Annotated in this window: 63 protein-coding genes, 1 tRNA gene, 2 riboswitches and 1 other annotated feature (1 of these 67 running past the window's edge); of the genes, 21 read left to right on the plus strand and 43 right to left on the minus strand. The window is 28.2% G+C overall.

Annotated features, from left to right (window positions below; translation table 11 throughout):
* Positions 1-847 (minus strand): 3-deoxy-7-phosphoheptulonate synthase (gene aroF / locus BMW96_RS02115; protein WP_092352026.1); only part of this gene is annotated, 847 nt, incomplete at its 3' end.
* A 58-nt stretch (positions 848-905) separates the two neighbouring features.
* Positions 906-1,158 (minus strand) — a binding site (T-box leader).
* Positions 1,159-1,319: 161 nt separating this feature from the next.
* Between aroF and BMW96_RS02120 the strand changes: the two genes are divergently transcribed.
* On the plus strand, positions 1,320-1,739 hold the full coding sequence (locus BMW96_RS02120) for a helix-turn-helix domain-containing protein (RefSeq protein ID WP_092352028.1): 420 nt from the start codon (positions 1,320-1,322) through the stop codon (positions 1,737-1,739).
* Positions 1,740-2,118: 379 nt separating this feature from the next.
* Here BMW96_RS02120 and BMW96_RS02125 read toward each other — a convergent pair.
* Positions 2,119-2,205: transfer RNA gene (locus BMW96_RS02125), tRNA-Leu, on the minus strand.
* Positions 2,206-2,381: 176 nt separating this feature from the next.
* On the opposite strand from BMW96_RS02125, the gene BMW96_RS02130 reads away from it, so the two are divergent.
* Genes BMW96_RS02130 through BMW96_RS02140 form a run of 3 tightly spaced genes read left to right on the plus strand, consistent with a single transcriptional unit; the run spans position 2,382 to position 4,415 of the window.
* Positions 2,382-2,591 carry a hypothetical protein gene (locus BMW96_RS02130; RefSeq protein WP_092352030.1) on the plus strand — a complete coding sequence of 70 codons (210 nt, stop codon included), beginning with the start codon at positions 2,382-2,384 and terminating at the stop codon, positions 2,589-2,591.
* A 49-nt stretch (positions 2,592-2,640) separates the two neighbouring features.
* Positions 2,641-3,963 carry an RsmF rRNA methyltransferase first C-terminal domain-containing protein gene (locus BMW96_RS02135; protein ID WP_092352032.1) on the plus strand — a complete coding sequence of 441 codons (1,323 nt, stop codon included), beginning with the start codon at positions 2,641-2,643 and terminating at the stop codon, positions 3,961-3,963.
* Positions 3,960-4,415 (plus strand): HD domain-containing protein, encoded by a 456-nt coding sequence (locus BMW96_RS02140; RefSeq protein WP_092352034.1) that lies wholly within the window; start codon positions 3,960-3,962, stop codon positions 4,413-4,415. The genes BMW96_RS02135 and BMW96_RS02140 overlap by 4 nt, the downstream gene beginning before the upstream one ends.
* Here BMW96_RS02140 and BMW96_RS02145 read toward each other — a convergent pair.
* The 6 genes from BMW96_RS02145 to BMW96_RS02170 all read right to left on the minus strand — a co-directional run bounded on the left by BMW96_RS02145 (position 4,398) and on the right by BMW96_RS02170 (position 8,041).
* A complete protein-coding gene (locus BMW96_RS02145; protein ID WP_092352036.1) occupies positions 4,398-5,051 on the minus strand; it encodes an alpha/beta fold hydrolase in 654 nt (217 codons plus the stop codon). The two genes, BMW96_RS02140 and BMW96_RS02145, sit on opposite strands and share 18 nt — an antisense overlap.
* Positions 5,048-5,305 (minus strand): TfoX/Sxy family protein, encoded by a 258-nt coding sequence (locus BMW96_RS02150; protein WP_092352038.1) that lies wholly within the window; start codon positions 5,303-5,305, stop codon positions 5,048-5,050. Before BMW96_RS02150 ends, BMW96_RS02145 begins: the two co-directional genes overlap by 4 nt.
* 228 nt (positions 5,306-5,533) lie before the next feature.
* Positions 5,534-6,250 (minus strand): lysophospholipid acyltransferase family protein, encoded by a 717-nt coding sequence (locus tag BMW96_RS02155; RefSeq protein WP_092352040.1) that lies wholly within the window; start codon positions 6,248-6,250, stop codon positions 5,534-5,536.
* A 3-nt stretch (positions 6,251-6,253) separates the two neighbouring features.
* The gene (locus tag BMW96_RS02160) at positions 6,254-6,724 is read right to left on the minus strand and encodes a dihydrofolate reductase (protein ID WP_092352042.1); all 471 of its coding nucleotides are present in this window, start codon (positions 6,722-6,724) and stop codon (positions 6,254-6,256) included.
* A complete protein-coding gene (gene thyA / locus BMW96_RS02165) occupies positions 6,724-7,611 on the minus strand; it encodes a thymidylate synthase (RefSeq protein ID WP_092352044.1) in 888 nt (295 codons plus the stop codon). Before thyA ends, BMW96_RS02160 begins: the two co-directional genes overlap by 1 nt.
* 76 nt (positions 7,612-7,687) lie before the next feature.
* Positions 7,688-8,041 (minus strand): helix-turn-helix domain-containing protein, encoded by a 354-nt coding sequence (locus tag BMW96_RS02170; protein WP_092352046.1) that lies wholly within the window; start codon positions 8,039-8,041, stop codon positions 7,688-7,690.
* A gap of 225 nt (positions 8,042-8,266) precedes the next feature.
* Here BMW96_RS02170 and BMW96_RS02175 point away from each other — a divergent pair, with 225 nt between their 5' ends.
* Positions 8,267-8,944 carry a hydrolase gene (locus BMW96_RS02175; protein WP_092352048.1) on the plus strand — a complete coding sequence of 226 codons (678 nt, stop codon included), beginning with the start codon at positions 8,267-8,269 and terminating at the stop codon, positions 8,942-8,944.
* A 27-nt stretch (positions 8,945-8,971) separates the two neighbouring features.
* Here BMW96_RS02175 and thrS read toward each other — a convergent pair whose 3' ends face one another.
* From thrS to BMW96_RS02195, 5 genes are all read right to left on the minus strand, one after another.
* On the minus strand, positions 8,972-10,705 hold the full coding sequence (gene thrS / locus BMW96_RS02180) for a threonine--tRNA ligase (RefSeq protein ID WP_092352050.1): 1,734 nt from the start codon (positions 10,703-10,705) through the stop codon (positions 8,972-8,974).
* Positions 10,702-11,094 (minus strand): GNAT family N-acetyltransferase, encoded by a 393-nt coding sequence (locus BMW96_RS02185; protein ID WP_157796051.1) that lies wholly within the window; start codon positions 11,092-11,094, stop codon positions 10,702-10,704. The genes thrS and BMW96_RS02185 overlap by 4 nt, the downstream gene beginning before the upstream one ends.
* On the minus strand, positions 11,064-11,225 hold the full coding sequence (locus BMW96_RS14005) for a hypothetical protein (protein ID WP_157796052.1): 162 nt from the start codon (positions 11,223-11,225) through the stop codon (positions 11,064-11,066). The genes BMW96_RS02185 and BMW96_RS14005 overlap by 31 nt, the downstream gene beginning before the upstream one ends.
* 273 nt (positions 11,226-11,498) lie before the next feature.
* On the minus strand, positions 11,499-11,735 hold the full coding sequence (locus BMW96_RS02190) for a hypothetical protein (RefSeq protein ID WP_244881237.1): 237 nt from the start codon (positions 11,733-11,735) through the stop codon (positions 11,499-11,501).
* A 71-nt stretch (positions 11,736-11,806) separates the two neighbouring features.
* Entirely contained in the window at positions 11,807-12,532 is a 726-nt protein-coding gene (locus tag BMW96_RS02195; RefSeq protein WP_092352056.1) for a pseudouridine synthase, read from the minus strand.
* A 158-nt stretch (positions 12,533-12,690) separates the two neighbouring features.
* On the opposite strand from BMW96_RS02195, the gene BMW96_RS02200 reads away from it, so the two are divergent.
* Positions 12,691-14,214, plus strand: a complete 1,524-nt coding sequence (locus BMW96_RS02200; protein ID WP_092352058.1) for a 4Fe-4S dicluster domain-containing protein — start codon at positions 12,691-12,693, stop codon at positions 14,212-14,214.
* A gap of 353 nt (positions 14,215-14,567) precedes the next feature.
* Here the strand turns inward: BMW96_RS02200 and BMW96_RS02205 are convergent, their stop codons facing one another.
* The 5 genes from BMW96_RS02205 to BMW96_RS02225 form a co-directional block, all read right to left on the minus strand.
* Positions 14,568-14,789: a hypothetical protein gene (locus BMW96_RS02205; protein WP_092352060.1), complete on the minus strand. Its 222-nt coding sequence runs from the start codon at positions 14,787-14,789 to the stop codon at positions 14,568-14,570.
* Positions 14,790-14,829: 40 nt separating this feature from the next.
* Entirely contained in the window at positions 14,830-15,129 is a 300-nt protein-coding gene (locus tag BMW96_RS02210; protein WP_092352062.1) for a type II toxin-antitoxin system RelE/ParE family toxin, read from the minus strand.
* Positions 15,130-15,132: 3 nt separating this feature from the next.
* A complete protein-coding gene (locus BMW96_RS02215) occupies positions 15,133-15,381 on the minus strand; it encodes a type II toxin-antitoxin system prevent-host-death family antitoxin (protein WP_092352064.1) in 249 nt (82 codons plus the stop codon).
* 613 nt (positions 15,382-15,994) lie between these two features.
* The gene (locus tag BMW96_RS02220; protein ID WP_092352066.1) at positions 15,995-16,450 is read right to left on the minus strand and encodes a pyridoxamine 5'-phosphate oxidase family protein; all 456 of its coding nucleotides are present in this window, start codon (positions 16,448-16,450) and stop codon (positions 15,995-15,997) included.
* Between the two features lie 12 nt (positions 16,451-16,462).
* Positions 16,463-17,062, minus strand: coding sequence for an ECF transporter S component (locus BMW96_RS02225; protein WP_092352068.1), 600 nt, complete (start codon positions 17,060-17,062; stop codon positions 16,463-16,465).
* 58 nt (positions 17,063-17,120) lie between these two features.
* A riboswitch (FMN riboswitch) is annotated at positions 17,121-17,244 on the minus strand.
* Positions 17,245-17,381: 137 nt separating this feature from the next.
* Between BMW96_RS02225 and BMW96_RS02230 the strand changes: the two genes are divergently transcribed.
* The 3 genes from BMW96_RS02230 to BMW96_RS02240 are packed head-to-tail and all read left to right on the plus strand — an operon-like array spanning position 17,382 to position 19,465.
* The gene (locus BMW96_RS02230) at positions 17,382-18,398 is read left to right on the plus strand and encodes a D-alanyl-D-alanine carboxypeptidase family protein (protein ID WP_180320349.1); all 1,017 of its coding nucleotides are present in this window, start codon (positions 17,382-17,384) and stop codon (positions 18,396-18,398) included.
* A complete protein-coding gene (locus tag BMW96_RS02235) occupies positions 18,391-18,963 on the plus strand; it encodes a nucleoside recognition domain-containing protein (protein ID WP_092352070.1) in 573 nt (190 codons plus the stop codon). Before BMW96_RS02230 ends, BMW96_RS02235 begins: the two co-directional genes overlap by 8 nt.
* On the plus strand, positions 18,956-19,465 hold the full coding sequence (locus BMW96_RS02240) for a spore maturation protein B (RefSeq protein WP_092352072.1): 510 nt from the start codon (positions 18,956-18,958) through the stop codon (positions 19,463-19,465). The genes BMW96_RS02235 and BMW96_RS02240 overlap by 8 nt, the downstream gene beginning before the upstream one ends.
* Here BMW96_RS02240 and BMW96_RS02245 read toward each other — a convergent pair.
* The 3 genes from BMW96_RS02245 to BMW96_RS02255 all read right to left on the minus strand — a co-directional run bounded on the left by BMW96_RS02245 (position 19,458) and on the right by BMW96_RS02255 (position 23,785).
* Positions 19,458-21,566, minus strand: coding sequence for a glycerophosphodiester phosphodiesterase family protein (locus BMW96_RS02245; protein ID WP_092352074.1), 2,109 nt, complete (start codon positions 21,564-21,566; stop codon positions 19,458-19,460). The genes BMW96_RS02240 and BMW96_RS02245 overlap by 8 nt on opposite strands.
* Positions 21,567-21,771: 205 nt before the next feature.
* Positions 21,772-22,185, minus strand: a complete 414-nt coding sequence (locus BMW96_RS02250) for a DUF6548 family protein (protein WP_092352076.1) — start codon at positions 22,183-22,185, stop codon at positions 21,772-21,774.
* Between the two features lie 226 nt (positions 22,186-22,411).
* Positions 22,412-23,785, minus strand: coding sequence for a sodium-dependent transporter (locus BMW96_RS02255; protein ID WP_092352078.1), 1,374 nt, complete (start codon positions 23,783-23,785; stop codon positions 22,412-22,414).
* A gap of 128 nt (positions 23,786-23,913) precedes the next feature.
* On the opposite strand from BMW96_RS02255, the gene BMW96_RS14760 reads away from it, so the two are divergent.
* Positions 23,914-24,021, plus strand: coding sequence for a VOC family protein (locus BMW96_RS14760; RefSeq protein ID WP_369525703.1), 108 nt, complete (start codon positions 23,914-23,916; stop codon positions 24,019-24,021).
* A gap of 238 nt (positions 24,022-24,259) precedes the next feature.
* Here BMW96_RS14760 and BMW96_RS14010 read toward each other — a convergent pair whose 3' ends face one another.
* The 12 genes from BMW96_RS14010 to BMW96_RS02315 all read right to left on the minus strand — a co-directional run bounded on the left by BMW96_RS14010 (position 24,260) and on the right by BMW96_RS02315 (position 37,519).
* Positions 24,260-24,427: a hypothetical protein gene (locus tag BMW96_RS14010; RefSeq protein WP_169924258.1), complete on the minus strand. Its 168-nt coding sequence runs from the start codon at positions 24,425-24,427 to the stop codon at positions 24,260-24,262.
* 771 nt (positions 24,428-25,198) lie between these two features.
* Positions 25,199-28,351 (minus strand): SpaA isopeptide-forming pilin-related protein, encoded by a 3,153-nt coding sequence (locus BMW96_RS02265; RefSeq protein WP_092352080.1) that lies wholly within the window; start codon positions 28,349-28,351, stop codon positions 25,199-25,201.
* Positions 28,352-28,785: 434 nt separating this feature from the next.
* A complete protein-coding gene (locus tag BMW96_RS02270; protein WP_177165806.1) occupies positions 28,786-30,171 on the minus strand; it encodes a D-2-hydroxyacid dehydrogenase in 1,386 nt (461 codons plus the stop codon).
* A 9-nt stretch (positions 30,172-30,180) separates the two neighbouring features.
* Positions 30,181-31,644 (minus strand): metallophosphoesterase family protein, encoded by a 1,464-nt coding sequence (locus BMW96_RS02275; RefSeq protein WP_092352082.1) that lies wholly within the window; start codon positions 31,642-31,644, stop codon positions 30,181-30,183.
* A 64-nt stretch (positions 31,645-31,708) separates the two neighbouring features.
* Positions 31,709-33,094 (minus strand): asparagine--tRNA ligase, encoded by a 1,386-nt coding sequence (asnS, locus tag BMW96_RS02280; protein WP_092352084.1) that lies wholly within the window; start codon positions 33,092-33,094, stop codon positions 31,709-31,711.
* A gap of 55 nt (positions 33,095-33,149) precedes the next feature.
* Entirely contained in the window at positions 33,150-33,779 is a 630-nt protein-coding gene (locus BMW96_RS02285) for a redox-sensing transcriptional repressor Rex (protein ID WP_092352086.1), read from the minus strand.
* Positions 33,772-34,806, minus strand: coding sequence for a tRNA (adenosine(37)-N6)-threonylcarbamoyltransferase complex transferase subunit TsaD (gene tsaD, locus BMW96_RS02290; protein WP_092352088.1), 1,035 nt, complete (start codon positions 34,804-34,806; stop codon positions 33,772-33,774). Before tsaD ends, BMW96_RS02285 begins: the two co-directional genes overlap by 8 nt.
* Before the next feature lie 2 nt (positions 34,807-34,808).
* On the minus strand, positions 34,809-35,252 hold the full coding sequence (gene rimI / locus BMW96_RS02295) for a ribosomal protein S18-alanine N-acetyltransferase (protein WP_092352090.1): 444 nt from the start codon (positions 35,250-35,252) through the stop codon (positions 34,809-34,811).
* A complete protein-coding gene (gene tsaB / locus BMW96_RS02300; RefSeq protein WP_092352092.1) occupies positions 35,246-35,848 on the minus strand; it encodes a tRNA (adenosine(37)-N6)-threonylcarbamoyltransferase complex dimerization subunit type 1 TsaB in 603 nt (200 codons plus the stop codon). The genes rimI and tsaB overlap by 7 nt, the downstream gene beginning before the upstream one ends.
* Positions 35,845-36,294 carry a tRNA (adenosine(37)-N6)-threonylcarbamoyltransferase complex ATPase subunit type 1 TsaE gene (tsaE, locus tag BMW96_RS02305; protein ID WP_092352094.1) on the minus strand — a complete coding sequence of 150 codons (450 nt, stop codon included), beginning with the start codon at positions 36,292-36,294 and terminating at the stop codon, positions 35,845-35,847. The genes tsaB and tsaE overlap by 4 nt, the downstream gene beginning before the upstream one ends.
* A gap of 9 nt (positions 36,295-36,303) precedes the next feature.
* The gene (locus BMW96_RS02310) at positions 36,304-36,837 is read right to left on the minus strand and encodes a DUF402 domain-containing protein (RefSeq protein WP_092352096.1); all 534 of its coding nucleotides are present in this window, start codon (positions 36,835-36,837) and stop codon (positions 36,304-36,306) included.
* 154 nt (positions 36,838-36,991) lie between these two features.
* On the minus strand, positions 36,992-37,519 hold the full coding sequence (locus tag BMW96_RS02315) for an energy-coupled thiamine transporter ThiT (RefSeq protein ID WP_092352098.1): 528 nt from the start codon (positions 37,517-37,519) through the stop codon (positions 36,992-36,994).
* Positions 37,520-37,592: 73 nt separating this feature from the next.
* Positions 37,593-37,691: riboswitch (TPP riboswitch) on the minus strand.
* 114 nt (positions 37,692-37,805) lie between these two features.
* Between BMW96_RS02315 and BMW96_RS02320 the strand changes: the two genes are divergently transcribed.
* Together BMW96_RS02320 and BMW96_RS02325 are read left to right on the plus strand one after the other, a co-directional pair.
* Entirely contained in the window at positions 37,806-38,996 is a 1,191-nt protein-coding gene (locus BMW96_RS02320) for an acetate/propionate family kinase (RefSeq protein ID WP_092352100.1), read from the plus strand.
* A gap of 37 nt (positions 38,997-39,033) precedes the next feature.
* Positions 39,034-39,699, plus strand: a complete 666-nt coding sequence (locus tag BMW96_RS02325) for a YoaK family protein (protein ID WP_092352102.1) — start codon at positions 39,034-39,036, stop codon at positions 39,697-39,699.
* Between the two features lie 19 nt (positions 39,700-39,718).
* Here BMW96_RS02325 and BMW96_RS02330 read toward each other — a convergent pair whose 3' ends face one another.
* Positions 39,719-40,237 carry a hypothetical protein gene (locus BMW96_RS02330; protein ID WP_092352104.1) on the minus strand — a complete coding sequence of 173 codons (519 nt, stop codon included), beginning with the start codon at positions 40,235-40,237 and terminating at the stop codon, positions 39,719-39,721.
* Between the two features lie 393 nt (positions 40,238-40,630).
* Between BMW96_RS02330 and glmS the strand changes: the two genes are divergently transcribed.
* The gene (gene glmS, locus BMW96_RS02335; RefSeq protein ID WP_092352106.1) at positions 40,631-42,448 is read left to right on the plus strand and encodes a glutamine--fructose-6-phosphate transaminase (isomerizing); all 1,818 of its coding nucleotides are present in this window, start codon (positions 40,631-40,633) and stop codon (positions 42,446-42,448) included.
* 95 nt (positions 42,449-42,543) lie between these two features.
* A complete protein-coding gene (locus BMW96_RS02340; protein ID WP_092352108.1) occupies positions 42,544-42,897 on the plus strand; it encodes an alpha-helical endospore appendage domain-containing protein in 354 nt (117 codons plus the stop codon).
* Between the two features lie 236 nt (positions 42,898-43,133).
* On the opposite strand, the gene BMW96_RS02345 is transcribed toward BMW96_RS02340, so the two are convergent.
* The 5 genes from BMW96_RS02345 to BMW96_RS02365 form a co-directional block, all read right to left on the minus strand.
* Complete coding sequence (locus tag BMW96_RS02345) at positions 43,134-44,087, minus strand: hypothetical protein (RefSeq protein WP_092352110.1); 954 nt, start codon at positions 44,085-44,087, stop codon at positions 43,134-43,136.
* A gap of 48 nt (positions 44,088-44,135) precedes the next feature.
* Entirely contained in the window at positions 44,136-45,053 is a 918-nt protein-coding gene (locus BMW96_RS02350; protein ID WP_092352112.1) for a nucleotidyltransferase family protein, read from the minus strand.
* Between the two features lie 120 nt (positions 45,054-45,173).
* On the minus strand, positions 45,174-45,509 hold the full coding sequence (locus BMW96_RS02355; protein ID WP_092352114.1) for a YolD-like family protein: 336 nt from the start codon (positions 45,507-45,509) through the stop codon (positions 45,174-45,176).
* Positions 45,502-46,761, minus strand: coding sequence for a Y-family DNA polymerase (locus tag BMW96_RS02360; RefSeq protein WP_472573226.1), 1,260 nt, complete (start codon positions 46,759-46,761; stop codon positions 45,502-45,504). Before BMW96_RS02360 ends, BMW96_RS02355 begins: the two co-directional genes overlap by 8 nt.
* A gap of 362 nt (positions 46,762-47,123) precedes the next feature.
* On the minus strand, positions 47,124-49,028 hold the full coding sequence (locus tag BMW96_RS02365; RefSeq protein ID WP_092352118.1) for a nucleoside-diphosphate sugar epimerase/dehydratase: 1,905 nt from the start codon (positions 49,026-49,028) through the stop codon (positions 47,124-47,126).
* 327 nt (positions 49,029-49,355) lie between these two features.
* Here BMW96_RS02365 and BMW96_RS02370 point away from each other — a divergent pair, with 327 nt between their 5' ends.
* The 7 genes from BMW96_RS02370 to BMW96_RS02400 all read left to right on the plus strand — a co-directional run bounded on the left by BMW96_RS02370 (position 49,356) and on the right by BMW96_RS02400 (position 54,725).
* Positions 49,356-50,054, plus strand: coding sequence for a YveK family protein (locus tag BMW96_RS02370; protein WP_092352120.1), 699 nt, complete (start codon positions 49,356-49,358; stop codon positions 50,052-50,054).
* 2 nt (positions 50,055-50,056) lie between these two features.
* Positions 50,057-50,818, plus strand: coding sequence for a tyrosine-protein phosphatase (locus tag BMW96_RS02375; protein ID WP_092352122.1), 762 nt, complete (start codon positions 50,057-50,059; stop codon positions 50,816-50,818).
* On the plus strand, positions 50,819-51,550 hold the full coding sequence (locus tag BMW96_RS02380) for a CpsD/CapB family tyrosine-protein kinase (protein ID WP_092352124.1): 732 nt from the start codon (positions 50,819-50,821) through the stop codon (positions 51,548-51,550).
* Entirely contained in the window at positions 51,550-52,602 is a 1,053-nt protein-coding gene (locus BMW96_RS02385) for a hypothetical protein (RefSeq protein WP_092352126.1), read from the plus strand. Before BMW96_RS02380 ends, BMW96_RS02385 begins: the two co-directional genes overlap by 1 nt.
* Before the next feature lie 74 nt (positions 52,603-52,676).
* Positions 52,677-53,234 carry a cell wall anchor protein gene (locus BMW96_RS02390; protein ID WP_092352128.1) on the plus strand — a complete coding sequence of 186 codons (558 nt, stop codon included), beginning with the start codon at positions 52,677-52,679 and terminating at the stop codon, positions 53,232-53,234.
* 116 nt (positions 53,235-53,350) lie between these two features.
* Positions 53,351-53,902: a class D sortase gene (locus tag BMW96_RS02395; RefSeq protein ID WP_244881238.1), complete on the plus strand. Its 552-nt coding sequence runs from the start codon at positions 53,351-53,353 to the stop codon at positions 53,900-53,902.
* Between the two features lies 1 nt (position 53,903).
* Positions 53,904-54,725, plus strand: a complete 822-nt coding sequence (locus BMW96_RS02400; protein WP_092352131.1) for a hypothetical protein — start codon at positions 53,904-53,906, stop codon at positions 54,723-54,725.
* A gap of 36 nt (positions 54,726-54,761) precedes the next feature.
* On the opposite strand, the gene rpsO is transcribed toward BMW96_RS02400, so the two are convergent.
* From rpsO to BMW96_RS02420, 4 genes are all read right to left on the minus strand, one after another.
* Positions 54,762-55,028: a 30S ribosomal protein S15 gene (gene rpsO / locus BMW96_RS02405; protein ID WP_092352133.1), complete on the minus strand. Its 267-nt coding sequence runs from the start codon at positions 55,026-55,028 to the stop codon at positions 54,762-54,764.
* Positions 55,029-55,143: 115 nt separating this feature from the next.
* The gene (gene yaaA / locus BMW96_RS02410; RefSeq protein WP_092352135.1) at positions 55,144-55,896 is read right to left on the minus strand and encodes a peroxide stress protein YaaA; all 753 of its coding nucleotides are present in this window, start codon (positions 55,894-55,896) and stop codon (positions 55,144-55,146) included.
* 512 nt (positions 55,897-56,408) lie between these two features.
* Positions 56,409-57,155, minus strand: coding sequence for an alpha/beta hydrolase (locus tag BMW96_RS02415; protein ID WP_092352137.1), 747 nt, complete (start codon positions 57,153-57,155; stop codon positions 56,409-56,411).
* Between the two features lie 8 nt (positions 57,156-57,163).
* On the minus strand, positions 57,164-57,671 hold the 3' portion of the coding sequence (locus BMW96_RS02420) for an aldo/keto reductase (RefSeq protein ID WP_092352139.1). It continues 641 nt past the right edge of the window; the window shows 508 of its 1,149 coding nt (coding positions 642-1,149); the start codon falls outside the window, past its right edge — the gene reads right to left on this strand; the stop codon is at positions 57,164-57,166.

Consider the following 57,671-nt stretch of genomic DNA (forward strand, 5'->3'; position numbering starts at 1 on the left):
GTTCTACCAGCCACCATTTTCCTCCTGCATGACTTGGATCTATTACTATTGGCAAATGTGTCAGCTTTTTCACCACTGGTATCGCCTGCAGGTCTAATGTATTTCTTGTATATGTCTCAAACGTTCTTATCCCTCTTTCACATAATATCACATTTGGGTTACCATTTGCCATTATATATTCTGCTGACATGATCCATTCTTCAAATGTTGCACTTAATCCTCTTTTCAACAGAATCGGTTTCTTTGTCCCTGCCCCTACTTTTTTCAACAGATCAAAGTTTTGCATATTTCTTGCTCCTATCTGAATCAAATCCACTTTTTCATTAAATTCATCCAGATACTGTACATCCATCAATTCCGAACAGATTGGCAGTCCTGTCGCCTCCTTTGCTGCTACTAAAATATCCAGTCCAGATGATCCCATCCCCTGGAATGCATATGGTGAAGTTCTTGGCTTGAAAGCCCCGCCTCTTAAAATATTAGCACCAGCAGCTTTAGCAGCTTTGGCAATTTCAATTACCTGTTCCTTGCTTTCAACTGAACACGGACCTGCAATCAAAGCCAGATTTTCTCCACCAACTTTAACTCCATCAACATCAACGATCGTATCATCAGGATGAAAAGCTCGATTAGCTAGTTTATACGGCTCTGATACTTTCATTACTTTTTCAACACATTCTTCTACTTCAATTATTTTAGGATCAATTTGTGTGGTATCTCCAATTATTCCAATAACAGATTGTCCTGTTCCATTTACTACACTAACTCTTAAGCCTTTATCAATTATAATTTTTGATACCTTTTCTACATCTTTACTTGTTGCAGACATTTTCATTACAATAATCATTTGTTATACCCCTTTGTTGTTTATTTCAACTCCTGTATATAAATAAAAGCTCTCTTCCTTAAAGGACGAGAGCCTATGCTTCGTGATACCACCTTAGTTTATTAATATATTACTATATTAACCTCATCGAGTACGCTATCTATATAGTTCATACTCTTACACGTTAACGGGTGTCACCGGAGAAACCTACTACTAACGATTCAGTCCTCTACTCCAAGATGAATTCAATATTATCTAGCAGACCCTTTTCCACCAGCCAAGAGCTCTCTATTCCACTTCAAATATTTACTATTTCTTTTCACAGTATTTATACCAGATGTTGTTGCAATTATTGTATACAATAAAATTAATAATGTCAACATGTTTTATAAAAAGATTCTCAAGTTATTTATTTAAGTCTACATCAGTCTATATAATTCTGGCGGTTATAGACAATTAAATACGATATAATTTTGGTAAGAGAGGAGGGGCCATGAATAATATTGATACAACATTAATTGGTAAATACATCAAAAGTATTCGTCTTTCAAAAGGATGGTCACAAGCAAAACTAGAAAATTTATCAGGAATATCAGCATCTTCTATTAGTAATATTGAACATGGTAATAAAGGGATATCTTATAATATGTCAATTCCAGCAATTGTAAAAATTGCTCATGCTTTTCAAATGAGTTTTTATGATATTCTTAATAACTCTGGTTTTTTATCATATATAGGAGATCAGCAGTTTTCTCAAAACAAATCACAAATTTACATAACCAATTATGAATTAATAAATTTGTTTAATCGTCTAAGTCCTAGTGACCAACAAACTTTTGTTAAAGAAATACATCATCGTATAGAAATATCAGATAAACAAAAGCAACAACATATGTATAAAAAACTTAGATAGAAATATCATAAATAATCCCTACATTTAATTACAAGTTTTAAAATTCATTAAAAAAGATTTTTATCTACAAAAATCTTTTTTATTTTATTACAACCAAAATATCATTTACTATACTCCAGATTAAATCATTATCACATCTCAATTATTTTTGTTTTAACTACAAATTAATACTTTATATACACAATAATTTATTCTTATTTATTTGCTTTTAATAAAAAAATGCAAAAAAAACCTTTTACAGTCATAATTCGACAAATTTTGTCATCTACAATATGTAATAATATATTTGTAAAGCATTACTGCTTTTAAATCTCATGAGATTAATAAATAATTTACGTTAAATAAAAAAGTCAACATAACATGCTGACTCATCAACAAATGGTGCCCAAGACCGGACTCGAACCGGTACAGTATCGCTACCGACGGATTTTGAGTCCGTTGCGTCTACCAATTTCGCCACTTGGGCAACTACCGATAATTATTATATATAATTTAAACAATAAAATCAATAGTAAATTTTAAATAATTAAATATATATTAAAAAAATAAAAAAATATATTAAATTTATTAAAATAGTATTGACGAATTGCATAAAATAACGTATTTTTAGAAGTAAATAAACTAGACAGATGGGGTAAACATATGGAACGTGACAAAATTTTAAGTGAGCTTAATGAAATAACTAATTCACTAGATGCAACTACAGAAACTTTAATCGGATTACAAGAAAATGCTAAATATGAAGAAGCAATCAAAAAAATAGATATTGATTTATATCTTGATTTACCAATCCAGGAATTGAGTCGATTAGCTAATCGTTTAGCTAATCTTACTAACGAACTTTTAAAATAGACAAGCAGCTGCTTGTCTTTTACTTTAACTTATTACTAGAAGGTGAACTATGAATAAACTATTTAAACAAAGAATGAAAATATTATTAAAAGATGACTATGATGATTTTATCGAAGCTTTAACAAAAGATCCTATAAAAAGTTTTTATCTTAATCCTTTAAAAAAAGATATTATTTCACATTTAAATAAACAATATCTAACAGCTCATCCGTATATAAAAGATGCATATTTTTATGACTATAATCATTATCCACTTGGCAAACATCCATATTTTAACTGTGGTCTTTACTATATTCAAGAACCTAGTGCAATGGCAGTAGCAAATTGTGTAGATTTTAACGCTAATGACTATGTATTAGATATGTGTGCTGCCCCTGGAGGAAAAACTTGTTTTGTTGCTAGCAAACTAAATCAGCAGGGAATGATGATTGCCAATGACATTAATAAACTAAGAGCTGGAATTTTATCAGAAAATATTGAACGTTTTGGACTGAAAAATACTATTGTTACTAACTGTGATCCTATAAAATTAGAGCAGCACTTTAATAATTTTTTTGATAAAATCATCCTTGATGCCCCATGTTCTGGTGAAGGAATGTTCCGTAAACTTGATCAAGCAATTGAAACATGGTCAATTGATAAAATAAATGAATGTGCTTATATCCAAAAAAAATTAATTGATAGTGCTTATAAAATGCTTAAAAATGACGGGATTCTAATATATTCAACTTGTACATACTCATTAGAAGAAAATGAATTTCAAGTAGATTATATGGTTAATCAATTACAAATGGAATTGTTAGATATAAAAAAACACCCTGGCATGTCTCCTGGTTATCAAAATAATAAAGTTGTCCGAATGTATCCACACATTAATAAAGGTGAAGGTCAATTTATTGCTTTATTAAAAAAATATAGTCATGATAAAAGTAATAAAACTAAATTATTAAAACCAAATATAAATCGTGAACAACTTAAACTAATTAATCAATTTTATCAAAATAATTTAAAGATAAGTGTACCACCACATTTATATAACTCAAATAACCATATTTATGCAATTCTACCACATTTCCCTGAATTAAAAGGAATAAAAATTCTTCGTACTGGCTTATATTTAGGAGAATGTAAAAAAGGGCGTTTTGAACCTAGTCATTCTTTAGCACTAACACTCTCTAAAAATGATGTAAAACATTATTATAACTTTAAAGCTGATGATCTTGAGATAAGCAAATATATTCATGGAGAAACACTATCTGGAACAAATCAAAAAGGCTATGGACTAATATTAGTTGATGGTTATCCATTATCTTTCTATAAAGAAAGTAATAATCAAGTAAAAAATTTATATCCTAAGGGGTTAAGAAGATGAACCGTTTTCATATCATCAAAGATATAGTTTATGATATCCTAAATAATGAATGTTTTGGCACTCATCGTAAAAATGGTTTAGAGCATTTATTTAATGTAGCAAATATGGCTAACCTATTAGCAAAAACAGAAAATCTTGATCAAGAAACAGCTGCTATTATCGGAATTCTACATGATTTAGCAACATATAAATTTCACACTAGTTTTGATCATGCTAATCGAAGCAGTATTTTAGCTAAAGATATTCTATCCAAGAGTAATCTTTTTAGTGATGCTGAAATAAACCTTATTATTACAGCAATAAAAAATCATTCTTTTAAAGAAAGAATTGATGATAAATATAGTGAATTAATAAAAAATGCGGACTTATTAGTCCAGCATTTAAATGAACCAGATGCTCTTCTTTCTAAAAATAAACAAACTCGCTTAGATAACTTATTTAACAAACGATAAAATAATTGGAGCTAATTTAGTACTATTAATAACATAACTGCTATGATCCTCTTTTGGTAATATCAATAATTTACTGCCACTAATATTATGAGCTATCTCAATTGTATGACTTTCTTTAATCATATCTTTACTACCCGCTAGAACTAATGTTCTAGCTTTTATTTTTTGTAATGTATAATGATTTATATGTGGCTGATCTAACATTAACTTAATCTTAGGATCTTTTTTTATAATATAAGCTGCTTTCATTATATAATAAACATAGTCTTTTAATCCTCTTGGCTCAATATTTGCCCCACTAATAATTAAATCATTAATCAAATCACTCTGACTTGCAACTAATAACCCAACAATTCCTCCATCACTAAAGCCATAATATATCACATCAGTTAATCCAAGTTTTTTTATAAAATCCATTATATCTTCAGCCATCGCTTGATAACTATATTTTTCAACCTTAGAACTTTCACCATGACCTCGACTATCTATACAATAACAAGTATAATATTCTTTTAATACTTCTACTAACTGATCAAAAATATGATGCTCCTCACCATTACCATGAACTAAAATCATTGTTCTTCCTTGACCAGTTACTTTATAAAATAATTCACTTCCATTTACTACTATCTTCATAATTTATGATCCTCATAAAATTGTTTTAAATCTGCTTTAATCTCAAAATCTAACTGAGACTTCTTAATCCCATCAACAGCTCCTTCTAAACCATATAAAAGGTTTAAACAAGCAGAATCATCTATTGCCTGTATTTTCAACCAAGCTTCTTTTGCTCCAATTGCTTTTAACTTTTCAGGACTTTCAATTCCAACTTGAATTAACTGTCGATATACAACTTTTCCAATATTAGGCAAATCTTCTAACCGTTCCATTATTACCTCCCATAATTATTTTAACACAAAAAACAAGTAAAACAGTTATATAATTTCTTATGATAAATTAGATATAATTAACATACCAAAATAAGTAAAAATATAATAATATAATTAAAACTTCAAATTTGTGTTAGCATACATAAAATAAAGCTAGGAGTATAGTCATTAATATTTTTATACTTCTAGCCATTTTGATACCATCTTAACTTAATGATATTGACATTTTTATCCTTTGTCATTTTTTTTGATACACTTTTCAATTTGATCATGGACTAACTTTGCAATATCATTAGTATGCATATCTTTATATTCTTCATAATAAATAGGTTTTAAATAATGAATCTGTGCAGTTGTTTTTCTAATTGTATTATTATCAAATACTTTATAACAATCGATCAAAGCAACTGGCACGATTGGAGCTTTTGCTTTAGTAGCAATTTTAAAAGTTCCACCTTTAAACTCTAAAATATTATTACCATTACGACTTCTTGTACCTTCAGGAAAAACAAAAAAGTTTTGTCCATTAGCAACTTCATTTGAAACATATTTAATAATCTTAGCTCCTTCACGTACATTACTACGATCCATTGGAATAAATTCCAACATTTTAATAATATCCTTCACCAAAATTACTGACGCCAATTCCTTTTTTACTATTGCTCTAATTGGACGACTATGAGTTTGAAAAATAGCCAAAGGATCAAACAGTCCCTGATGATTTGGAGCCACAAAATATCCAGATTCTTTAGGTAGATTTTCAATCCCATAACATTCCAATTCTACCCGTCCCTTTCGTGTTACAATAGCTACAACTCGATGAATAAAACCATAACGTTCTTGTATGGAATATTCATCAATATGTTTATACTTATTAACCTTATATCCCCACCAGTAAGGTAATCTTAAAATAACCCTTATAACAATCAATGCAATTCTTTTCATTATCTACCCTCGCTTATATATTTGTAAAGTAAATGTTTCAAATGGTTTTTCTTCAATAAGTTGATAACCAAACTCTTTAAAACTTGGAAAATAAGTTTCTCCAACATGTTTACCAGGAATCCGTGAAATCAGTAATTGATCAGCAATTGGCAAACATTGTTTATATATTGAAGCTCCTCCAGAAATAAAAAGATCTTCTCCACTTTTACGGTATTCTTCAATTACTGTTTCTAATGAATTTCTAACTTCTACTCGATCATCTTCAAACGGTTCTAAACTCACCACAATTGTTTTACGATTAGGTAATGGTCTACCAATTGCTTTATATGTAGTTAACCCCATTAAAATCGTCTTATTGACAGTAGTTGCTTTAAAATGCTTTAGATCTTCTGGTACATTCCAAGGCATTCCATTACTAGAATCTTTTTTTCCAATTAATAAATCTTCATCTGTTGCTACAATTATACTAATCATTATACACTTACCTTTCCTACTAATTTTCCATGACTCTGATAATCTTCAAGTTTAATATCTTCAATCTTATAATCAAAAATAGATTTAACCTCAGGATTTAAAACAAGTTTACACTTTGGTAATGGCTCTCTTTCAATTTGTTGTTTAATAACCTCAAAATGATCTTTATAAATATGAGCATCTCCAATTGTATGAATAAATTCCTTAGCTTGATAACCACATGTCTTAGCTAACATCTCTACCATCAATGCATAAGATGCAATATTAAAAGGCACACCTAAAAAAATATCAGCACTACGTTGATACAATTGACATGATAAATACTTTTTATCTGCACTTACATAGAATTGTAGAAATGAATGACATGGTGGTAATGCCATATTATCTACCTGAACAGGATTCCAGGCACAAATAATATGCCTTCTTGAAAAAGGATTATTTTTTAAACTATCTACTAATTTAGCCAACTGATCAACTCCTTCATAATTAAAATTTCGCCATTGTGCCCCATACACAGGTCCTAAATCACCATATTTTAAAACAAAGGGATCATTTTCTGGTAATTCTTTAATTCTAGTTACAAATTCCTCAATTGTTTCACCTTGATAATCAGATGACTTTTTATAACTTTCATATGGCCATTCATTCCATATCTTAACATTACGATCAACTAGATATTTAATATTTGTATCACCTTTAATAAACCATAATAATTCTTCAGCAATTGGTCGAATAAACATTTTCTTTGTTGTCATTAAAGGAAAACCATCTCTTAAGTCATAACGAGTCTGATAACCAAATACACTTCGAGTACCAGTACCTGTACGATCTTTGCGATCTTCTCCATTTTTTAAAACATATTTACACATTTCTAAGTATTGTTTCATTTTCTACACCTCGTTTGTTATTGTACAATAAAAACTCTCGTTAATAAACTAAAAAAACACTTTTATCAAAAAGTGTTTATGATTTAGTTACCTTATTATATCGTCTTAAAGAAGTTTTTATCGACTTCATAATATCAATAATCAACTTCAATTCATTAGGATTACAATCAAGCAAAAGGCAATTAATCTCATCAATATAAATCCGTTCTGCTTCAACTAAACTGTCACATAGTAAAAAATCAGCAGATACAGCTAATGCATTAGCAATGCTTATCAAAGTAGGCAAACTCAGTTTTGTCGCCCCACGTTCAATATGTGATATATTCGTGGGAGAAATATTTGAAATCTCAGCTAGGGTCTGTTGAGAAAGATTTTGAGAAATCCGTTCTTCTCTTATTCTTTTGCCAATAAGTTTGTAATCTATTTCCATTGTGATTCCTCCAATGTTTTTATTGTATCTTCCAAAAAGATATCTTAAAATATATTCTACATCCCATTAGGATACCTGATATATTATTCCCATTTATTATTATTTTTATTCATTCTTTTTTTGCCTATATATATTTAAATTTGTCTATGTTATAATAAAATTACTTATTTCTAAATAAATAATTCTCACCCAAACATTAGGTAAAAATAGAAAGGAAATTAAAAAATGAAAAAAGAAGCCCCAAAAATAAATACAACATTACGCAGTCACACTATCCTTGTTCCAGAATGTATTCGTAATGCTAGCGGAATCATAATTAATGGCAAAAGAATAAAATCATTACTATTCTCTACAGATGTTGCTGTAATTTCAAATTGTAATGCCGATGCTGTTATTGCAGTATATCCATTTACTCCAACAATGCAAATAACCAGTGCTATCATCGACGTTGCTCAAAGACCAGTTTTTGCTGGAGTTGGTGGAGGTACTACTGCTGGCCCTCGGGTTCGTGAAATTGCCTTAGATGCTGAATTACATGGTGCTACTGCAGTTGTTCTAAATGCCCCAACAAAAACTGAATTTATTCAAGAATTATCTGATTATGTAGATATTCCTGTAGTTTTATCAATTGTTTCATTAGATGAAAATCTAGAAGAGAGGATGTTACATTCAGGTGCTACAATAGTTAATGTTTCAGGTGGAAAAAATACTACTGCAATTGTAAAAGAACTACGTAAGATTTCACCAGATTTTCCAATTATTGCAACAGGTGGACCTACTACCCAAACAATTCAGGAAGTAATTGAAGCAGGTGCTAATGCAGTAACATATACACCTCCTTCAAATGGAGATATATTTAAACTAATGATGGAAGAATATCGACAACGTTGTCATTCAGACTAAAAAACCCTCACTTTGAGGGTTTTAATATTATTCTTTATTTTTAATTTGTTGATTTAATATTGTCACAAATTCATCAAATGGAACAGTAATCTGTTTTTGCTGTCCATGTTTACGATATGTAACAGTTTTTTCATCACGTTCATTATTACCAAGTACTAATAAATATGGAACTTTTTCCATTTGACCTTCACGAATACGATATCCTAATTTTTCTTCACGAGCATCCATTTCAACTTTAAAGCCATTTTTCTGCAATAATTCAGTTACTTCTTTTACATACTCTAAATGATATTCATTATTAACTGGTAATACTTTGATTTGAACTGGAGCTAACCATAGTGGGAACACTCCTGCAAAGTGTTCAATTAAAATTCCAATAAATCTTTCAATCGAACCAAAAATAACTCGATGTAACATAACTGGACGGACTTTTTCACCTTTATCATCAACATAAGTAATATCAAATCTTTCAGGTAAATTCATATCTAATTGAATTGTTCCACATTGCCAAACTCTTCCTAATGAATCTTTAACATGAAAATCAAGTTTTGGTCCATAGAAAGCTCCATCACCAGGATTAACTTTATAATCTTTTCCTGCTGCTTTACAAGCCGCTGCTAAAGCAGCTTCACTTTTTTCCCAGATTGCAAGATCACCAATATATTTCTTTTCAGGACGTGTAGATAATTCAATTTCATAACTTAAATTTAAACTACCATAAACACGATCAATAAAATTAATCAATTTTATAATTTCGTCTTCTATTTGATCAGGAGTCATATAAATATGAGCATCATCTTGAGTAAAAGTTCGAACTCTAAATAAACCATTTAAAGCTCCACTTGCTTCATGACGATGAACCTGTCCTAATTCTCCCATTCGAAGAGGTAAATCTTTATATGAATGTAAACTATTTTTATAAACTAATAGACTTCCTGGACAGTTCATTGGTTTAATTGCAAATTCACGCTCATCAACCATACTTGTGTACATATTTTCTTTGTAATTATTCCAATGCCCACTAACTTCCCACAATTCTTGTGACATCATAATTGGTGTTTTAATAAATTCATAACCTTCTTTAGTATGTTCTTCATACCAGAACTGTTCTAAAGTATTTCGTAAAATCATCCCTTTAGGTAAGAAAAACGGCATTCCTGGAGCATATTCACTCATCATAAATAATCCTAATTCTTTACCTAATTTTTTATGATCACGACGTTTAGCTTCTTCTAATAATTCAAGATGCTTATCTAAGTCTTCAGGAGTTTCAAAACACACACCATAAATTCTTTGTAATACTTTATTTTCTTTATCACCTTTCCAATATGCCCCAGAGTGTTTTGTTAGTTTAAAATTTTTACAAGCCTTAACTGTTTCTACATGAGGTCCACGGCATAAATCTACAAAATCACCTTGACGATAACAGCTAATAATTGTCCCATCTTCAAAATTAGAGATTAAATCTAATTTATATTCATCATCTTTGAACATTTCAACTGCTTCTTCTTTAGAGATTTCCTGACGTGTTATTCGTTTACCATCTTTGCAGATTTTTTTCATTTCTTTTTCAATTTTAGGTATATCATCATCTTTAACAACATCATCACCTAAATCAACATCATAATAAAATCCTTCACTAACAACTGGTCCTACCCAAAATTTGGCATGAGGATATAAATGTTTAATAGCTTGAGCCATTACATGAGCACAAGAGTGGTTTAATACACTTAATTTTTCATCTTCTTTAAAATCAATCATTTCTCTTCTCCTATCCAGAAACGTAATATCGTTTCTTTTGTTTCTTCATTAAAATATTCATTTTTAAATTTGCCACCACATTTTTCAATTGTTTTTTTAGAAGCAATGTTCTTTTTATTACACGTTATTAAAATTGGATATATATCCCACTTTTTACAAATCTCAATCGCATCTTTTAACATTGCAGTTGCATAACCTTTTTGTCTTTGACTTGGTAAAACACTATAACCAATATGACCACCTTTTTTTAATAAAAAATCATTTAAACAATGACGAATATTAATTGTTCCAATAATTTGATCATTATCAATATAAAAATAGGTCGTTCCTGGTACATATCCTTCATCTAAATTAATGCCTAGATGATTTTGTTTTTCTTTTTTATCCATTGTGTATAATCTTGATAAGTATGACATCCACCATCACCATTAATAAACAATTCCCCATAATCAAATGTCTCTTGAAGATATTTGTTCATTAACATCATATGAGAAATATCTGGATATACTAATTTTGCCACCACTACCTCCTTTAAATAAAAAACCCTCATCCAAAGGACGAGAGTATCGTGGTACCACCTTAATTTGTTATAAAATAACCTTAAATGCTATAACGCGCTACCGACAATCTCTTTCGAGTGTTGCATATTAGGGAGTACCTATATAATCTTGTCAAGACTTGCACCAACCGTCTTTTCTCTAGTTCAAAGTATTATCTAGACATATCCTAAATCATCGCATTTTATTTACTCTTATAATTTTACTCTTTTATAGATTAAAGTCAATAAATTTATTTACTTTACTTTTTCATTTTGTTTTACTGAATATTCCATTTTAAGATTATCAGTTTCTTTTTTAAAAGCTCGATAAACATATTTAGAAGGCATTTTATCAAACATCGTTAAAGTATCGCATTTTAAACAATATAAAGCTGAGATACCACGAATATTTATCTTTTTAATCCAATCTCCTTGTGCTTTGCATATTCCACATTCAATCGTATTTTGTGGTTCAACTATTTGTATTCTCATTTTCATCACCCATCATACAGTATGCACTAATAAAATCAAAATAATTGTCAAACAAAGACAAATAAATATTACTACTTATCCGCATTAACCAATTTCTTTAAATCCTTTACTTCCTGTGGTTTTAAAATTCGATATTTACCAGGGGTCAATCCCTTTAAATTAACACATCCAACACTTACACGATGTAATCTTTTAACAGGGTGTCCAACACTTTCAAACATCTTTTTAACCTGACGATTTTTACCTTCAACAAGTTTAATCATCAGCATTGTTGTTTTATGTTCTATATCCTTATTAACAACTTTAATTTTACAAGGAAGTGTTTTAGCCCCTTCTAAATAAATACCTTTTTCTAACTTATTCAATGTTGGACCATTAATTAAGCCTTTAATTGAAACCTCATAGATTTTCTCTAAATGAGAGCGTGGATGCATAATCATATTTGCAAACTCACCATCGTTAGACATAATAATCAATCCAGTTGTATCAAAATCCAAACGACCTACTGGGTATATTCTTTCTTTTATATCAGTAAAATAATCTGTAATAATTGGTCGATCAAACTCATCATCTAAAGTACATACACACCCCTTAGGTTTATAGAAAACATAATATACTTTATTTTCACCAATAATTGGTTCTCCATCAATTGTAATAAAATCACCTTTTTTTACTTTAGTTCCTAATTTACAAACAATTTCACCATTTACTGCAACTCTACCTTGAACAATCAAATCTTCAGCTTTTCTTCTTGAGGTATAACCACTTGCAGCAATCACCTTTTGTAATCTTTCCATGTTTTTCACCTACTTCGACTACATTATACTGAAATGTAAATTAAAAGCAACTAAATCAAAGATTTAATTTTAATATTTATTAAATAATTGGATACTCACTTTAACAAAATTTTTATTTAGGTTAAAATATAGTTGTAAATAGATTTGGAGGAACTATTATGAGAGGAATTTATTCATCGTTAACTAAAATTAGACGTAAAGTTTTTGTTGAAGTTGCTAAACTTGCTTATGAAGGAAATGATTATAGCCGAATTGAAAATTTACCCTATAAAATAATTCCTGGTGAAGTTGCTACTTACCGTGACAGTATATTTTTAGAACGTGCTATAGTTGGAGAAAGACTTCGTTTAACAATGGGCTTATCATTGCGTCCAATTGATAAACCTGCACCAATTTCAAAAGGGATTGAAGACAGTATAATTGCAGATAAATATTATGAGCCGCCGCTTATTAATATTATTAAATTTGCCTGCAATAAATGTGCTGAAAAAAAATATGAGGTCAGTAACGGCTGTCAAGCGTGCCTTGCTCATCCATGTATGGAAATATGTCCTAAAAATGCCATTAGTTTTAAGGATGGTAAAGCATATATTGATCAAGATAAATGTATTAAATGTGGCTTATGTAAAAACAGCTGCCCTTATGATGCTATTTTAAAAAAAGAACGTCCATGTGCTAAAGCTTGTGGAATGAATGCTATCGAATCAGATGAATATGGAAATGCCCATATCAATTATGATAAATGTGTTTCTTGTGGTATGTGTCTAGTTAGTTGTCCATTTGGAGCTATTGCTGATAAAAGTCAAATATTCCAATTAATTCAAGCAATTAAAGAAGGTGATGAAGTCATTGCTGCTGTTGCACCAGCTTTTATTGGTCAGTTTGGACCAAAAGTAACACCAGAAATCTTAAAAAAAGCTATGCAGGAACTAGGCTTTAAAGATGTCATTGAAGTTGCAATTGGAGCAGACTTATGTACTATTGATGAAGCTAAAGATTTTTTAGAAAAAGTTCCTGATAAACAGCCTTTTATGGCTACTTCATGTTGTCCATCATGGTCAATGATGGCAAAAAAAGAATTTCCTGAATTTAAATCATATATCTCAATGGCTTTGACACCAATGGTGTTAACAGCTCGTTTAATTAAAGAAAAACATCCTAATAGCAGAGTTGTTTTTATTGGTCCTTGTGCCGCTAAAAAGTTAGAAGCCTCAAGAAAATCAGTGCGCAGTGAAGTTGATTTTGTTTTAACTTTTGAAGAAATTGGTGCAATGTTTGAAGCTAAAGAAATTGATTTTTCAAAACTTCAGCCAAATGATGCTGATACTTTTACTCAAGCCAGCAGTGATGGAAGAGGATTTGCAGTCAGTGGAGGTGTAGCTAAAGCTGTTGTTAACTGTATTAAAGCTAAAGAACCAAATCGTGAAGTATTAGTAGAATCTGCTGAGGGATTAGATAATTGTAAAAAAATGCTAAATGCTGCTAAAAAAGGTAAATATAATGGTTATTTATTAGAAGGAATGGCCTGCCCTGGAGGATGTGTAGCTGGAGCTGGAACACTTCTTCCAATTAACCGTGCAGCTATGGCTGTTAAAAAATACACTAATTCATCTGATAAATTAAATGCTAATGATTCTAAATATAAAGAATATTTAGATTTATTAATTGAAAAATACAAGTAAATATCTAGATAACTAAAGGGCTGTAACGAGTAAATGACTCATTTCAGCCCCTTTTGACATTTTATATACTATTCGAACTCGAAAATTAAAGTTTAGTACCATACTTTTTTGTATGAGTGTTGTTATACATTTTGATTCCATTTAGTTCCAGTTATTCAAATAGTATAGGCTCGTCTATACTTTTTTAACGACTCAGCAACTTACATAAAAGCTTTCTTCTGTTCATTAGAATACATCATTAATTGTTCCTCTTTCGTACTCAAAAATACTATTTAATTCCTTTTTTTCAAACACATAATGTTACATGAATAACCACTATCCTATTGTTTATTTCGAAATATTTAATTAGAAACTTACTTCTTTTTCGTTACTTTCGTTTCAACAACCGTACCATTAGGATACTGTGTTGCACTATATTTAGAATTACCATTATCTGTTGATACTTTTAACACTTTCCTATTTGAATCTGTAACACGTGCCTCTAATCTATCTCCTGGCTTATTCAAAATTCCCGATGTTTTAACGACACCAAAATTATCATATTTTCTTCCAAATATATCTAATATATTTTTCATTTCATCTGCACCTCATCATACAATAATTATTTTTTCTATATCACTCAAAAATTCTGGTTATATCCTGATACCGATTCACCACCCGATATATTTCCACATACTCTGCTCCAACTTTATAAATAATTACATAATCATTCCAAACTGCATACTTATAATCAGTTCGGAAACTAACACGTTTAGAAAGATCAGCGCCCATACCAGGAAATAACTGTATATTTTCAAACTTTCCATAAATCTTGTCTATGGTTTCGACTGCTTTTTCTATATTGTCTTCCGCAATAAAATTACGAATTTCTTTCAAATCAGTAGCCACTAATGGATTAATTCGTAGCTTCATCATAGGCTATTCTCCCATTGCTGCTTTTAACTCATCCAAACTAAGCCATCCTTCCCCATCCTTTACAGCTTCTTCTGCTTCCTGTAATTTCATCAACAGTTTCTTTTCTGCTCTATCTTTTTCATAATCTTCAATATCAAGCACTACAAATCTTCCTCTTCCATTCTTAGTAAGAAAGACTGGTTCCCCTACCTGACAGTTCTTCAAAACTTCATTGTAATTTCTTAAATCTGATACTGGTAAGATATTTGGCATATGCATTCTCCCTTCTCAATAATATTCTTATCTACTATTAGTATACACCAAACGCTGTAAAATTCAACGTGAAATTTTGCAACATTTGCTTTTAATTATCTTCTACACAATCAATTTCTTCTATAATTTCAACAACTATTATATTTTCGTCTTCTGTCACTTGATGATTTGAGTTACTTAACAGCGTGTCCCGCAACGATGTCTTTAACTGTTAATTACTAAAGAATCAGCTGTATATTAATCAAATTAGATTAATAAGTTGATTCCTTTTATGTGAAATAATATGATAAAGGATATAACAGATTACGCCAAAGAGGAGAATCTGGTGTGAAATTGGAAATATATATGATAGCAATAGGACAAAATATTAGAAAATATCACCGAAGAAAAATAGAAAACAGGAAAAAGGCAGAAAAGTTATTGTCAGTATTAAATTAAAGAGCCAATTTTTTTGAAAAAGAGCAAGTTATTTTTAAGTGCGTCAAAAATTCATAAAAGTTATTCACAATGAAACAACTTCTATGGATTTTTTTATATGAAAGGGATTAACAAAAGAAAAAGAGCTGAACGCTCTAAATAATTGATAAAAATTACTTAGTCGTTACAGCCCCTTTTAGTCATATTTCTTTATTTTTACAGTTTGTTTATCAAAATCAATAAATGTTTGAAATGCATAACGATTTTCATCTTCATCCCAAATTTCAACAAATTTAGGAGTAACTTCAATCAATATTTCACTTTCTTCATGACTATATGCATTATAACTTTGCCATAAATATTTTTTATATAACTTTTCAAATCTACGTCCTTCTTCATTTATTACTAATCCTAAGTTTTTAGCTATTCCCTCAACTTGTACACCACCAGTACATAAAGCAACTTGTGGGTTTTTAAATAACTGTTGTGTCTTTCTAAAATTCTTATCTGTTTTAAAATATATTTTATCATCATAAAATAAACAACTAACATTTCTAACCATTACATAATCATTAACACTTGAAGCTAAAGCCATAATTTTCCAATCGCCTAATTTTTTAAATAATAAAGCTTTTCCATCTTCAAAATTCATCTTTCTTTCCTCCTATTTTGTATATCGTTTAATGATGGGACTAATTTTTTTATAGATTACAAATGTAATCAAACAAACAATAGCATTTTTAATTAAATTAAAGGGTACAATACCTAATAAAACTAATTTTAAAGTACTATCAACATAAGGATTAACAGCTCTACTCATCTCAATGATCATCCCCATATCCATACCATATAATGAAATATAAAAAGGAATAATAATCACCAAATTAGTAAATACTGCTACTATTACATTCATAAATGTACCTATTACCATTGCTTTAACTGCACCCTGCTTTGTATTATTTCTTTGATAAACTAATGAAGCAGGTAATACAAGTGCTATACTTAACATTAAACTTTGCAATTCACCAGTAAACATCGAATTAGTACCTGCTAAAGCTAATTGAAGAATAATTCTCACTACAATAATAAATATCCCTGCTATTGGACCTAATGTAAAAGCACCAATCAATTCTGGAATACCTGCAAAATCGAAACTTAAAAACGGGGGCATAAAGGGTAATGGAAACCTAAACACCATCAAAACTGCTGATAAAGCTGATAAAACAGCTATCAATACTAACTTCCTTGTTTTTTCACTTTTCATTTTTACCTCCTAAAATAAAAACCTGAAAACAATATAAGTCTTCAGGTATAATTCTAGAAAATGTCTTTTCTCATCCGGACTTTAACCGTCGGTGTTAGAATTTCACTAACTCAACCATATATTGATATGGGTCATGGACTATAACCATCGGTAGGGACTTTCACCCCGCCACAAAGACTATATTAAATTTTTGATGATAGAAACATTATCTATTAATAATATTTTATACCTCTTTAATAATAAATGCAAATATTATATTATCAAATAATCACATTCTAAATTTTATTTCTAATGCATAGAATTATAGGGGTGATTAAAATTGAACTATATAAAAATTATTGGTTTAATAATTTCTTTAACTTTTATACCATTAGATAGCATTAAAACAATTCCTTTCCAAGGAAAAAGTTATATCGTTATGGAAGCAAGTAATCAAATTGTTATTGAAGGCAGCAACCAGGATTACATTCAAAGTGTTGCTTCAATATCAAAAATCATGACTTGTATAATAGCAATTGAAAACATGGAACTCGATACTATTGTTACTGTTGATGATACTATCAATGAAGCATGGGGAAGCGGAATCTATATACATATAGGCGATAAAATCAGCTTACGTGATCTTCTATATGGATTGATGCTTAGAAGCGGTAATGATGCTGCTGTTATGATAGCTAAAGCAGTAGCTAAAGATATACCCAAATTTGTTGATATGATGAATGATAAAGCTAGAGAATTAGAGCTTCATAGTACAACTTTCTCTAATCCTACCGGCTTAGATGAAGAGGATAATGGTAATCAGTCATCTGTTTATGATATGGCAAGATTGATGGCCTATTGCCATCAAAATCCAATTTTTAATGAAATAGTTAGTACAGAAAAATATATCCGTGAAGATGGTAATGGTACTTGGCACAATAAAAATAAACTATTAACTAATTATGAGTATTGTATTGGTGGTAAAACTGGATTTACAAAAAAAGCTAAACGAACTTTAATAACAATGGCTCGAAAAGATGATCTTGATTTAATCATTGTAACTTTTAATTGTGGTAATGATTTTGAGTTTCATCAAAATAAGTATGAAGAATGTTTTGATTTACTTAAAGAAACTAAACTATTCTCTAGAGGAATAATTGAATTTAAGCAAAAACAGTATTATCTAGATTTCGATATTTGTGTTAATAAAAAACCTACTGACAAAGTTGACGTGTCTTTTACTAATAATGAAATCGTTATTTCATTAAATAACCAGCCTGTTAGTAAACAAAAAGTTGTCCCTTATAATTATTTTCTTGGTTTTAAAATGATTTTAAAGGATTTATTTTATGGCTAAGGTTTTTAAATATGGCTTAATTTTCTTTGTATTAACAGCTTTTGCAACTAACAGACAGGATGAAATGTTTAAAGCTATTCTAAGTTCCCCTAATCAAGTTTTCGAGTTAATTAAAATATTAGTATTATCGGCTTGTTTATGGAATGGGTTTTTAAATATCATCAAAGCTTCTGGTTTAATAAAACAATTATCTTTTTTATTAAAACCAATCTTAAAGCTAATTTATGGAAAAGCAGTTGAAGATGAACAAATATATTTATATCTATCAACTAATTTTATTGCTAATCTATTAGGTGTAGGTTCTTTAGCCTCAATTAGTGGGCTTAAAGCAATGAAATCATTAACTAAATATCAAAGTAACCCAAAAGTTCCTTGTAAAGAAATGATGTTACTAGTTATTATGAATACTACTGGATTATCTATTATTCCTACAACAATGATGACATTAAGACAAAGTTATGGCAGTCATGATATTTTAGGTTTTTTTAGTTACAGCCTTACTATTGGGTTAATTATTACAATAATTGGTATTATTACAAGTAAGGTGATTGAACATTATGGATAGTATAATCTTAATAATTATTTTAATTGCCTTAATTGAATCTGCATTTAAAAAAGTAGATATTTTTAATGAATTTATTGAAGGTGTAAAAGAAGGCAGTAAGCTATTAATGACACTTTTTCCTACAATGATGGCTTTTACATTATGGGTAACCTGTTTTCAAAGTTGTGGCATTATAAATATATTAGAATTATTTTTCAAAAATATTTTCCAGTTTCTAAATATTCCTATTGATATTTTTATGATGATGATTGTAAGACCTTTTTCTTCTAATGGATCTTTAACAGTTTTAAATAATGTATTTTTAAAATTTGGTGTTGATCATCCTTATAGTATTCTTGGCTCAATTATCCAAACTGGCAGTGATACAACCTTTTATGTTGTCACATTATATTTTGGTAGTATCAAGCTGCAAAACAATCGCTACGCTTTAAAATTAGGTCTATGGTTAGATATCATTGCCTGTTTATTAGCAATCATTTGTTTTTTATTGTTTATTAATTAATAATGGGTTGAAGTGACCCATTATTAATTATTTGATAAGGATAATACTGATGATTTTTTTCAAGATATTTTTTTACAACCTCATAACTACGATCTGGATAATTAGTTATAATACCACTAACACCAATATCTAAATATTGATCCATTTTTATCTTGTCATCAACACTCCATACATATATAGGAATCCAATTAGAGTTAGCTTTATCAACAAAATTGACTGTAATCATATTTTCCTCAACCGCTAAAAAATCTATTTTAAGTTTCCAAATTGATGCATCAATTTGACCAGCACTACCATATATACAATAACCAATCCACCATTCTGGTCTTTTCTCCTGAAGGAATTCTACTATCTCATAATCTAATGACATATATATAGTTCGATTTTCGAAATTATTTTGTTCAACTATGTTAATAACTTTTTCACTTAATTCAATTTGATTATTATCTGCTTTTAACTCAATTAAAAGTTTTATTTTTTCTTTTTTCAATTTTTTAAGTAAATGATCTAATGTTATGATATTCCCTTGATATTGTCTTTCATAAACAGTTACCTTTTCTAATTCATTTGCAGTCATAGAACTAACTTCTCTATCTAAATGCGCCAAACGTAATAAATTAGTATCATGAATAACAACAGGAATACCATCTTTAGATAACTGAACATCTATTTCTGCATAATCACTATGATTATTTTGTGCCTTTATTATTGCCTCATATGTATTTTCTACTCCATATTTTGAACCACGATGTCCAATTATTATTGGCTGGTGTATTTTACCTGGTAATTGTAAATACATACTAATTAATAGCCCTGACATAGTTATTAATATAAAACTAATTATTTTAGGATGTTTCTTATATAATTTAGATTGACTTAAATAACGTTTAATAATCTGATAAGGATAAAATATAGCTGAATTACGATTGTCTAAAATACTACTTTTACCAGTTGTTTTCAATTCATAAAAATTATAGATACTTGCAATAAAATATAGAAAAAGAATAATTATTAATAAAACAGAAATTAAATATATAGAATCAGAAAATAAACAAGTTATTAAAATAACGACAGATATTATTAAAATAGTATTTATAATAAACGTATGTTTTAGATAAAATTTATTAGTTAAAATATATTTATTAATAAATTTTGTTAGATTACTAGCTTTTAATTTTGTTTGAATTAATGTATTATCTAATTTTTGACTAATTTCATGATCTAAATTTACATTTAATAATTCTTGATCATATTTATTAATAATTTTCAGATAAAAGTAATAAAAAAAATACATACCTATAATCGTAATAAATGTATAGACCAGATATTCAAAGAAATATATTCTAAATCTTGCTGAAATAATCATATTTCTAAGAAAAAAACGATTAAAATCAGTGTTTTTAATTACCGCATCTGGTAAAAGCATAATTATTTTCGTTTCGACAATAAACCATATTACCAAAATAGCAATTAAAATAAATCGATCTTTAATCTCTAATTTTTTATATAACGCAAAATTATCTTTAAAAGCTTTAATAAAGTTTTCCTTTTTTAAAATCATATAAAAAGGAACAAACAATAACAACAAGTATACTCCATAATACAAAAGATAAATTAAAACAATTAAAATATTTCCACTAAAAGTTAGTGATAATTCCCCAAAAATAAAATTAGGAACTTTAAAACTTGGAATCAAAGCATTAAGATAACCAATATGAGCCAATGGTAAAATCAATAAATAATATAATCCACAAATAATAATACTGGGATGTTTTAATCCTTTTAAATTAATAAAAGATACTTTCATTACCTCATAAATACGAAAAGGTCTCTGTTTAACATACAAAGAGATCATATTAATAATTACACTATATTCATATAAAACAATTAACAAACTGTATACCAATAAAAATAAAACCACTAAAATGCCTTTAAAACTAAAAAAACCAAACAATATATTTTGATTAAATACTATTCCAACTGCAGAATGATTATTTAAATACATCTGAAGCACTTTATTTAAAAATGGTAATAAGATAATAATCGTAATTATTTTATAAAATATCTCAAATTTTAATATTTTTATAAAATTATTTTTCATAATCCCACCTCTATATTAGATTATTCTACCACTAATATCTTATTTATTTTTCTAAATAATTCTTAATAAAATATAAAAAAAGAGCAATCAAAGACTTTAGACTTATAATTACTCTATTTTTAACCAAAATTAGCCTGAATTAAAAATTCTAATCTCTTACCCTTCTAAAAAATAATTATAAACACTTAAAAACTATCTCTTGCTTTTAAAATATTTTAAAATTTAACACAATCATTACTAATACAGCTATTATTAAAACAATAGTTATATTGAATAGATTTCGCCTATTTTGTTTTTTATATCTCACATTTTCTAATATCTGTTTATCTTGATGTATAGATAGTTTTTCTTTTGTCAAATGCTTTTGTTTCATCATGTAAAGAAGTGCTAAAGAATCTTTCCTGTTTAAAATTTGTTGGTAAAATTCCTTAAGTGACTGTAAATCTTCTAATGAGCAATCAGTTTCTTCAAGATTATGAACGATTGTATTTCTTAACCATCTTAAATGTTTAAGTGTATAATAATCTGTATTCCATTTATCTATCAAATATCTCCCTTCATTAGAAAACACTTCCATACGATTAATATATTCAGTTACTCCCTGTGAAGCAGCATACATATCCTAACAAAGTTTATCTAATTTTTTATATTCATCTAAAAATTCAATTTCTATTTTTTGCATTATTTTAACCCTAAATACCTATACTATTATTATTTAATAATCTAATTTTAACTTTTTATAATACTTCACCATATTTAATGCAAATTATCATTAAAAAATAATTTTAGAATTTAACACCATTAAAAAGCAAGTTACTAACAATTTAAAACTATCTTAAACTAATTTACTTAATAAAAAATGAATAATAACCTTGTATAAAAATAAATATAATCACACATGGTAAAACGTATTTTAAATATACTCTAGTCCACTTAGGAAATTTAATTCCTTTACCAGTATTAGCTTCTTTAATAAAATTATCAAATCCCCAGCCATATCTACAAGTACAAAAAATTAAATATGCTAAAGATCCTAGTGGTAAAAAGTTATAAGTTACTAAAAAATCTTCTAAATCTTGAATCGTAGATCCTGCTCCAAATGGGGCAAAATCACTTAAAATATTAAATCCTAAAGCACAAGGTAAAGATAAAACCATTATCAAAATCAAATTAATAATAACAGCTTTTTTTCGACTCCAATTAAATAAATCCATTCCAAATGAAATGATATTTTCAAATACTGCAATAATTGTAGATAAAGCCGCAAAACTCATAAATACAAAAAATAATGTACCCCAAACTTGACCTAACCACATTTCATTAAAAATACTAGGTAACGTTATAAATACTAACCCTGGCCCACTACCAGGATTAACCCCAAAAGCAAAACAAGCTGGAAAAATTATTAATCCTGATAATAAAGCTACTAATGTATCTAATGTACAAACACTGATCGTTTCCCCAAATAAACGACGATTTTTATCAATATAGCTTCCAAAAATAGCAATTGCACCAATACCTAAACTTAATGTAAAAAAAGCTTGTCCCATTGCCGCAAAAATTATTTCTAATAAACCATACTGCTTAATAGCATCAAAATTTGGAATCAAATAAAATGACAACCCTTCACTTCCTCCTGGTAATGTGACTGCTCTAATTACTAATATTAAAATTATAACTAGTAATGAACTCATCATAATTTTAGTTATCTTTTCAACTCCATTTTGTAGCCCTAATGAACAAATTCCAAAACCTAAAGCTACTACTACAACCATCCAAAATACCTGTAATAGTGGATCTTGTAAAGAATTATTGAATATACTTTCAACTTGCTGTGGAGTGATTCCTACAAAATCACCCTTTATCATCTTAATAAAATATGATAACATCCAACCACCAACAGTTGTATAAAACATCATTAAAACATAATTACCTAACATTTGAAATTTTCCTAACCAATTCCAAACTTTACCTTTAGTCTGTAATGTCTGAAATGCTAGTGCTGCACTTTTTTGACTAGCTCTACCTACAGAAAATTCCATTGTCATAATTGGTGCCCCTAATACAACTAGAAAAAACAAATAAATTAAAACAAATAATGCTCCACCATATTGCCCTACAACATATGGAAACCGCCAAACATTTCCAAGTCCAATAGCACAACCTGCAGAGATTAGTATAAATCCTAATCTTGATGAAAATTTTTCTCTCTCTTTCATAATACTCTAACCCTTCTTTTAATCATTACTATTTAATTCTAGCTTAGAATTTATGATATTTCAATAAATTGTTTTAAAAGATATTCAATCTTTTATTAATGATAGAATATATGTAAAGGAGAATTGAGATGAAATATACTTATACAGTAATTGCTGTTGCAGATATAAAAACAGCTAGAAAATTTTATGAAGATTTAGCTCAATTTCTAAAAAATACTCTAATATCAATTATTTAAGCGATGTAATTGAACATGATTGAGAACAATATGTAATAAGATTTTATGATCTAGATGGTCATATTATTAAAGTTAGAGAAAATATGAAAATTGTTATTAAACGTTTTCTTGATTCTGGGATGTCAATAAAAGCAATCCCTCTAAAAATGGATGCTTCTATTGAGAATTTAACAAAATTATTAAATGATTAATTAAAATACCTTTAAATGAATGATTATTTAAAGGTATTTATATTTAGCTAGCACACTAAATTAGCTTTATTTATACTAACATATTTCCAATATGAACGATATTTTCCTTTACAAGCAATTACAGGATAATTAGTATATCCAAATTCTCTTGCTATAGTTCCTTTAGGAACCTTGTTAACATGCGTAAGTTTTCCATTTACAATTGCATACTTCATTTTTAGTTCCTCCTTTATTATATTTATATTATAGAGGAATTTGCTCATCTTTGCCTTGACTCTACCCTGTTTTAAAACCTAAAAAACGGATTTAAAATCATTTTTTTATAAAATATCAATTATTTTTACTATCATAACTAATTTAATTTGAAATATATAAACTACATTTTTATATTAAATTCTTTAAAAGAAAAATTACCAAAAACTTCATAGAATAAAGTAATTGGACTTTTATAAATATATATATAATTTTAATTACTTCTTCTAAAAGGTATTTATAAATGCCTTTCTTTTTAAAATCTGTATGTTCTAAATGAAATCTTTTCCATTTCATTGAAATCTAATAAATAGTGTATGAGCCTTATTATTTAATACAATTGAATTTCTTCATTTATTTAATATTATGAATTTGTCTATATATATCACATAAATTTTCTGTTTTCTAGATTCATTTAATTACTAGTTTACTTCTCAACAGCCTTTATTTAGATACAAAAATAAAAGCCCATTATCTTTAATCAGAAGTAACATCTGTTATAGATATTTCTATTTGATTTTCAAGTAGCCTTAAATATTTATAATCTTTAATACATAGTAACTTAATATTATTGTTATCTATGATTAAATTTTGATAAATAATTCAATAATATACTAATCTATTAAACAAAATTTTCTTATTTTAAAATACTTATAAAATATGTAGTACATTCCATAATATATAAAACCCATCCTGATGGATGGGTTATTTTAAATATTACTTATAATTATATGTTAATCTTCTTTTTTTCTTTTTAACACTAAAGCTAATCCAGAAATTATTGTTAATGAACCAAACAAAGCAACTGATGAATTATCACTAGTTTCAACACCTGATTTTGTAGATTCTGCAAGTTTTACTTCAGGTGCGATTACAGGTGTAATTGCATCATCTTCAACCTTTGCTGTAGTAACAGCATCAGGCCAATTATCTTGGTTAACAATTACTCTTTCCCCAGTTTTAGCATTTACATACCAGCCTTGAGCAATTGAAGTTACAATATTTTTATAATTAACATTTGCAGGTGTACCTGCTTTAATTGTTGCTTTAAAAATAACTTCTCTAGTTTCTTCAGGTTCAATTGATACACTTGCTTTATTTGTATCAACAAATTCAAAATATTCAGCATTTACAAAAACATCTTCTAAATCAATATCTAAAGTAATATCACCAATATTTACCAATGTTACTTTATAATCAATAACTTGGCCAGTTCCTGCATAGAAACCATCTAAACCTTTATCAGGATCAGTAATTCTTTCTTTAGTCATTGTATAACCAATTACAGGTTCTAAATAATGAACAATTTCTTCTGTATCAATTTCATTACCATATTTATTAGTTAATAAATCTTTTACTTTTAAATTTGCTTTATTTAAAACTGTATTACTCTCATGATCTTTATTATTGAAAGAGTCAATAACAGTAACTGGTATTTCAAATATTAACTCACCATTAGCTTCAATCTTACCTTCATAACTCCCATTCCAAGCTTCATGTTGTGATTTTCCATTAATTAAATAATCATCATTAGCTTCTACTTGTTTAGGTAATACGTCAGATACTAAGATATCTCTAGCTATACTATAAGGATTTGTTACAACAAGAGTGTAAATAATCTCATCACCTTTACTAATAAAACTTTGTGATTTAATATCACTTGTTTTAATAATTGTTGGATCACCAACTACAATTACTGGAGTATAAGCATTAGATTCAATGATTGCTTCATTCCATTTTACTAAATTATCTTCACTATAACCAATACCATGATCTTTATCAACTATTTTCTTTTCATTACTTTCTGCATCTATATATGTTGTATTAGCAATAGAAGTTACTGTATTTAAATAACCCTTTTTCAATTCTTCAGGTGTACCAACATTAACTGTTGCTTTAAAAATTACATCCTTACTTTTACATGCTTTAACTTCTACATTTATTTCATCGCCATCAACGAATGTGAAATATCCACTATTCTTAAATACATCTTTTAAATTAATATTTAAATCAAGATCACCTGTATTTTCAAGAGTTACTTTATAATCAATTACTTCACCAGCTCCAGCAATAAATCCTTTTAAATCATCTTTAGGTTCAGTAACTCTTTCTTTTTTCATTGTATAACTTATTTTAGGATCTAAATAATGAATAACCTCAGCGGTTTCTTTAGATTCACCATATTTATTATCCGTTAAATTCATAGTTTGTAAACTAGCTTTATTCTTAATTACATTATTAACAGTATTTGTATTATCAAAATCCTTTGTAACACGAACAACAATTGTAAATATCCTTTTTGCAGGTTCTATAACTTTACCATTTTCATCTATAGTCGCTCCAGGTATAGTACCTTTCCATTCGCCATTCCAAGTTTCACCAGTTAAGGCACCATCCAAAGAATAGCTCCCTACAGGAATAGTACCTTTAGGTAATTCATCTTTAACAATAATATTTCTTTCTTCTTTATAATTATTTGTTACAGTTAAATTATATGTAATAAAACCATCTTTTGTAACATGAGTTGGTGTACTACTTGTCTTAGTAATTACTGGATCTTTTGGCTTATAATTAACTAAGCCATTTTCACCAAAACCTTTACCACTAATTGTTGTGGCACCCTTATCATTAATAGTGATTGTATAAACTGAATCATTTTGTTCATAACCATTAGGTACCTTAGTTTCTTTCATATAATAAGTTGCTGTTTTTCCAGCTTGAGGCATGCGTAAAGTAGATAACTCTACAATTCCATCATCTTTAGATGTTCCTGAACCTTTTACTTCCTTACAATCAGCATCTTCATATACAGTAAATTCAGCACCAGCAACAGGTTTACTTTCTTCATCTACTTTCATAAATGTTACGTTTTTACCATATTCTACTGTAATATGAGTTTTACCACCAACTATATTTGTAGCTACATCCGTTGCATTTCCAGTACCAGATAAAGGATCTGCTACTTTAATATCAGTTTTCATTATTACTATACTATCATCAAAAGTTGTTCCATTAATTTTATAACTAGCCCCATATCCTAACAAAATTTGATCAGTAGTACCTTCAGGAGCAATATAACTATTTTCAAAATCATTTGAAATCTTACCATTTCTCAAAAATTCTTTATTAGTATCTTTAATTAATGGTACATTAACAGTATTATTCCCCCCTAAATTTGGTGTACCACCTGCATTTAGAGGTTTAATATCTACTGTATATCTAACTTTCATAGGTGCATTAAAAAACCAAGATCCATTATTTGATGTATACTTTTGAGTTCCTTCAGTATTTATATATCCAACCTCTGGAGTATATGCAAATTCTTTTGACTTAAAAGTATAGCCGTTTTTTAATGCTTCATTATCAAACAAAGAATGTAAATTAGCAATATTTACCATTGTATTAGAATATCCTTCTAAACGAGAAGATTCAAAATTCCAACCTTTATCATTTTCTTCACACTCACCAAAGAAAAATGGAACAGGAATATTAAACGATTCAGGTACTTTATTTATAAATGTATATTCATCTAAGTTACGTCTTACTTGTTCATTCCATTCAAAAGCAAAATTATACGTATTATCCAATTTTATCTTAGTCTCATATCTTTTCTTAATTGGATTATTTTCAGTACCATAAATAGTGCTATTTGATAGAGCTAAATTAATTTTACTATTATTTGTAAAGTGTACTTCTTTAGTAGTTATATCGTTAACAAACTTTTCATCTGCTTCTGATATAGAAATTGAATTAGAATCCAAATCAACATCTTTCCCACCAAATTGTACTATATTAGCTGCAAAACTTGTTATACCTGCTATAGAAAATATAGTTGCTATAGCAAGACCAAAAATTAATAATCTTTTGAAACCTTTTACTTTTTTCATTTTTTTCCAAATAAATACTAATCATATAACCTTTACTCATTATATTTTCGTAAATATTTTATTAATCCCCTTTCTTTTAAATTTTATTACTTGTTACTGGTTATGTAATATGTGTCCGATTATTAAACGGTCACACAACCTCATTATAGCATTGAGCTTTTTCAAGTCAAATGCTCAAAAAGATAATAAATATCAAAATATTTATATTTTTTAAAACATGACAAAAAATACTAAAAACGATTAAAACATTGTTCAAAAAACCTTAAAAACAATGATTTAATCAAATAAATTTCATTTTAAATAATTTAACTTTTTGAATCTTTTAATCATTAATTTTTTTATATTCATCACAACAATATCATAAATTTTAAAGGAAATCCTGTTTTGCGCTAAATCCGCTAATTTTGCACAAAAAAAGATAGCTTTAAGCTATCCTATAGAGTACATACGTTTCTTAACTTATTAGTTTTAAATCCCTCAATATTTAAACAAACCTCATCAATAACTCGATTACGGGTTTCGATTGGAGCCCAAGCTATATGTGGTGTCATAATCAATTTAGTTGCATCTTTAATTGATAAAAGCGGATTATTATTGTTAAATGGTTCATGTTCAAAAACATCTAAACCAGCACCAGCAATACTATGATTTTTTATAGCTTCTGCTAAATCATTTTCATTTACAATCTTACCTCTACCTACATTAATTAGATAGGCAGTAGATTTCATTTTTTCAAAAGAATCTTTATTAAATAGGTTTTCTGTTTGTTTATTCAGTGGTGCATGAATAGAAATAATATCGCTTGTTTTTAATAAAGTATCAAAATCAACTTGTTGATAATTCTGTTGATTATTTTTTCCACTAGTTGAATAATATTGCACTTTACAATCAAAAGCACTTGCAATTGCTGCTACTTTACGTCCAATATCCCCCATACCAACAATTCCCCATGTTTTATTTGCTAATTCATGAAAAGTATGTCCTAAATGTGTAAACATTGAACTTGAAGAATAGTTTCCTGAATCAATATAATCATGATAATAATGATTCTTGTTATAAAGATCTAAAAGTAATGCAAAAGTATGCTGAGCAACAGCATTAGTTGAATACCCTTTAACATTACATACAGTAATACCAGCTTTTTTACAATATTCTAAATCAATATTATTTACTCCTGTGGCTGTCACACAAATTACTTTCAACTGTAATGCATCTTTTAATTCTTCTTCGCCTAAATAATGTTTATTAGTTATTACAACATTAGCATTTTGTATTCGACTTTTAATCTCATCTTTGTCTGTTTGATGATAAATTGTCACTGCGCCTAATTTTTCTAGCTTCATCAAATCAATATCATCCCCTAATGTCTCACTATCTAAAAAAACAATTTTAAAATCAGCTTGAAGAATTTCAATTACATCGCTTAAACTTTTACCAGCTAACATTTCCCCTAATATAATTGCTTCATTTAAATCTAAAATCTTTGATGGATTACAATTTCCTGTCATAATACTATCATTAATTTCAAAACTTAAATCTTTATTCAATAAAGTAAGTCCTAAAGCACGATTAGTTATCTCATCCAATCTATCAAGTTCCTCTAAAACACAATCAACAAACTTAGCATCTTTTTCCAAACAAGATTTAACACACAAAGAAAAATCATTAAATTTACTTACTTCTTCTCTAAAAATATCATTATATAACAATGGCAAAACAATATTATATAGTTCCATTGGAACTGAACCATACCCTTTAGTAAAACAATATAATATTGCACTACCTAATTTTTCATCTTTCATTCCATCTACTAGCTTCATTTTCTTCTCCTAAAACATATTTACTATAATTCTTTGCCGATCCTGTAAAGTCATATCGTCATATACAATAAAACAATATTTGAAACACTTATAACGATGACTATATTTTAAAACATTATAACTTAAATAACGACTATCACTTTCTTTAGCTCCACTACCACAAGAAGAACCTGCCGCAATAACATACATCCCATCATGATTATTAAAAAATGGTAAATGTTTATGACCATGTAAAACATATTGAATTTGATGCTTTCTAAGCCACCACACCAATTCTTGACTATCAACTAAAGCTTTAGAACTATCCATGATTTTACCTACAAATACCTTTTCACGCCATCTTTGCTTTAAAAACTCGTCACGAGTAATTCGAAAAAGATGATGGTGTAACATTGCTACTAGAGTATATTCTTGTAAGTTAGGAATATTTTCTAATTCTTCATCAATATCAGATAATTGCTTTTGTCCTACTTTACCACGAGCTAAATTACCTTCAACAGTTGAATCAATCTTAATTAGTATAATTTTTTCTTCTTCAAAAACTTTAATACTTTCATTTAGTAAAAAAGCAATAACTTTACTTTTCTGTCTTTTAAAAACATTAAAACCATTTACAATAACATCATGGTTACCTAATATAAACGAAACATCACCACTATATTTATTCTTTAATAATTTCATAAAGCCCGATGCTTCATACATATTTTTGCGATTTGGTGAATTCATCAAGTCACCAGTTATTAAAAATTTTAATTGGTAATATGAACGTAATTGTTTACAAGTTTCGTCCAAACTTTCTTCCAAAGCTAAACGTCCTTGGTTTTTCCTTTTACTTCCTAAATGCAAATCACTTAATTGAACAAAATAACTATCATAAGGACTAAGATATTTGCTTGAAAAAACTGTATCATGATTAATTTTAAACATAACTTCTTGAATATCCTTAATTGTATATACTGGTACAAAAGAACAATCTTCACCCTTAAATATTAATAATCCTGGCCAACGATCAATTTGATACAAGGCACTGACAAAATGCTTAAAAGGACCATAAAAAGTTAAATCATCTTTTTCTAATAAGCTATGACAATTAATTATACTTACTTTATCATTACTAAAGTCTTTAATTATTTGTTTTGATGTCAAATAAATATTAATTGATTCATTATAATCAAAACTGGATAATACTACAATTTGATATTTATCTCTTTCAATATTAATATAATCAATTAATTCCTGAAGATGTCTTGGATCTATTCTTTCAGTAATCTGATCTATTCTTTTTGCCTTACTAATAGCCATAAATGTATCATAATCAATATTTTCAATTGCATTTAAATTTATATTACGTTTACGCATCCATTCTTTAAACTGACACAGTCCATGATATCCATCAAGAATGCGATTAAAATAAGTTATGCTATCATCAAAAATCAAATTTAAATAACAATTGATTAAATCATACTCATTCATTTTATCGCCTCCTTATATATTATACCGCATCATGAGAAAAAGCCTATTAAAATATAGGCTTTTGTTAGAACTTTAAGTTTCTTGGAGTTCTTGGGAAAGGTTCAACATCGCGAATATTTTGCATACCAGTTAAATACATTAAGAAACGATCAAATCCTAGACCAAATCCAGCATGTTTACATCCACCAAAACGACGTAGATCCATATACCACTGTAATCCTTCCTTGCTCATTTGTTTTTCATCCATAATTCTTTCTAGAACATCATATCTTTCTTCACGCTGACTACCACCAACTAATTCTCCAATTCCTGGAACCAATAAATCACAAGCAGCAACAGTCTTATTATCATCATTTAAACGCATATAAAAAGCCTTGATTTCTTTTGGATAATCAGTTAAAAATACTGGTCCTTTAACAACTTCTTCACAAATATAACGCTCATGCTCACTGTTTAAATCCATTCCCCATGATACTTTATTGTTAAATTTAACATCTGCTTTTTCTAAAATTTCAATTGCCTCAGTATATGTCATCCGTTTAAAATCACTATTTCTTACTTTAGTAATTCGATTAATACAATCTTTATCAATCATTGAAGCAAAAAATTCCATTTCTGCAGGGGCATTATTTAAAACATAATCAATACAGTATTTTACCATATCTTCAATTAAATCCATATCATCTTCAAGATCAGCAAAAGCTATTTCTGGCTCAATCATCCAAAATTCACTAGCGTGTCTAGATGTATTAGAATTTTCTGCTCTAAACGCTGGTCCAAATGTATATACATCTCTAAACGCCATCGCAAAAGCTTCTACGTGCAATTGACCTGTAACAGTTAAAAAAGCTTCTTTTTCAAAGAAATCATCTTCAAAATTTGTACCATCAATTGTTGTAGCTCTAAACATTTCTCCAGCACCCTCACCATCATTACCGGTAATGATTGGTGTATGAACATATACAAATCCTTGTGATTGGAAAAATTCATGAATCGCCATTGATAAAACACTTCTTAATCTAAAAATTGCATAAAAAGTATTTGCTCTTGGTCTTAAATGAGGAATTTCTCGCATATATTCAAAAGAATGACGTTTCTTTTGTAATGGAAAATCTTCTTCACATCTTCCTTCAATTTCAATTTCAGTTGCTTCTACTTCAAAAGGCTGTTTACCTTCAGGTGTTAACTTTAATTTACCAACTACCCTTATAGAGCTACCAGTTGATAATTTATCAACCTCTACATAATTTTCAATCCCCTGTTCAGTATAAACAACTTGTAAATTTTTAAAATATGTACCATCGTTTAATGCAATAAATCCCAATTTACCACTATTACGATTAGTACGGACCCATCCCTCAAGTTCAACATACTCATAACCTTCTAAATCCATCAGTTGGTTACTTAAAAACATTTCATATAGTTCTCTAACCGTTATAAATTCAAACATATTAATCCTCCTAGTTTTTCATATTATATACTTTATTTCCCCTACTATTCAAGTATTATTGCTGATTTGAATCCATCTTAATTACTAATTCTTGAATTGCCACTACAACATCGACTTGTTGAACTTCTACACCAGGTTTAACTGTAAAATGAGTATGAGTGAAATCAACAATTCCTTTTATCCCTAAATCCATTAATCGATCAACTGTTGATTGAACATTTTCAGAAATAGCTAAAATTGCAATCTTACAATCTTTAGGAAACGTTTTTTCTAAATCATCAATATTATATAATTTGACCCCAAAACGTTCCCCTTCTTTATTTTTATCCTGGTCATATCCACATACGATCTTACCAACTGTATATTGCCAACGATTATACTTTAAAATAGCACTACCTAAATTCCCAATTCCAATTAAAATAATAGATTCATCTAAGCCTAGACCTAATACTTCACTTAATCCATCTATCAAGTGCTTAACATCATATCCTTTACCACGTTGCCCAAAGTTATCTGTTTTCGACAAATAAGTAAAATCTCGACGAATCGTTGTATCCTGGATATTAGTTAACTCAGATAATTCACTTGATAAACAATTTTCTTTACCTTCGTGCTGCATCTTTCTTAATGCTTTTAAGTATATTGGATAACGAGACATTGTTGCATTAGAAATTTTCTTATCCATTTCTATTTACCTCACTAAAAGACTCATTTTCGAGATCTATATTAGGTTTTATACCCAAAGACAAATCACTAAACATTTTCAAATCATACATCTCTTTAGCCGCTAAAGCAATCATCATTGCATTATCAGTACAGCAGCTCATTGGTGGAAGCAAAAGTTCCACTTCATCTAATTTATTAACTGCTATTTCCATAGCTTTTCTTAATCCTCGATTAGCACTGACTCCTCCAGCTAACATTACCTGTTTCACTCCATAAGCTTTAGCCCCACGAATCGTCTTATTAACTAAAATCTCAATTACAACATCTTGAAAAGAAGTCGCTAAATCATCTTTATTAATTATTTCACCACGTTGATTAGCTTTATGATTCAAATTAATCACTGCTGATTTTAAACCACTAAAACTAAAATTATAACTATCATCATCTAAAGGAATAGGCAAATCATATATATGATTACCCATGCTTGCCATCTTATCAATTACTGGTCCTCCAGGATATGGTAAATTTAATACCCGACCAACTTTATCATAAGCTTCTCCAACAGCATCATCCAAAGTAGTTCCTATAACTTCAAATTCAAAAGGAGCCTTTAATAAAACCAATTCACTATGACCACCACTCACCACCAAACACAAACTTGGATAGATCATATCCTGCTCATAGTTATTAGCATATATATGCCCTGCAATGTGATGAACCCCTATCAATGGTTTATGATAAGCCATTGCAATTGTTTTAGCTGCCTGTAAACCAATATGTAATGAGCCAACTAATCCTGGTCCCTTAGTAACAGCTACAGCATCAATTTCATCAATCGAAATTTTAGCCTGCTTCAAAGTTTCCTTTAATACCAAACTTACACACTCTACATGTTTTCTACTAGCAATTTCTGGAACGACCCCACCATATAAAGCATGAACATCAATTTGTGAAGCTACTACACTTGATAAAAACTCTCGTTTATCTTTTAAAACAGCCATTGCCATTTCATCGCAGCTTGATTCAATCGCTAAAATCAATGACATCTCTACACCTCCATTTTTTTAATCATTAGATATGCATCTTCATGATTATCTTGATAATAATTTTTTCGTATTGTAACAATCTTAAAACCATATTTTTTATATAAATTAATAGCTTTTTGATTTGATATCCGTACTTCCAAATTTATATTTCTATAACCTAAATGTTTTGTAACCTCCACACATTTATCCATTAACATTTTAGCATAACCATTTCTTTGATACTCTTTCTTTACCCCTAGAGTCGTAATTTGAGTCTGATCACCCAACAGCCACATTCCTATATACCCTAATATTTCTCCATCTTCTTCTAAAACCAGGATAGATGAAAAAACATTTTTACCTAATTCATATTCAAATGCATCTTTTTCCCATGGTGTACTAAATAGTTTATGTTCTAATGCTACTACTGTATCAATATCAGGCCAAACCATTTGCCTTATTAGCATAGTTTTTTAGCCTCAACATCTTTTAAATAATGAGGTACTAGGCTATCAACATCAATAATAAAATCAACACTTTTAGCTGCCTGATAGATATTTTCACTTAAATCAATTTCAATCTTATCATAACCTACTATCTCATTATCACCTATTACAGGATAATCACTATATTGCTGCTTAAAAGTCTCAAAATCATCAATCAACATTATTTGATCTTCAATAATACTATGATTATTATCATACACTCCAACAAAAATTTTATTACTTCTGGCATCAATAACACTGATTGCTTTATTTTTACCTGCATAACCATGTAAAGATGATACTGCTTTTATTTTTATTTTACTTATTGTGGCTAATGTTTTAGCAATCGTCAAAGCTACCCTTTGTCCTGTATAAGATCCTGGTCCAATAGTAATAATCATTTGTTCAACATCTAACATATCAATATTATTTTTAATCAACATCTCATTTAAATATGTCAAAGCATATTCTGATTGTCTTTTATTCCCATTCTCTTGATATTTATCAATACATTTATCATTTTCATACAAAGCAATTACTAAATATGTATTTGATGTATCCATTACAATTGCTTTCATTTAAAATCCTCCATTAATTGTTCATATCTATGACCAATTGCCTTAAACGTAAACTCCCGTACACTTTCGTCAATTTTCTTTATTATGATTTCTAAACGCTGAACAGGTAAAATTTCTTCAATATAATTTGCCCACTCAACTACACATATATCATCACTATCAAAAATTTCTTCAAATCCTAAATCATCATCTTGTCCTTCTAAACGATAAGCATCAAAATGTGATAATTTTAATCTACCAGAATATTGTTTTAAGATGGTAAAAGTAGGACTATTAATAATCTTTTTAATCTCTAATCCTTGACCAATTCCTTTAGTAAAGGTAGTTTTACCAGCTCCTAAATCACCACTTAAAGTAATCAACATATTTGGCTTTAATACTCTACCTAACCTATTTCCTAATTCAATTGTTTCCTCTAGACTATTAATTCTAATTACTTTTTCCATCATTACCTCCTATCCTTGAGTTAGATCTTCATAAACATGATACCAGTGTTTCGTAAAAGCTTCATCAAATGGTCCTGCTCTTTTTGAAGCTAAATCAATTAATATATCTAACTGTTTTTTTAATATTTCATCTAATTCTTTAGAATAATTCATTTGTTTAGCATGTTGCCGATACTCTTCTTCATCTAAAATCCGGTAATTCCCATCTGGAAATACTTTTAAATCCAAATCATAATCAATATATTTTAAAGCTTCGCCATCATATAGTGTTGGTGAAGCAATATTACAATAATAATAAACTCCTGTTTTACGAATCATACAAATAACATTATACCATTTTTTCTTAGGAAAATAACAGATTGCTGGCTCCCTTGTATGCCACATTCTTCCATCAGCTTCTGTAACTAAGGTACGATTATTTATTGCAATAAAATGATCATCATTTTCATCTAAGATGAATCCCTTGGACCAGCACCGATGAATACTACCATTGTGCTTATAACAATGAATTAATACTTTTTTTCCTACTAGGGAATTTGACATCTTTTACTACCTCTCTTTATAACAGTACTATTATACACAAATTAAAGTTGTTTTTAAAGCTGAAACTTGAATTCTTAAATTTCTCTAATTTTTTTACAATATCATTTTATCATAAATAAAAATTGACAGGTATAGAGTTCCTGTCAATAAAATATTATATTCTTATCATTTTCTTTAAACGTGGATACAAAATTATAAATAAAATAAAACATGTCAATAATGTTGCTAGATTATATGGTACATTATATGTTAAATTTGCTACTAATGGTGTAGCAAAAGCATACCATCCAGAAATTAAATGACAGATTGTTTTTAACACCATTACAATTATTATTCCAATCGGAAAATCAAACTTATTAACTTTTAAAAACGGAATAAAACCAATTAATCCAACAATTGCAAGTGGTAGCAAATAATCAAATATTAATGATAATGGACCATAAAATGTTGCTAAACCTAAAACAAAATGTAATCCTACACATACTAATGAAACCACTAATCCATAACATGCTCCCATTAAATAACTACACATCATCAATGCTACTAATGAAAATGAAATATTTCCTCCATTTGGCATTGTCGGTGTGAATTGTGTCAAATACTCTAAGACGATCTGCAAAGCAGCAAATATGGCCATATAAGCCATTGTTTTGGTACTAATCTCAAATTTTTTGTTTTTCATTCTTTGTTTCCCCTTTCTTATAAAAGAGCCAAACAAAATTAAAAAATGCTTTTTTACAAGCGTAAAAAAGCAAACTATTTTAACATTGCTCTCTCTACGCTGGCATTACCCAGTTCAGATCATAAGGGTAAGGTTAGACCTTTCTCAGCAAAATGCACCCCTGGCTCAACTATATTATAAAAGTTATTTGCAAAATATCAAGGAAAAATTGATAAAGCTATAGCATATAGCTAGAAAATTTATAAAATAGTGATATAATGACCATAGATTAAGGAGGCTTTATAAAATGGCAAAAATTATTTCTGTAAATGCAGGTAGTTCATCATTAAAATTTCAATTATTTGAAATGGATGATGAATCTGTTATTACATCAGGTGTAATCGAAAGAATTGGTTTAGATGACTCAATTTTTACGATTAAATATAACGGAAAAAAAACTGTTACAACTAGTCCAATTAAAGATCATAAAGTTGCTGTTGAACTTTTACTAGATACTTTAATTGAAAAAGGAATTGTTAAAAACCTAGATGAAATCAAAGGTGTTGGACATCGAGTAGTTCAAGGAGGAGCATACTTTAGCTCATCAGCTATTATTGATGAAGATGTTGTCAATAAAATTGATGAATTAAAATCATTGGCTCCATTACACAATCCAGCTCACTTAACTGGATATTATGCATTTAAAGAGGCTATTCCTAATGCTGGTGCTGTAGCTGTATTTGATACAGCTTTCCATCAAACATTGGAACCAAAATGCTATATCTATCCAATCCCATATAAATATTACACTGATTACAAAGTACGTAAATATGGGGCTCATGGTACTAGTCATTACTATGTTTCTCAACGTTGCAACGAAATGTTAGGAAACCCTGAACATTCAAAAATCATTGTTGCTCACTTAGGTGCAGGAGGATCTTTAAGCGCTGTTAAAGATGGTAAATCAGTAAATACTTCAATGGGATTTACACCACTTGCTGGAATTATGATGGGAACTCGTAGTGGTGATGTTGATCCTTCTGTAATTGATTATTTGATTGAAGAAGTTGGCATGGATATGAAAGAAGTAATTACGATGTTAAATAAAGAATCAGGTCTACTTGGTATTTCTGGAGTTTCTAGTGATTTTAGAGATGTTCAAAATGCTGCTTTAGAAGGTAATGAACGTGCTCAATTAGCAATTGATATTTTTTATCGTCGGGTTATTGCTTATATTGGACGTTATTTTATTGCGTTAGGTGGAGTTGATGCAATTTGTTTTACAGCTGGAATTGGTGAAAATTCATTCTTTGCAAGAAAAGGAATTTGTGATCTGTTAAAAGATGCTTTAGGTATTGAAATAGATGAAGATGCAAATGTCAATGGTCAAGGAGATCGTTTAATAAGTACTCCTAATTCAAAAGTTAAAGTCTTTGTTATCCCAACTAATGAAGAATTAGTTATCGCTCGCGATACTAAACGTTTATTAAAATTATAAAAATAACATGTAGCTAAAAAGCTACATGTTTTAGTGTATGAAAATCAAAAATTATTTTAAAGCAACGATTCATGAGTCATTGCTTATTGGCATATTACTTGCCTTAGTTGGGGGTTTTTTAGATATTTATACATATATTCTAAAGGGAAATGTTTTTGCTAATGCCCAAACTGGAAATATAGTTCTAATGGGGTTAAAATTAGCTAATCAAGATTATTTGGGGGCTATCTATTATTTAATTCCTATTTCCACTTTTTTTCTAGGAATTATTATTAGTGAATATATAAAACATAAATTAAGTAAAGTACAGTATATGGAATGGCAACATTTAATAATAATTATTGAAACAATTTTCTTAGCCTTAATTGCTTTCATTCCTGAGAACATCCCAAATCTTTTTTGTAATGCTGCAATTGGTTTAGTTTGTTCCTTGCAAGTTAATACATTTAAAACTATAAATAAATTACCCTATGCATCTACAATGTGCACTGGAAATTTACGATCTGCTGGACAAAAATTATCTGCCTTTTTGTATCAAAAAGATAAAAATTCTTTAAATCATTGTTTTAATTATTTAATAATCATTTCTTCTTTTATTTTAGGAGCAATAATTGCAACTATATTAATTAACTTATTTAATCAAATAGCCCTTTTATTCTGTTGTTTTATTTTAATCATTACTCTACTTATTTTAGTTTATTAGCCTATTATATAGGCTTTTTTTATTTTAATAAATGCTCTTCTACATATTGAACAATTTCTTGACGATCACTTAAAACTTCACAAAATTGTTTTCTTAAATCTAAACGTTGCATATCAACACAACGAATTTCACTTAACTGTAAACGGCTTTTTGTTCTCGTATTAGACATCATCACATCAACGTCTAATTCAAACTCAGGATTACATCCTGTTCCTTTCAAAGAAGTACATGGTATAATCAGCATTTTATAACCTAAATCCTTTAGAATATAACACCAATGTCCATCCATCAATTCTTTTGGAAATCCTCTACCAATATTGAAATATGCTAATTGGTGAACCTTAGGTCGATTAGGTAAATGGTAATATGTATTATCAATATCTCGTCCTCCATCTTTAACTAAATGGCAATAAAAATATTCTAACTGATTAGTTAAATGCTTTAATGAACAACTGTATTTTTCAACATCATAAATTCCTGTTTCTTCTAAGTTTTCCAATGATTTACTAATCTCTGCTAGATTATCATGAACACTCATATATCTTACCTCCTATTATCTTTTACATTTTTTAGCTGTAAAATTACTTTTATTCTTTACAACTTTTCTTTATTTATTCATATTTGTATTATTTTTTATAAATTTTATATATTTGATAACGTTTTCATTGAAAAAAAATATAATAATATAGGTTGCTTTTTATTTTTATTTGTATATAATAGCAACTGTTATTAAAAGGAGACATGTTAAAAATAGCGCCAGAACTAATTCAATTAGTTGACGAGGACTAGGTTTATCGAAAAATTCGGCGGGTGACCTAGAGGTATGATACTACCTAAACAATGAACAAAAATAGTGAGTGATCATTAAACAAATTCATTCGGTATCCTCCATTAATAACATAATAAAATTTAATATTATGGAGGAATTTTTATGTGTGGAATTACTGCGTTTTCTGGTAAAGAAGATGCTTTACCATTTTTATTGCAAGGACTTTCTAAATTAGAGTATCGAGGTTATGATTCAGCAGGAGTTACTCTTGTTGATAATAATAAACTCTTTACTCTTAAAACCAAAGGAAGACTTCAAAATCTTATTGATCAACTTGATCATGATGCTCCAACTGGTTTAGTGGGAATTGGGCATACTCGCTGGGCAACCCATGGTATCCCTTCAAATCTTAATTCTCATCCCCATACCAATAATAACAATACGATTTCATTAGTGCATAATGGAATTATTGAAAATTATCGTGATTTAAAAGAAAAACTATTAGCTCAAGGTTATACTTTTAAAAGTGAGACTGATAGTGAAGTTGTTGTTCATCTATTAGACTCTTATTATCATGGAAATATGCTTGAAGCATTAAAAAAAGTAATTAGTCAAATTCAAGGAAGCTATGCTTTGTGTATTGTTTCAACTTTAGAACCAGACACAGTTTATGTAACTAAAAAAGACAGTCCATTAGTTCTAGGAAAAAGTGAACATGCTAGTTTTGGTGCAAGTGATATTCCTGCTCTATTAGACTATACTAAAGATGTTTATTTTATTGAAGACTACGAGATTGCCAGATTATGTAAAGATAAAATAACTTTTTATAATATAGATGGCACTGAGATATACAAAGAAATTACTCATATTCCTTATGATAGCGAGGCTGCACAAAAAGATGGCTATGATACATTCATGTTAAAAGAGATTCATGAACAGCCACATGCAATTAGTGAAACCCTTAGAGGCCGTATTGAAAACAAAGAACGTATTATTTTACCAGAACTTGATGTTATAAAAAGCCGTTTTAAAACTTTTAACAAAGCATATTTTATCGCTTGTGGTACTGCTTACCATGCCTGTTTATCAGGTGCTAATATCTTAGAAAGACTAACTGGTATCCCAACATCTACTCAAGCAGCCTCTGAATTTAGGTATGGTGAACCAATTATTGATGAAAAAACTTTATGTATTTTTGTCTCTCAATCAGGAGAAACTGCTGATACGTTGGCAGCTTTAAGATTAGCAAAAGCAAAAAAAGCAACTGTAATCGCTGTAGCAAACGTACTTGGTTCAACAATTTCTCGTGAAGCTACAGCTACAATTTACACATGTGCTGGACCTGAAATTGCTGTAGCTAGTACTAAAGCATATACTACTCAAGTTATTGTTTTATTACTGCTAGCTATGTATATTGCTCAAACCTTAGGTAAGAAAAGTGAAATTTACAGAGATATTATTAAAGATATCATCCTATTGCCTAAGCAAATTAAAAATATCTTGAAAGATGAAAAAATATTTGAAAAATATGCTAATTATTTAAAAAAACAACATGATGCTTATTATATTGGACGCAATCTTGATTATGCATCTGTTTTAGAAGGAGCTCTAAAACTAAAAGAAGTTTCTTATATTCATGCAGATGCTTATATTGCAGGAGAATTAAAACATGGACCAATTGCTCTAATTGAAAAAGGAAGCGTAGTTATTGCAGTTGCTACTCAACCTCATATTGCTACTAAAACAATTAGTAATATTCAAGAAACTATTGCTAGAGGAGCAAAAGTTATCTTATTTACTTTATCTAATGAAGAGGCTGGAAATGTTGATGAAATCTATTATATGCCTAACATAAATCCAATTCTTCAAGCCATTTTAGTAGCTGTTCCATTACAACTTATTGCATATTATGCTGCAAAACTTAAAGGCTGTGATGTTGATAAGCCTCGTAATCTTGCTAAATCTGTTACTGTTGAATAAAAACGTGATTAACTCTAATCACGTTTTTTGTATGATACCAGCCCTTGCCTTGTAATCTTAAATGCATAATTTATAGTAAGAAAGGAGATGACATAATGGAATCATGTGACAATAACTATTGTATAAATGATTGTTGTAATGATAATTGCTGTAATGAAGATTGGTGTAATGATGATTGGTGTTGCGATACAATATGTTGTGACGAGAGATGTGCTTTAGCATCAATCATTCAATCTGTTGCGATGATAGAAGCCTCTCTATCTTCAATTATCTGTGCTGAAGGGTTGAAAATTAAAAAAGCAGTATGTCTTGCAAACAATTTAAATGAATTAATCAGAATCAATGAATCTGTTAGGGAAACAATTGAAATCATCAGTCAATTAGAAGAAGCCTTGAAACAAAAAGCTGTTTATGCAATTGAAGCATTAAAAGAACTAAAAACTGATTAAAAAAGAAATTGTAATAAAATAAACAGTCCTAAATAAAAAATACGATTTGAATCAGTAACTGATACTGAAGCAAATCGTATTTTAATATAAAGCTAATTTAAACTACTCATATATTATAGGTGACTAAAATCTCCCACTCCATTACAATCTCTTAAATATTTAACATACTATAATTGAGGATAATAAAACCTATCATCATTATTAAAACAAAATTTATTAGTAACATTATATTAATATTAAATTACTACTGTCTCCTTTGTTTTTACAAAAATATTATAATCTTCATTAGGAGTAATATCAAACATCTTCAATAATTTAGTATCATGTAATGAATCTTTTTGAAATTCTGGAATAAAAACATAATTATAATCAATTTTATTATTTAGATAACTTTTAATTGACAAATATTTTATACAACGATAATTATATTTAGCTTTACTAGCAATAGAAGCTGTAACCAATTGAGGAATGACATAATTAGAACAATAATTACTTTTTTTCTTATTCACTCTAATACTACATGCCATTAATAATAGTAATTTTAACATTGCTACTTTTATCTTCGTTACTGATAACTGATTAAGATTTTTCAAAAATGTTGGTGTTAAATCAAAATACTTAATAGAATTATTAACTTTAAAGTCACCAATAAAAAAATTATGTGACAATTCAGTAATTTCTAATTCAGCCTTAACTCCATCTATACTATTAGCTAAATATAAACAAGGAAAACCAGAAATACTATATCTTTCATTTGCAACCAAATTCCTTTTATCAAAAGGAATATGAAATATTTGTAAAATAAATTCATCAATACTACCAATAACTGAGTGATCATTTATAATTCGTCCACGATATAAAGTATTAACAAAATTATTTTTTTCAAATTCTGTACATAAAGTATGACCTAAATATTTATTCGAAAAAAGAAGATTATAAATAATATTTCCTGCACTTCTAATATCACCTTTTTCATATGTTCGCCAAGCTCTTGTAATACTATCTCTTACACGATTAAAGATTTTTATATATGCTTCATCAAAAAGATTATCATATTCCATAATTATCTTCTTTAGTTGTAAAGTTTTAGATAAATATGTTTTATAACTTTGATAATCAAAATCACATTTAAGGACTATAAAATTATTTTTAATAATTTTATTTTCAAAAGATAATTTCATCTTATCCATCTTCTTTTCCTCCTCTAGAAAAAGAAGATTATCGTAACGATAATCTTCTTAATACAATTTATTTGGATATACCCCATCCATAATCAATTCCTTAATACTATCAATTACAGACTGCTTATCTTCTTTGTATGTAACACCAAACCAATTATCTTGAGATTTTAATACAGTTACATCTACTAAATCTTCCTTTAACAAATCGCCAATTATTGTAGGCAATAAATATTCTGCTTTCAAATCATCTTGACACAATTTTTCTAAAAAGATTTTAAATTTCTCATCTAATACATTAAAGATTGCAGGTTGTAAAGCCCACATATTCATTGACACTGGTACATTTAAATCAATATCTATTACCCTATCACCATCTTTTACAAAAGCACTGTTATCACCTTTTTCAATATTGTGTGTTTCAACAATATTAATTAAATGATTGTCTTCATTCACACTACAAATCCCTCTTGTTACACCACCATTATCACTTAAAGTGTTTTTTAAAATAAAGCTAACCATTGCAATTTGCTGTTTATCAGTATTCATTTGGTCATTAGCTAGATACTCATATGCTTCTTGATATGCCTGTTTACCATAATAATCATCTGCATTAATTACTAGAAATGGTTCCTTAACTACATCTTTACAACATAATATAGCTTGTCCAGTACCCCAAGGTTTAGTTCTTTGTTTAAACATTTCAAGATAATCATTAGGTATATTATCTAATTCTTGAAATACATATTCAACATCAATTATTTCTTTTATTCTAGAACCAATTATTCGATCAAATTCTTCCTCAATGTCTTTTCTAATCACAAAAACAACTTTATTAAAACCTGCTTTTTTAGCATCATAAATAGAATAATCCATGATAATTTCACCATTTGGTCCTACTGGTGCTAATTGCTTAATCCCCCCACCAAATCGACTACCAATACCAGCCGCCATGATAACCAATGTAATATTTTTCATACTATCCCTCATTTCTTAGCGTTATCAAAATAATTATACACTATAATAATTTCTTTTTCTAGCTAATGTCATATCTTGTCAAAATAATATGTATAAAATATTACTTCCCCTTTTTATAATTTAGTACTCATATAAATCTATAATATTTTCCCCTTGAATCATAATAATATCTACAAAGTTTATTTTTTTATCAATCAAAATAAGTGATTTTAAATTATAATCTATATTAGTAATAACACCACATAACTTTTGATATTCTTGATTTTCATAATACATTAATTCTACAACCATTCCCTTTTTTAATTGAGCTAACTTATATGATAGATTAGCTTGCTCATCTTTAAAAAAAATTTTTTTATTCACAGATAATCTTTCTTTTTCTTTTAATGCCTCATCTAATCCTTTTAATGCTTCAAAAGCTAAGAATTGTTTAGCACGATCAATATTATTATTCACTATTATGTCCCCCTATCAATTTATTTCTCATTTTGGTTGTTGCTTTATTTTGAAGATTCATTCCCTTTAAGATAGAATTCTTACCATACTTATTTTTAATTTCAAGAATTGTTTCTTGAATTTTTTTCTCTTTTTCTCTTTTTTGATAATCTGTAAATAAATCAACTGATTCATATATATCATCCTTTAATTCATTAAAAGAAATCATTATTTTTCTAATTGAATAATTAGGATTAGTCGTTTTTTTATACAAGTAGTTGAAGCTCTCAATTAAAATTTGATATGAATTAGTAATCTCATTGATCTTTATTGAACCACCCGTTGATTTAATAGCATGCTTTGAATAGCTAACTCTAAGCGTAATATTATTCGTAACCAAATGTTTATCTGCCAGTTCTAAACATTTTAATTCTACCATTTCTTTAACAACTAATAATCCATCATCATAATTATAATCTTCAAATAAAACCTGCCCACTAGATATCGAATTAGATCTTGGTTTATATGCTTTAATATCACTAATTAATGTAGGTTCTTTACCCCAAGCATGATCTATTAAATATTGAGCATTAATCCCAAATTCCTGATATAACTCACTTTCACCAGCATGAGCAAGATCATACATATTAAAAATCCTAAGTCGATTTAATCTTTTTGATATTCCTTTTCCAATCTGCCAAAAATCAGTTAGTGGCTGATGATACCAAAGTGTCTCTTGATAAAGCTGTTCATTTAAATAACCCATATTATTTTTAGTATGTTTAGCAGCGATATCTAGAGCTACTTTAGCTAAATACAAATTTGTTCCTATTCCAACTGTAGCTGTAATACCTGTCGTATTTAAAACATCATCAACTATTTTCTTTGCTAACCCCTCAGCACTTAACTGGTATAATTTCAAATATTTAGTAATATCTAAAAAGCATTCGTCTATTGAATATACATGAATATCTTCTTTAGCAATATACTTTAAATAAACAGCATATATATTTGCAGAATATTCAATATACTTCTTCATTCTTGGTTTTGCAACTATATATTCAATTTCTTCAGGTATTTCATAAATACGACATCTATTTTTAATTCCTGCTGATTTTAATTTTGGACTAATTGCCAAACAAATAGTGCCTTTACCTCTTGAAGGATCAGCTACTACTAAATTAGTATTAAAGGGATCTAAATTTCTTTCAACACATTCAACTGAAGCATAAAACGTTTTTAAATCAATACATAAAAAAATCCTATCTTCCATCATTCCCACTTCCTTTAATTAAATTATACCAGTTTTTATTTTTTTAAATCGTTTTAAAATGCATTTAAACACCGTATTTTAGGTGTTTAAATAAAAAATATCCAATATTATTAATTCCATTGGATGTTTTTCTAGTATATCAACAAAATCTAAAACCTTAGATACATTAATTTTTTATAAAAAAATTAAAATAAAATATCAAAACCCTAAATTTCTCTTTTTTGCTTTTACTAAAATATAAAAAAGCTGTATAACAAAGCAAGCTTAAAAAACCGACTTTGTTATACAGCATAATATATTTCCTTACTAATTAACTTTCACAATATAATTATCATACATGACAATTATTTCTGATAATCTTTTTAAATTTCCACTTTTGATTTGCTTTCTGGCACTTTTCTTTTAAATGGTTTTTTATATGTATATGTTGGTACTAATTCTTGAACAAATGGTTTGATATCTTCTACTTCATTATAAGCTTCTTCTTTCAAATCTTTTAATCTTTCAAAGAATACTTCTTCATTCATTTCAATTGGCTTGCCTATATGAATCAGATTATTTGGTGTCTCCTGTAATCCTTCTTCTTTCATTAACAGTTCTTCATACAGTTTCTCACCTGGTCGAAGTCCAGTATACTCAATCTTAATATCTACATCTGGTTCATAACCTGACAACTTAATCAAGTTTCTTGCCATATCTGCTATTTTAACTGGTTTCCCCATATCCAGAATAAATATTTCTCCACCTTTTGCATATGCCCCTGCCTGCAATACTAGTGATACCGCCTCTGGTATTGTCATAAAATAACGAATAATATCTGGATGGGTTACAGTTACTGGCCCACCTTCTTTTATTTGTTTTTTAAATAACGGTATTACTGATCCGTTTGATCCTAAGACATTTCCAAATCTTACTGCTACAAATTCTGTCTTTGATTTTCTATTAAATGATTGGATAATCATTTCACAGATTCTCTTTGTTGCTCCCATTACATTTGTTGGATTTACTGCCTTGTCTGTCGATATTAGAATAAAACGTTTTGCTCCATATCTATCAGCTACCCTTGCTGTATTCAAAGTTCCAAAAACATTGTTCTTTACTGCCTCATTTGGTGAATCCTCCATCAGCGGTACATGCTTATGAGCTGCTGCATGATATACAATTTCTGGATGATATCTTGCAAACAAGCATTCCATTCTCTTTGTATTTCTTACTGATGCTATCATTACTTCTAAATTTAAATTTTGATACTTTTTTTGTAATTCCAATTGAATTTCATAAGCATTATTTTCATAAATATCTACAATAATTAACTGTTTAGGTTTGTTAGCTGCTATTTGACGACATAACTCACTTCCAATTGATCCTCCACCACCAGTTACCATAACAACCTTGTCAGTTACATACCCCATGATATCTTCTAGATTGACCTCTATAGGATCACGACCTAGTAGATCCTGAACCTCAACTTCCTTAAAATCACCGATACTGATATCTCCATTTAATAACTGATAAATTCCTGGCAGTCTTTTTATTTTACATTTAGTTTCCTTACAAATATTTAAAATATTTGCAAGTTCTTTTTTATCAGCTGAAGGTATTGCTACTAGAATTTCTTCTATTCCAAACTTTTCAGCTGCTTTAATAATTTTATCTCTACCACCATAAATAATTACACCATGAACAGTTCTCCCCCATTTAGAAGGAGCATCATCAATAAAGCACATTACTTGTTTATAGACTTCACTAGAATTAACTATTTCACGATAAACCTTTTCACCAGCTAGACCAGCCCCAACAATCATTACTTTTTCTAATTCTCTTCTTTCTTTAACTAACCCGAAAACTGTCTGCCTTTTTTTCATTCTCAACAGTCTATAAGTAAATCTGCCTCCCCCAATAAACATTGTCAACAGCATAAAATAAATAAAATAACTGCTACGAGGCAAATCTTTACCAGATAATTCAAGAATACAGATATTTAAAAGACTATCTATAACTGTAGCACAAAGAATATTTTTAAGTTCTGAAATTGAAGCAAACTGCCACAAACTATGATATAATTTAAAATAGTAAAAAGTTATTAAACCACATACAATTATTGGCACAAGCATAACAGTTAAATTATTAAAGTACATATTAGGTATAGGACCATTGAACCTAAGTAATAAAGCAATATATCCTGCTAATACAATACACAAAACATCTAATAATATTAAAATAATTCTTCTAAAACTCAACTGAAACTTTTCTTTTGTCTCACCCATTAATTTTTACCCTCCACTTCAAGATAAGTTATCAATTATTACTCAAAAATTATAATATGACAAAAATCATTTTTATTATCATAAATTTATTGTAATAAATCAAGTGCTTTTTTCATTATTTCTTATCTTTCTTAACATTTTCTTTTTTCTTTGAAAAATTTAATATTAAGCAAATTTTTACTTTTTATCCTAATTTATTATAATTGTTCTTATATTTGTCCATAAAATTATTAAAATAAATTTTTTTAATTTTTTAATGATTATATCTTGCAATTTATCTGTTCATAAAGCATAATACTTCTTGAGACAAATTATTTAGGAGGACTTATGGACAAAACAGAATTAAATGATGAAGTTCAAATAGACTTATCAGAATTATTTAAACTTATAAAAAAACATCTTAAACTAATTATTATATTTATGTTAGTTGGAATTATTATCGCAGGTTCTTATACAACTTTTATGATTGAAAAGAAATATTCTTCACAAGGAACAATTCTTTTAAAAGCACAAGTAGTAGATGGAACAACAGTTGATTCGTCTCAATTAAATTCAAATAAATCAATGATTGCTAACTACATAAAACTATTACAAGGGAATAACATTCAAGATAAAATTGCTAAAAATCTAGATATTTCAACAGGCTTGGTTCGTGGCGCATTACGAATATCAAATACTGAAGATACCCAAATTATTGAAATTGGTGCTGTTACAAATGATCCTGGCTTATCTAAACGAATCGTTGATGAAACCATTAGTGTATTTACAGAAACAGTTAAAGAAATGTTAGATATCTCCAATATTATCATCGTTGATAAAGCAGAAATTAATACTGGTCCTGTTTCTCCAAATCTTAAAAAGAATATGCTTTTAGGTGCAATTGCAGGAGTTGCAATATCTTTAGGCTATATTTTACTAGCATATTTATTAGATAGTAAAATCAAAAATAGTGAAACTGCTGAACAAGTATTAGGTTTACCAGTATTAGGAATAATTCCTTATTTTGAAGATCAATCTGAGGATTAATAATGGAGTTTATCGATATTCATAGTCATTATGCTTGGGATATTGACGATGGTATAGCCAGTTTAGAAGATGCTAAAAAAGCTTTAGCAAAAGCAAGTAAACAAGGAATAAAACAAATTATTGCTACTCCCCATATTATACCAGGGACTACTAATAATATTGATTTTATCAAAGAAAGAATTAAAGAATTTATCAAACTTGCTAAAAACTATGATATTAAAGGATATTATGGCAGTGAAGTAATGCTTAATAGTGATTGTTTGACATCGTTAAAAAATGATGAATTTATCTCATTAAACAATGGACCATATTTATTAGTAGAATTTAATCTTACTCAAAGTATTAATGAAGATTGTTATGATCGTCTTTATGAATACTCTTTAAAGCATAAATTAATAATTGCTCATGTTGAAAGATACTTTCACAATAAATTAAATTTACAACTAATACAATCATGGATAAAAGATGGTCATATCATCCAAGTAAATAGTTCAAGTTTTCTTGGTGAAAATGGTAAAAAAGTTAAAAATAATGCTTACACATTATTAGAAAATGGGTTAATTCATGTTATTGCAAATGATACTCATCGAATTACCAAACACAGATATCCAAATCTTAATGATACATATGAACTACTTATAAAGAAATATTCATCTGATCAAATAAAGAAATTAATGTATGATAACCCATTAGCTATTATTAATGGGGAAGATATATTACCTATAGAAATTGATAAAATACCTTGGTTTAAAAGGAGAAAATAAATGTTCAAGAAAAAAACAAAACATGAAAGTAAATCTACTTTATTAATAACTAATCCTAAACAAAAAAATAATAAAATTGATTATAAAGAAATTTATCGTCATATCAGAACTAATATTGAATATTCAACAGTTGGTCAAAACATAAAAACAATAAATATTACATCTGCTGTTCCAACTGAATCTAAAAGTACTACCGCATTAAATCTATCAATGATTTATGCTACTAAATATCCCAAAATTTTGTTAATAGACGCTGATTTAAGAAAACCTGTACAGCACAAATATTTGAATATATCTAATAGTACTGGTCTCACTAATGCGCTAATTGATTTCGGGAAAACAAAACAGATTAATCAATCATATTTTCAAAAAATAAAAGATTCATCTTTTGTAAGTGATTTAACAGTTTTAACATCAGGAGTTAAAGTTCCAAATCCTTCTGAATTATTAAGTAATCCTGTATTTGAGGATTTTATAAAAAAATTGAAAGAAAGTTATGATTTTATTATTATTGATTGTCCTCCAGTTATGATGGTTAGTGATGCAATTCCAGTTGGTAATGTTGTCGATGGAACAATTTTTGTTTGTTCATCAAAATCTACAAATCGTAAGGATGCCAAAGCAGCAGTCGAAGTATTACAAAAAAATAACGTCAATATTATTGGTACTTTATTGACACAAGTTGAAAATGGTGGCACAAATTCTGGATATTATTACTACTATTACTACTAATGGATCAAAAGAAAAATAGTATTGTCTTTATTGTTGTTGTTTTAATTTTATGTGCCATCATTGCTTCAATTTTCTATTATGATCGTAACAGAACACAAAACTTTATTAGTAAATTTACTGATAATAGCAGTGAAGTTGCAAAGAATAATGAAACTGAAGAAACTAACAAAACAGACAACACTGATAAAAAAGATAATACAGATAAAAAGGATAATAACTCTAAAGTTAATACTACAAGCCCAACTATATATTGTGTAGGTGACAGCACTACTTTAGGAACTGAAAATCAAAACAATTCTTATCCAACCTATTTAAACGATTTAGCAAATTTCAACATAAAAACAATTGGTGATAAAAAAATTACCAGCTCTGGATTACTTGTAAAGTTAGGAGTTACACCAGTATATGTTGATAAACTAACAATTCCTGCTTCTACCACCCCTACTCCAATTGTATTTTTAAATCAGGGTGGTAAAGCTAATAACGAACTCTTAAAATGCCAAGGTTCAATAGATAGTGTTACAATTAATGGCGTTACTGGTAAAATTACTTATCGCTATGAAGGTAATACATTATTATTTACTCGTGATCAACCAGGTGAACAAACAATTGTTAATTCGCCTACTTTGATACAAGTGAATAATAATGTAGAACCAAATAGCATTTTGATCCTATATACTGGTGCATATGAAAAAAGTATAAAAGGTAGTTTAGTTAACTATCAAAAAGAAATTATTCAAGCTTTTAACACTGAAAATTATCTTGTTGTATCCTTAACTCAAAATGATCGTAATGAAACTAACGAGTCATTAAGAACAGCTCATGGAGAACACTATTTAGACTTTAAAGGATATTTGTTATCAAATGGTCTAGCGGATGCTGGGATAACTCCTACCGATCAAGATTTACAAGCTATTGCTGAAAATAAAATACCAACAAGTCTTCTTGTAAATGAAATAAATGGTAATGATAAATATTCTCAATTATTATCAAAACAAATTTTAGATAAATTAACTACATTAAAGTATATAAATAAAAATATTATTAAATAATGCAAAAAATCCTTGTTATTTACTAATAAAAAGGATATTATTAAGTATATGGTATCTCAAAAGGAGGAAGAAAAATGAAAAAATTAATAAGTTCATTACTCATAGTTTGTCTTCTTGTAATAACAACTATCACACCTACATGGGCAGTGGGTTATCTAAATGATAATGAAAAAGAATTACTTGTTGCTTTAAAATCTACTGTAAAAGTTGATGGAGCTACACTTTGTTTACAAGCTGCTGATATCAATACAGCTGAAAATTATATGATGCAAGACGGATTTGATTTAACTACTGAGCAAAAAAATATTATTATTAATAACATTGAAGCAACTAAAGCTTATTTACAAGCTAATCATATTAAAGATTTTAGTTCAATTACAAGAAAACAAGCTTATGATATTTTAGTATTTCTTCAAGCAGCTGCAAATGCAATTGGTTTAACAGTTAAATTAAATGCTGCTGATAGAACAATTTCATTCTATGATGGTGATAAATTAGTTTATGTAACAACACAAGTTATTAAAAGAACTGGTTATGATATAACTCAAACTGTAGTTATTGGAGCTAGTTTAGTTGTAGTTTTACTAGGTGCAGGATATTACGCTAAAAAGAAACATCTATTTGCCAAATAATGAAATTCAATCATAAACAACGTAAAATAATGGCACTAATTTTAGTGCCATTATCTTTTACATTTGTTTGCTATATAACATTATACTTACTAATCAGTCCGGCAATTGAGCCTTTGATGTCTATCTATAGCTTAATTTCTAGTGACTATGCACCTACCTTAAATGATGAAAATTCTACTGATTTATATGCAAATAAATTAGTTGCATCCGATATTATTAAAGCATCTCAAATAATTCAACCAACATATGGTGATTTATTTGGAAAATTATCAATTGATTCTGTAAATATAAGAGTAAATCTATATTATGGTGACGGAAGAGAACAACTGCGTAATGGAGTAGGTTTATTTGGTGGATCATTTCTTCCAGGTTTCAACCGAACTATATTAATTGCAGGTCACTCTATCCCCTATTTTGAACCTTTAGGAGATATCAAAATAGGCGATATAATTAAAGTATCTACGCACTATGGTGATTTTGAGTATAAGATAACTGATACTAAAATTACTGATGCTAATGATAGCTCTAACTATGATTTAGAGCAAAAAGAACAAGAAAAATTAATTTTATATACTTGTTATCCATTTGAAATAATTGGTTATAAATCTCAACGTTTATTTGTTTATGCAGATAAAATAAGTGGACCAACTATATTGGAGGAACAATAATATGAGTAAAAGAAGTAATCGTACTAATATATCATTTTTATTGGCTTTATTATTAACAATCTTTATTAGTATATTTATTGTAATCACTGTTACTAGAGTAACTATTATGAATCCTAGTTATTTGATCTCTAAAATGGAAAGTGCTGATTTTTATCAACAGTCTATAGTTAATTTAAATAAACAGATTCAGCAAGAAACTCAATCAACTGGATTTCCTTTAGAAATGTTTGAAAATTACATCGATGAAAAGTCAGCTGATGAAATTATGAAAAATTATATTCAAACTGCTTTTTCTACAGGTAATACAGATATTAGTACAACTAAATTTGAAACAAAATTATCTGAAGATATTGATGAATATCTTAAATCTGCTAATATTATCATTAATAGCGAAGAAAAAACAGCTATTTCAACCTTAAAAACAAATCTAGTTGATTACTTTAAAACATACTTAACATTTCCTTATTTAGACTTAGTTATTAAACTTATTGATTCTTACAATACATATTATTATATTATAGCTGCAATTTTATTGATACTTATTATAACTGCTGGATTTCTTTTATATCGCTTATATAGTCATTATCGTGGTAGAAGAAGATATTTTGCTTATACATTATCTAGTGCTGGGTTAATCTGTTTAGCTCTGCCAGGATTTATATACTTTGGTAATTTTGTTAATAAAATCAGTTTATCACCAAAATACTTTTATGATTTTGTTACTTCAACTATAAATAATTATTTACTTATTTATATTATTATTGGTATTTTAATGATAATAGCTGGTAATTGTATTGCTTATCTAAAATTCAAAAAGAGATAAATAAAAAGATGTCATTTGACATCTTTTTTAAATAAATTATTTTCTTAAACCTAAGCTTTCACAAAGACTTGAATATCTTTCAATATCTTTATTTTTTAAATATTTTAATAAATCTCTTCTACGTCCAACTTTTTTTAGTAAACCTCTATTTGAATGTTTATCTTTTGGATGTTGTTTAAAATGTCCATTTAATTTGTTAATATCTGCAGTTAATACTGCGATTTGTACTTCTGGAGATCCTGTATCTCCTTCTTTAGTAGCATACTTTTGCATAATAGCTGTTTTTTCTGCTTTAGATAACATAATCTATAATCCTCCTCTATTTTAACTTAGCTAACTCCAAGCTATACGTCGAGTATTCGTATATCCTAGATGTTGCCGCAATTAATATTTTATCAAATATTATGATAAAGTCAAGTTAATTATTTTTTTCTCGAATAAAAATAAAATTATTTTGATCAGATTTTTCATGATAAAAATAATATCCCAACTCTTTAAATTCTTTTACTTGTTCAAAGTTTGTAACTCTATTTTTTATTAAAAAGCGTATCATTTCTCCACGAGCCTGTTTTACATATACACCTATTTCTTTAAAAACATTCCCTTCTTTTTCCATAAAATAACATTTAACATAATTAATATTTTGATCTAAATATCTTTTTAATATCCTAGTATATTGTTTTGCCCCCAAGTCTAAAATTTCATAGTCATCTTTAATTAACTCTTGATACATTTTATTCCCCCAAAACTGATATAAATTATTATATCCTTCAAAAGCTAACTTATTATTTAATTCTAAGCGATATGGTACTACACCATCAAATGGTTTTAAAACACCATAAAAACCTGAAAGTATTCGTACATATTTTTTAGTATACTCATAATCTTCATTTGTTAAAATATGTGCTGCTAGACTATTATACTGAATTCCATCATAAGCTAATAAAGCAGGTACAGTATTACTTTTCAAATCAATTTGTTGATAATTTTCATAAGCCTCCTGAGCAATTTTATCACTACATTTTAATAATTGTTTAACCTCATATATACTTAATTTTTTTAAATATTTTAAAATAATTTCAGTTTCTTTTAAAAATACTGGTTCACTTTCAACTTCAAGATAATTAATATCATCTTTCATTCTTTTAGCTGGTGTTATTACTATCTTCATTATCAATCACCTATAATATTTAACCTCTTCCTTTTTATTAATCAACATTAAAATATCTAATTTTAATAATGTTCTATTTTAATTAATTCTAACATGCTAAACAATTATTTTAAAGAATTACAAAAACAGAATAATAATTTTAAAATATTTAAATATATCTAATTATTTTATTTCATAATCATTCTTAAGAAAGTAAAGATTATTAATAAAAGATCAATTAATATAAGAAATTAATTTTCAAAGTTAGAAAATATTGAAAGTATCTTATATTTTAAAATAAATAGCTGTTTTTCTTCCTCTATAAAAAGATTTATACCAAATTATTACCAATTATTATATTAGAATAAAAAGCGCTGATACGTTAAATATAAGATTATTAATTTGTTTATTAAATTTTTAAATACATAATAAAATTTTAGCAGTTACTGACAGAATCGTAAAATGATTAGAAATATTGTCCTTGTAAAAAAGTACCTAAACTCTAATGAATTCAAGTACTATCTTAAATTTACTCATTTCCATAAATAATTTAAATAAACAATATTTTCCTTTTGCCAAGAAGCTTCATTATGTTCTCCATTCTCCGCTATTAATATATAACAGCTAGCCCCTAACCTAATAAAATAATCATTAAAGACTAAAATATTTTTAAGAGTTTTATCAACATTATATACCTCTTTTTTTCCAAAACTAAAATATACCCTAGTATCGCTACTAATCTCTTGATCATTTAATTCAAGCTTTAACTCTTTCATGCATAATGAAATCGCAGGTGAAATACATGCAGCTTTAGAAAAATATTGATTATATTTTATTACTGTATATAAAGCCATCAATCCACCCATTGAACTACCTGCAATTCCTGTACATTCTCTAAATGGATAAGTTCGATATTTTTTATCAATCATTGGTTTTAACTCACTTATCAACCAATCCATCAGCTGCTTACCTTTACCAGTAATTGGTCCAAAATAACCATTTTTTATATCATATGGACAATACTCATTTAAACGCTCATTACCACTATGATTACATTCAATTCCAACAATAATTAGTGGTTTATCATAATTATCCATAAATTCTCTTAATCCCCACGACTTACCATATGTAGCATCTTCATCATAAAATAAGTTATGTCCATCAAACATATACATAACTGGATACCTATCATTATTTAATAAATATCCATCAGGTAAATATACATGAATTGTTCTAATTAAATCAAACGGTGTTATCTTAACATTAAATTTTTCAACCATAACTTCTCCTAATATCCAAATATTTCTACTGCTTTTTTCATTTTTTTAATAATTTCCACTCCAAAAGGACAATTTTTTTCACAACTTCTACATCTTATACACTCACTTGCATGATGTTTCAATACAGCATAATGTTCTCTTACTGTTTCAACTACCTCTTTTTTTGCAATACACAAATCAGTAAACTTATTAATATCAGCAACTGAAATTCCTTTTATACATGGCGCACAATGTCCACAATAAACACAATTACCAATAAAAGAATGTTTAGGAATATTTGCAAGAATATTAGCATAATCTTTTTGACTTAATTCTGCTTTTTCATATTCTAATGCTTCCAGCAATTCATCAATTGTACGACTTCCAGCCATTACCGATACCACTCCTGGTCTTGTCAAAGAATAATGAATACATTGTAAAGGAGTCATTTTCACTTTAAATGGTGATAATTTTTCATCTAATAAATCTCCTCCACCAAAAGCCTTCATTACAGTAATAGCAACCCCCTGACTTTGA

The sequence above is a fragment of the Thomasclavelia cocleata genome (assembly GCF_900102365.1).
GTDB lineage: Bacteria > Bacillota_I > Bacilli_A > Erysipelotrichales > Coprobacillaceae > Thomasclavelia > Thomasclavelia cocleata.

Coding starts and splice junctions, on each gene's coding strand:
- BMW96_RS02325 (WP_092352102.1), top strand. CDS start 39,034: ATGAAAATCAAAAATTATTTTAAAGCAACGATTCATGAGTCATTGCTT.
- BMW96_RS02350 (WP_092352112.1), bottom strand. CDS start 45,053: ATGAAAAATATTACATTGGTTATCATGGCGGCTGGTATTGGTAGTCGA.
- tsaE (WP_092352094.1), bottom strand. CDS start 36,294: ATGGAAAAAGTAATTAGAATTAATAGTCTAGAGGAAACAATTGAATTA.
- BMW96_RS02385 (WP_092352126.1), top strand. CDS start 51,550: ATGGATCAAAAGAAAAATAGTATTGTCTTTATTGTTGTTGTTTTAATT.
- BMW96_RS02255 (WP_092352078.1), bottom strand. CDS start 23,785: ATGAAAGAGAGAGAAAAATTTTCATCAAGATTAGGATTTATACTAATC.
- glmS (WP_092352106.1), top strand. CDS start 40,631: ATGTGTGGAATTACTGCGTTTTCTGGTAAAGAAGATGCTTTACCATTT.
- asnS (WP_092352084.1), bottom strand. CDS start 33,094: ATGTTTGAATTTATAACGGTTAGAGAACTATATGAAATGTTTTTAAGT.
- BMW96_RS02285 (WP_092352086.1), bottom strand. CDS start 33,779: ATGGATAAGAAAATTTCTAATGCAACAATGTCTCGTTATCCAATATAC.
- BMW96_RS02200 (WP_092352058.1), top strand. CDS start 12,691: ATGAGAGGAATTTATTCATCGTTAACTAAAATTAGACGTAAAGTTTTT.
- BMW96_RS02145 (WP_092352036.1), bottom strand. CDS start 5,051: ATGAAGATAGTAGTAAATGGAAGTGAATTATTTTATAAAGTAACTGGT.
- BMW96_RS02365 (WP_092352118.1), bottom strand. CDS start 49,028: ATGGGTGAGACAAAAGAAAAGTTTCAGTTGAGTTTTAGAAGAATTATT.
- BMW96_RS02240 (WP_092352072.1), top strand. CDS start 18,956: ATGGATAGTATAATCTTAATAATTATTTTAATTGCCTTAATTGAATCT.
- BMW96_RS02265 (WP_092352080.1), bottom strand. CDS start 28,351: ATGAAAAAAGTAAAAGGTTTCAAAAGATTATTAATTTTTGGTCTTGCT.
- BMW96_RS02160 (WP_092352042.1), bottom strand. CDS start 6,724: ATGATTAGTATAATTGTAGCAACAGATGAAGATTTATTAATTGGAAAA.
- tsaD (WP_092352088.1), bottom strand. CDS start 34,806: ATGTCATTGATTTTAGCGATTGAATCAAGCTGCGATGAAATGGCAATG.
- BMW96_RS02195 (WP_092352056.1), bottom strand. CDS start 12,532: ATGGAAAGATTACAAAAGGTGATTGCTGCAAGTGGTTATACCTCAAGA.
- BMW96_RS02210 (WP_092352062.1), bottom strand. CDS start 15,129: ATGATGAAGCTACGAATTAATCCATTAGTGGCTACTGATTTGAAAGAA.
- BMW96_RS02320 (WP_092352100.1), top strand. CDS start 37,806: ATGGCAAAAATTATTTCTGTAAATGCAGGTAGTTCATCATTAAAATTT.
- BMW96_RS02340 (WP_092352108.1), top strand. CDS start 42,544: ATGGAATCATGTGACAATAACTATTGTATAAATGATTGTTGTAATGAT.
- BMW96_RS02375 (WP_092352122.1), top strand. CDS start 50,057: ATGGAGTTTATCGATATTCATAGTCATTATGCTTGGGATATTGACGAT.
- BMW96_RS14010 (WP_169924258.1), bottom strand. CDS start 24,427: ATGAAGTATGCAATTGTAAATGGAAAACTTACGCATGTTAACAAGGTT.
- BMW96_RS02310 (WP_092352096.1), bottom strand. CDS start 36,837: ATGTCAAATTCCCTAGTAGGAAAAAAAGTATTAATTCATTGTTATAAG.
- yaaA (WP_092352135.1), bottom strand. CDS start 55,896: ATGAAGATAGTAATAACACCAGCTAAAAGAATGAAAGATGATATTAAT.
- BMW96_RS02190 (WP_244881237.1), bottom strand. CDS start 11,735: ATGAGAATACAAATAGTTGAACCACAAAATACGATTGAATGTGGAATA.
- BMW96_RS02275 (WP_092352082.1), bottom strand. CDS start 31,644: ATGAATGAGTATGATTTAATCAATTGTTATTTAAATTTGATTTTTGAT.
- BMW96_RS02370 (WP_092352120.1), top strand. CDS start 49,356: ATGGACAAAACAGAATTAAATGATGAAGTTCAAATAGACTTATCAGAA.
- BMW96_RS02205 (WP_092352060.1), bottom strand. CDS start 14,789: ATGAAAAATATATTAGATATATTTGGAAGAAAATATGATAATTTTGGT.
- rimI (WP_092352090.1), bottom strand. CDS start 35,252: ATGCTAATAAGGCAAATGGTTTGGCCTGATATTGATACAGTAGTAGCA.
- thrS (WP_092352050.1), bottom strand. CDS start 10,705: ATGATTGATTTTAAAGAAGATGAAAAATTAAGTGTATTAAACCACTCT.
- rpsO (WP_092352133.1), bottom strand. CDS start 55,028: ATGTTATCTAAAGCAGAAAAAACAGCTATTATGCAAAAGTATGCTACT.
- BMW96_RS14760 (WP_369525703.1), top strand. CDS start 23,914: ATGAAATATACTTATACAGTAATTGCTGTTGCAGATATAAAAACAGCT.
- BMW96_RS02135 (WP_092352032.1), top strand. CDS start 2,641: ATGAATAAACTATTTAAACAAAGAATGAAAATATTATTAAAAGATGAC.
- BMW96_RS02395 (WP_244881238.1), top strand. CDS start 53,351: ATGTCTATCTATAGCTTAATTTCTAGTGACTATGCACCTACCTTAAAT.
- BMW96_RS02415 (WP_092352137.1), bottom strand. CDS start 57,155: ATGGTTGAAAAATTTAATGTTAAGATAACACCGTTTGATTTAATTAGA.
- BMW96_RS02330 (WP_092352104.1), bottom strand. CDS start 40,237: ATGAGTGTTCATGATAATCTAGCAGAGATTAGTAAATCATTGGAAAAC.
- BMW96_RS02155 (WP_092352040.1), bottom strand. CDS start 6,250: ATGAAAAGAATTGCATTGATTGTTATAAGGGTTATTTTAAGATTACCT.
- BMW96_RS02390 (WP_092352128.1), top strand. CDS start 52,677: ATGAAAAAATTAATAAGTTCATTACTCATAGTTTGTCTTCTTGTAATA.
- BMW96_RS02380 (WP_092352124.1), top strand. CDS start 50,819: ATGTTCAAGAAAAAAACAAAACATGAAAGTAAATCTACTTTATTAATA.
- BMW96_RS02235 (WP_092352070.1), top strand. CDS start 18,391: ATGGCTAAGGTTTTTAAATATGGCTTAATTTTCTTTGTATTAACAGCT.
- BMW96_RS02400 (WP_092352131.1), top strand. CDS start 53,904: ATGAGTAAAAGAAGTAATCGTACTAATATATCATTTTTATTGGCTTTA.
- BMW96_RS02150 (WP_092352038.1), bottom strand. CDS start 5,305: ATGGAACGGTTAGAAGATTTGCCTAATATTGGAAAAGTTGTATATCGA.
- BMW96_RS02140 (WP_092352034.1), top strand. CDS start 3,960: ATGAACCGTTTTCATATCATCAAAGATATAGTTTATGATATCCTAAAT.
- BMW96_RS02270 (WP_177165806.1), bottom strand. CDS start 30,171: ATGAAGCTAGTAGATGGAATGAAAGATGAAAAATTAGGTAGTGCAATA.
- BMW96_RS02245 (WP_092352074.1), bottom strand. CDS start 21,566: ATGAAAAATAATTTTATAAAAATATTAAAATTTGAGATATTTTATAAA.
- BMW96_RS02185 (WP_157796051.1), bottom strand. CDS start 11,094: ATGGATAAAAAAGAAAAACAAAATCATCTAGGCATTAATTTAGATGAA.
- BMW96_RS02250 (WP_092352076.1), bottom strand. CDS start 22,185: ATGTATGCTGCTTCACAGGGAGTAACTGAATATATTAATCGTATGGAA.
- tsaB (WP_092352092.1), bottom strand. CDS start 35,848: ATGAAAGCAATTGTAATGGATACATCAAATACATATTTAGTAATTGCT.
- BMW96_RS02175 (WP_092352048.1), top strand. CDS start 8,267: ATGAAAAAAGAAGCCCCAAAAATAAATACAACATTACGCAGTCACACT.
- BMW96_RS02215 (WP_092352064.1), bottom strand. CDS start 15,381: ATGCCAAATATCTTACCAGTATCAGATTTAAGAAATTACAATGAAGTT.
- thyA (WP_092352044.1), bottom strand. CDS start 7,611: ATGAAACAATACTTAGAAATGTGTAAATATGTTTTAAAAAATGGAGAA.
- BMW96_RS02170 (WP_092352046.1), bottom strand. CDS start 8,041: ATGGAAATAGATTACAAACTTATTGGCAAAAGAATAAGAGAAGAACGG.
- BMW96_RS02360 (WP_472573226.1), bottom strand. CDS start 46,761: ATGGAAGATAGGATTTTTTTATGTATTGATTTAAAAACGTTTTATGCT.
- BMW96_RS02130 (WP_092352030.1), top strand. CDS start 2,382: ATGGAACGTGACAAAATTTTAAGTGAGCTTAATGAAATAACTAATTCA.
- BMW96_RS02120 (WP_092352028.1), top strand. CDS start 1,320: ATGAATAATATTGATACAACATTAATTGGTAAATACATCAAAAGTATT.
- BMW96_RS02315 (WP_092352098.1), bottom strand. CDS start 37,519: ATGAAAAACAAAAAATTTGAGATTAGTACCAAAACAATGGCTTATATG.
- BMW96_RS02225 (WP_092352068.1), bottom strand. CDS start 17,062: ATGAAAAGTGAAAAAACAAGGAAGTTAGTATTGATAGCTGTTTTATCA.
- BMW96_RS02345 (WP_092352110.1), bottom strand. CDS start 44,087: ATGGATAAGATGAAATTATCTTTTGAAAATAAAATTATTAAAAATAAT.
- BMW96_RS02220 (WP_092352066.1), bottom strand. CDS start 16,450: ATGAATTTTGAAGATGGAAAAGCTTTATTATTTAAAAAATTAGGCGAT.